At 71.6% G+C, this 57671-nt stretch carries 37 protein-coding genes and 2 pseudogenes (2 of these 39 cut by a window edge); 28 read left to right on the top strand and 11 right to left on the bottom strand.

The window, feature by feature from the left end:
- A protein-coding gene (locus ACFQ9Z_RS08775) for a LamG-like jellyroll fold domain-containing protein (protein ID WP_383013002.1) crosses the window boundary here: on the bottom strand, positions 1–3396 show its 5' portion. The gene continues 2712 nt to the left of window position 1, outside the view; 3396 of the gene's 6108 nt are visible here — the first part of the coding sequence; it begins with the start codon at positions 3394–3396; its stop codon lies off the left edge, out of view.
- Between the two features lie 356 nt (positions 3397–3752).
- Here ACFQ9Z_RS08775 and ACFQ9Z_RS08770 point away from each other — a divergent pair, with 356 nt between their 5' ends.
- The 4 genes from ACFQ9Z_RS08770 (at position 3753) to ACFQ9Z_RS08755 (ending at position 13994) form a co-directional block, all read left to right on the top strand.
- The gene (locus tag ACFQ9Z_RS08770; RefSeq protein WP_383012999.1) at positions 3753–10931 is read left to right on the top strand and encodes a polymorphic toxin-type HINT domain-containing protein; all 7179 of its coding nucleotides are present in this window, start codon (positions 3753–3755) and stop codon (positions 10929–10931) included.
- A complete protein-coding gene (locus ACFQ9Z_RS08765; RefSeq protein WP_383012995.1) occupies positions 10931–11152 on the top strand; it encodes a hypothetical protein in 222 nt (73 codons plus the stop codon). The genes ACFQ9Z_RS08770 and ACFQ9Z_RS08765 overlap by 1 nt, the downstream gene beginning before the upstream one ends.
- Positions 11153–11273: 121 nt before the next feature.
- Positions 11274–12800: a tRNA (N6-isopentenyl adenosine(37)-C2)-methylthiotransferase MiaB gene (gene miaB / locus ACFQ9Z_RS08760; protein WP_360663659.1), complete on the top strand. Its 1527-nt coding sequence runs from the start codon at positions 11274–11276 to the stop codon at positions 12798–12800.
- 480 nt (positions 12801–13280) lie between these two features.
- Positions 13281–13994 carry a class III extradiol dioxygenase subunit B-like domain-containing protein gene (locus tag ACFQ9Z_RS08755; RefSeq protein WP_383012987.1) on the top strand — a complete coding sequence of 238 codons (714 nt, stop codon included), beginning with the start codon at positions 13281–13283 and terminating at the stop codon, positions 13992–13994.
- A gap of 95 nt (positions 13995–14089) precedes the next feature.
- On the opposite strand, the gene ACFQ9Z_RS08750 is transcribed toward ACFQ9Z_RS08755, so the two are convergent.
- Together ACFQ9Z_RS08750 and ACFQ9Z_RS08745 are read right to left on the bottom strand one after the other, a co-directional pair.
- On the bottom strand, positions 14090–14362 hold the full coding sequence (locus ACFQ9Z_RS08750; protein ID WP_383012984.1) for an antitoxin: 273 nt from the start codon (positions 14360–14362) through the stop codon (positions 14090–14092).
- Between the two features lie 25 nt (positions 14363–14387).
- Positions 14388–14678, bottom strand: a complete 291-nt coding sequence (locus ACFQ9Z_RS08745) for a hypothetical protein (protein WP_383012981.1) — start codon at positions 14676–14678, stop codon at positions 14388–14390.
- 179 nt (positions 14679–14857) lie between these two features.
- Here ACFQ9Z_RS08745 and miaA point away from each other — a divergent pair, with 179 nt between their 5' ends.
- The 6 genes from miaA to hflX all read left to right on the top strand — a co-directional run bounded on the left by miaA (position 14858) and on the right by hflX (position 23135).
- Positions 14858–15796 carry a tRNA (adenosine(37)-N6)-dimethylallyltransferase MiaA gene (gene miaA, locus ACFQ9Z_RS08740; RefSeq protein WP_383012978.1) on the top strand — a complete coding sequence of 313 codons (939 nt, stop codon included), beginning with the start codon at positions 14858–14860 and terminating at the stop codon, positions 15794–15796.
- Between the two features lie 108 nt (positions 15797–15904).
- Positions 15905–16426, top strand: a complete 522-nt coding sequence (locus tag ACFQ9Z_RS08735; protein WP_383013126.1) for a hypothetical protein — start codon at positions 15905–15907, stop codon at positions 16424–16426.
- Positions 16427–16472: 46 nt separating this feature from the next.
- Positions 16473–17342 (top strand): diaminopimelate epimerase, encoded by an 870-nt coding sequence (dapF, locus tag ACFQ9Z_RS08730; RefSeq protein WP_383012975.1) that lies wholly within the window; start codon positions 16473–16475, stop codon positions 17340–17342.
- A 284-nt stretch (positions 17343–17626) separates the two neighbouring features.
- Entirely contained in the window at positions 17627–19786 is a 2160-nt protein-coding gene (locus ACFQ9Z_RS08725) for a RelA/SpoT family protein (RefSeq protein WP_383012972.1), read from the top strand.
- Between the two features lie 114 nt (positions 19787–19900).
- On the top strand, positions 19901–21472 hold the full coding sequence (locus ACFQ9Z_RS08720; protein ID WP_383012969.1) for a M1 family metallopeptidase: 1572 nt from the start codon (positions 19901–19903) through the stop codon (positions 21470–21472).
- 172 nt (positions 21473–21644) lie between these two features.
- A complete protein-coding gene (gene hflX / locus ACFQ9Z_RS08715) occupies positions 21645–23135 on the top strand; it encodes a GTPase HflX (RefSeq protein ID WP_383012965.1) in 1491 nt (496 codons plus the stop codon).
- Positions 23136–23292: 157 nt separating this feature from the next.
- Here the strand turns inward: hflX and ACFQ9Z_RS08710 are convergent, their stop codons facing one another.
- Both ACFQ9Z_RS08710 and ACFQ9Z_RS08705 read right to left on the bottom strand, forming a co-directional pair.
- Positions 23293–24531, bottom strand: a complete 1239-nt coding sequence (locus ACFQ9Z_RS08710; RefSeq protein WP_383012962.1) for a trypsin-like serine peptidase — start codon at positions 24529–24531, stop codon at positions 23293–23295.
- 352 nt (positions 24532–24883) lie between these two features.
- Positions 24884–25140: pseudogene (locus tag ACFQ9Z_RS08705) on the bottom strand (alpha/beta hydrolase fold domain-containing protein); the annotation flags it as partial.
- Positions 25141–25716: 576 nt separating this feature from the next.
- Between ACFQ9Z_RS08705 and ACFQ9Z_RS08700 the strand changes: the two are divergent.
- From ACFQ9Z_RS08700 to ACFQ9Z_RS08685, 4 genes are all read left to right on the top strand, one after another.
- The gene (locus ACFQ9Z_RS08700) at positions 25717–27189 is read left to right on the top strand and encodes a diaminobutyrate--2-oxoglutarate transaminase family protein (RefSeq protein ID WP_383012959.1); all 1473 of its coding nucleotides are present in this window, start codon (positions 25717–25719) and stop codon (positions 27187–27189) included.
- Between the two features lie 355 nt (positions 27190–27544).
- Positions 27545–29503 carry an IucA/IucC family protein gene (locus ACFQ9Z_RS08695; protein ID WP_383012956.1) on the top strand — a complete coding sequence of 653 codons (1959 nt, stop codon included), beginning with the start codon at positions 27545–27547 and terminating at the stop codon, positions 29501–29503.
- A gap of 66 nt (positions 29504–29569) precedes the next feature.
- On the top strand, positions 29570–30244 hold the full coding sequence (locus tag ACFQ9Z_RS08690) for a GNAT family N-acetyltransferase (RefSeq protein WP_383012953.1): 675 nt from the start codon (positions 29570–29572) through the stop codon (positions 30242–30244).
- Between the two features lie 196 nt (positions 30245–30440).
- The gene (locus ACFQ9Z_RS08685) at positions 30441–32432 is read left to right on the top strand and encodes an ATP-dependent DNA helicase (protein ID WP_383012950.1); all 1992 of its coding nucleotides are present in this window, start codon (positions 30441–30443) and stop codon (positions 32430–32432) included.
- Between the two features lie 177 nt (positions 32433–32609).
- Here the strand turns inward: ACFQ9Z_RS08685 and lexA are convergent, their stop codons facing one another.
- The gene (gene lexA, locus ACFQ9Z_RS08680) at positions 32610–33389 is read right to left on the bottom strand and encodes a transcriptional repressor LexA (RefSeq protein WP_014675455.1); all 780 of its coding nucleotides are present in this window, start codon (positions 33387–33389) and stop codon (positions 32610–32612) included.
- Between the two features lie 568 nt (positions 33390–33957).
- On the opposite strand from lexA, the gene nrdR reads away from it, so the two are divergent.
- The gene (gene nrdR / locus ACFQ9Z_RS08675) at positions 33958–34506 is read left to right on the top strand and encodes a transcriptional regulator NrdR (protein WP_383012945.1); all 549 of its coding nucleotides are present in this window, start codon (positions 33958–33960) and stop codon (positions 34504–34506) included.
- A 165-nt stretch (positions 34507–34671) separates the two neighbouring features.
- Entirely contained in the window at positions 34672–37569 is a 2898-nt protein-coding gene (locus ACFQ9Z_RS08670) for a vitamin B12-dependent ribonucleotide reductase (protein ID WP_383012941.1), read from the top strand.
- A 67-nt stretch (positions 37570–37636) separates the two neighbouring features.
- Here ACFQ9Z_RS08670 and ACFQ9Z_RS08665 read toward each other — a convergent pair.
- Positions 37637–38197: pseudogene (locus tag ACFQ9Z_RS08665) on the bottom strand (TerD family protein); the annotation flags it as partial.
- Between the two features lie 124 nt (positions 38198–38321).
- Between ACFQ9Z_RS08665 and ACFQ9Z_RS08660 the strand changes: the two are divergent.
- The 3 genes from ACFQ9Z_RS08660 (at position 38322) to ACFQ9Z_RS08650 (ending at position 40597) form a co-directional block, all read left to right on the top strand.
- A complete protein-coding gene (locus ACFQ9Z_RS08660) occupies positions 38322–38927 on the top strand; it encodes a YdbC family protein (protein WP_383012938.1) in 606 nt (201 codons plus the stop codon).
- Positions 38928–39019: 92 nt separating this feature from the next.
- Positions 39020–39679, top strand: coding sequence for a histidine phosphatase family protein (locus tag ACFQ9Z_RS08655; RefSeq protein WP_383012935.1), 660 nt, complete (start codon positions 39020–39022; stop codon positions 39677–39679).
- A gap of 12 nt (positions 39680–39691) precedes the next feature.
- Positions 39692–40597 (top strand): ADP-ribosylglycohydrolase family protein, encoded by a 906-nt coding sequence (locus tag ACFQ9Z_RS08650; RefSeq protein WP_383012932.1) that lies wholly within the window; start codon positions 39692–39694, stop codon positions 40595–40597.
- Positions 40598–40917: 320 nt separating this feature from the next.
- On the opposite strand, the gene ACFQ9Z_RS08645 is transcribed toward ACFQ9Z_RS08650, so the two are convergent.
- On the bottom strand, positions 40918–42465 hold the full coding sequence (locus ACFQ9Z_RS08645; protein WP_383012929.1) for an MFS transporter: 1548 nt from the start codon (positions 42463–42465) through the stop codon (positions 40918–40920).
- Between the two features lie 185 nt (positions 42466–42650).
- On the opposite strand from ACFQ9Z_RS08645, the gene ACFQ9Z_RS08640 reads away from it, so the two are divergent.
- From ACFQ9Z_RS08640 to ACFQ9Z_RS08630, 3 genes are all read left to right on the top strand, one after another.
- Positions 42651–43274: a TetR/AcrR family transcriptional regulator gene (locus ACFQ9Z_RS08640; RefSeq protein WP_383012926.1), complete on the top strand. Its 624-nt coding sequence runs from the start codon at positions 42651–42653 to the stop codon at positions 43272–43274.
- Between the two features lie 82 nt (positions 43275–43356).
- A complete protein-coding gene (locus ACFQ9Z_RS08635) occupies positions 43357–44058 on the top strand; it encodes a ribonuclease HII (RefSeq protein WP_383012923.1) in 702 nt (233 codons plus the stop codon).
- Positions 44059–44126: 68 nt separating this feature from the next.
- Positions 44127–44756 carry a hypothetical protein gene (locus tag ACFQ9Z_RS08630; RefSeq protein WP_383012920.1) on the top strand — a complete coding sequence of 210 codons (630 nt, stop codon included), beginning with the start codon at positions 44127–44129 and terminating at the stop codon, positions 44754–44756.
- A gap of 380 nt (positions 44757–45136) precedes the next feature.
- On the opposite strand, the gene ACFQ9Z_RS08625 is transcribed toward ACFQ9Z_RS08630, so the two are convergent.
- Together ACFQ9Z_RS08625 and ACFQ9Z_RS08620 are read right to left on the bottom strand one after the other, a co-directional pair.
- Positions 45137–45757, bottom strand: a complete 621-nt coding sequence (locus ACFQ9Z_RS08625; RefSeq protein ID WP_383012917.1) for a hypothetical protein — start codon at positions 45755–45757, stop codon at positions 45137–45139.
- Positions 45758–46041: 284 nt separating this feature from the next.
- Complete coding sequence (locus ACFQ9Z_RS08620) at positions 46042–48207, bottom strand: RecQ family ATP-dependent DNA helicase (protein WP_383012914.1); 2166 nt, start codon at positions 48205–48207, stop codon at positions 46042–46044.
- Between the two features lie 186 nt (positions 48208–48393).
- On the opposite strand from ACFQ9Z_RS08620, the gene ACFQ9Z_RS08615 reads away from it, so the two are divergent.
- The 6 genes from ACFQ9Z_RS08615 to ACFQ9Z_RS08590 all read left to right on the top strand — a co-directional run bounded on the left by ACFQ9Z_RS08615 (position 48394) and on the right by ACFQ9Z_RS08590 (position 57367).
- Positions 48394–49962 (top strand): DUF4192 family protein, encoded by a 1569-nt coding sequence (locus ACFQ9Z_RS08615; RefSeq protein WP_383012911.1) that lies wholly within the window; start codon positions 48394–48396, stop codon positions 49960–49962.
- A 144-nt stretch (positions 49963–50106) separates the two neighbouring features.
- Complete coding sequence (locus tag ACFQ9Z_RS08610; RefSeq protein ID WP_383012908.1) at positions 50107–50865, top strand: NUDIX domain-containing protein; 759 nt, start codon at positions 50107–50109, stop codon at positions 50863–50865.
- Between the two features lie 160 nt (positions 50866–51025).
- Positions 51026–53362: an ATP-binding cassette domain-containing protein gene (locus tag ACFQ9Z_RS08605; RefSeq protein ID WP_383012905.1), complete on the top strand. Its 2337-nt coding sequence runs from the start codon at positions 51026–51028 to the stop codon at positions 53360–53362.
- A 163-nt stretch (positions 53363–53525) separates the two neighbouring features.
- The gene (locus tag ACFQ9Z_RS08600; RefSeq protein ID WP_383012902.1) at positions 53526–54413 is read left to right on the top strand and encodes a FadR/GntR family transcriptional regulator; all 888 of its coding nucleotides are present in this window, start codon (positions 53526–53528) and stop codon (positions 54411–54413) included.
- Positions 54414–54840: 427 nt separating this feature from the next.
- Complete coding sequence (locus ACFQ9Z_RS08595) at positions 54841–56385, top strand: RNA polymerase sigma factor (protein WP_383012899.1); 1545 nt, start codon at positions 54841–54843, stop codon at positions 56383–56385.
- Positions 56386–56506: 121 nt separating this feature from the next.
- Positions 56507–57367: a serine protease gene (locus ACFQ9Z_RS08590; RefSeq protein WP_383012896.1), complete on the top strand. Its 861-nt coding sequence runs from the start codon at positions 56507–56509 to the stop codon at positions 57365–57367.
- Positions 57368–57467: 100 nt separating this feature from the next.
- Here the strand turns inward: ACFQ9Z_RS08590 and ACFQ9Z_RS08585 are convergent, their stop codons facing one another.
- A protein-coding gene (locus ACFQ9Z_RS08585) for a hypothetical protein (protein ID WP_383012893.1) crosses the window boundary here: on the bottom strand, positions 57468–57671 show its 3' portion. Its footprint extends 27 nt past the window's final position; the window shows 204 of its 231 coding nt (coding positions 28–231); its start codon lies beyond the right edge, outside the window; the stop codon is at positions 57468–57470.

Genomic DNA, 57671 nt, shown 5'->3' with positions numbered 1-57671 from the left:
GGTGAACAGCGGCAGGGAGACGCTGCTGACGACCGAGCCGGGGCAGGCCAGCGGGACGCTGACGGCGTAGATCTTCGGCCCCGGGCTCGGGCTGGTCTGGGTGTTGTTGCTGTGGTTCTGGTGAACGAGGGTCAGCGTGGCCGCGGAGGCCGGCCCGCTCATCCAGTCGGGCACGGTGTCCAGCGTGTACGACTGGTCGGCCGGGTTGCCGTCGGGGTCGAGGCAGTTGCCCTTGCCGTAGGTGACGGTGCCGGTGGCGCCCTTGGCCGCTCCGCCGGTGGCGAAGGCGAGGAAGACCAGCGCGTCACCGGTGTTGACCACGCCGCTGCCGGGCACGGTGACGGTCTGGCCGGAGGCCAGCATGTTGTCGTAGCTGCCGGTGCCGAACTTGGGCAGCGTGATGGTGGCGCCGTCGACGGTCACCTGCTTGCCGCTCTGCCAGCCCGCCGTGGCGGTCAGGTCGGCGGAGTTGATGCTGTTGCCGGAGCCGTCGGCGTCGGCCGCGCTGGTCGTGGTGGTGAAGGTGCTGGTCGCGGTGTTGTTCAGGCAGCTCGAGGTGCTGTTGACCGCACAGGTCAGCGCGGGTGCTAGGCGCAGCACGTCGATGCCCGCCTGGTAACCGGACGAGCTGGGGTTCTTCCCGGTCAGGGTGAGTGTCAGGGTGTGCGCGCCCTGCTTGAGGGTGAGCAGCTGACCGGTCGTGTCCTTCGGGATGCCCAGGTTCACGAACCGGGTCGTCACGTAGGAGCTGTAGGCGTCGAAACCGCTGATGAGAGTGGACTCGGTGGGCTTGCCCGCGTCCAGGACCAGGCGGTAGATGCCGTAGTCCTTGGCCCTGGTCACATTGACCCCGAAGCTCCAGGGGCCGTCCTTGGGGACGTCGAAGCCGAACGTGGCGCTGTCACCGGAGACGACCTTCGTCGTGCTCTTGTTGGCGAGCATGGCCTGGTAGCCGTCGGCGAACTCGTACCCGCTGCCGGCCGCCTGGCTGATCAGCTGACCGCCCTTGGAGATGGTCGTCGCCTTGGGCACGGCGGTGGTGGTCCCGTCGGCGTTGGCCGCCGTCCAGCCGGCGATCATCTTGTCGCCGTAGGCGTACGTCGGGGTGCTGGTCCCGGCGTAGAAGGCGTAGGACGTCTGGGTGATCGACGTCGAGCCGGCCTGGTCGACGGCCTTGGCGTACAGGGTGTGCGGGCCCGCGGTGCCGGGGGCGAAGGCGGGGGAGGCACTGCCGTTGACGACCGCGGTGCCGGTGCCGGGCCCGTTGTCGGAGGTGACGTAGTACACCTTGCCCGACGTGATCTTCGTGCCCGTGGTCCAGTGGGTGACGCCGCTGCTGTACACCGTGCTGCCGAGCGTGGCGTCCAGGCAGAAGAGGTAGCCGGTGACGTTGTTGGTGTGGTTGTTGCTGAGCGTGAAGGTGCCCTTGTCCCCGAACGCGGAACCGATCTGCTTGGCCGGGAACTGGCTGGAGGTCACCGTGGGCGCCGGTGGCGCGCTGGTGTCCACCGTGAACGTCTGCGTCTTGGTCCAGATGCCGGAGCCGGAGCCGGCCCAGTAACCGGCCGCGTTCTGCGCGGTGGCCTTCCAGGTGTAGGTGCCGTCGGGAAGGCTCGGGGTGGTCCAGTCGCTGCCGTTGGTGTTGTACCGGGCACGTTTCCTGGAGTCGAGGTTGGGACCGAAGCCCTGGTGGATCAGGGTGCCGGAGGAGTTGAAGACGTTGTAGTCGACGCGCACCAGCTCGCTGCCGCCGGCCAGGTCGGGGTCGACCGCGCGCGCGGACAGGGTCGGGGTGTGCGTGGTGGTCATCGTCTTGCCCGAGCTGACGATGGAGGGCTTGATGGCCGGGGTGCCGGTGCCGTTCTTCAGCTTCGGGCGGTAGCTGTAGGTGACCGACATGGTGGCGCCGCCGCCGTAGGCGAGCTGCTTCCACTGGGTGGCGTCGTTCATGTCGGGCGACTGGACCATCAGCGTCATGCTCTTCCAGCCGCCGGCCGCCGCGCTCTTCGCCCGTGAGGTCACGTCGAACTCGAGCGAGGGCGGGCTCACCCAGGAGTGCGCGCCGTCGGTGACCGGGCACGTACCCGCCTCGTGGCTCACGGGGTTGCTGCCCAGCGAGCCCGTGCGTCCCCCGGGTTCGTGCCCCCAGTACAGCGAGGAGGAGCTCCACCCGGCGGGCCGGTCGGTGCCGTAGACGGCGGCCGGGGTGTCGGCACAGGAGGCGGCGGAGAGCTGCTTCACGTACAGCGAGGCCTTGGTGACCACGGCGCCTTTGATGCCGCTGGTGTTCATCTGGTAGTAGGTCCGGGCCCGCTCGCCGTTGCCGGGGTAGGAGTTGTCCCAACCCTCACGGGCGTTGGTCGAACCCGACGTGGAGGTGGAGTTGTAGACGTTCCACCCGTTGTCGGAGATCCGTGCCCAGTCGAGCTGCGAGGGCCGGCCGCTCCACTCCGGGTCCACGTACACCGGGTAGGCGGTGCTCCCGGCGTCGAGCAGCTTCTCGTCCAGGCCCAGCAGCTGCTTGCCGGACTTCAGGCTCACCCGCACCTGGGCACGGTGCCTGCCGACCTGCGCCGCGGCCTTGTGCTCGGCGTCGGCCGAGGAGAACGCCGCGCCACCGGCCCGCCCGCCGGCGCTGTCCCACATCAGCGCGGTGTCGCTGTGGAAGACCGTGCGGCCGGTGCGCCTGTCCGTGGCCTGCGCACCGCCGTCGCGGGTGGACACGAGCTTCAGACGGGCCGACGTGGTGTTCAGCGCGAGGTGCCGCAGGCGCGGATCGGTTGCCGCCTTGCGGGTCTTGACGACCAGGACCGAGGAGTACCCGGAGGCGTCCGCGGTGAGCTGGAGGTCGACCTGCGGCAGGACGTCCGGGTAGGTGGCGGTGTCCCCCGAGATCAACGGCCGGGGCAGCTTGCCGGGCCAGGAGAAGCCCAGCCTGTCGCTGCCGCTGCGCATCGTGACCAGCGCGTGAGAACCGCCGCCGGAGAAGGCGACGTCGGTCACGGCGGCCTTGGGCGCCCAGGTACCGTCGGCCCGCCGCACCAGCGTGGTGTCGATCGGCACCCACTTGCCGTGCTGCCGGGTGCGCTGCGGCATCGAGGAGTCGGTGCGGGTGAAGGTGCCGTCCGGGTTGGCCACCACCGTCGTGCCGACGTCGGTGAGCTGATCGACCGGCACCGGCTTGCCGGTGGCCTTGGCACGCGCGGACGCGGACTCGGTGGCGTTGAAGCGGCGGGCGGCGGACCCGGAACGCGTGCTGTGCGACTTCTGGGACGGCCGGCTGGGGGTGGCGGGCGCCGCGTGGGCCGTCACCGTGGCGGTCAGCGATCCGGCCGCGAGGGCCGCGACCACGGCGGCGGCCAGTGGTCTGGAGGCTGGGCGTCTGGACGCGCGCATGGGTGTGCGAAAGGCGGACATCGACGTTGGGATCCTTCGCAGGTATCGGGCGGTCCCCCCGTGGGTCCGCGCCGCTGTGCATTCTGCGGGCCTTGATGAACGGAATCCATCAATGTGTGACCGCCAAGTACCGCTCTGCAGTCCGCTTTTGACGTATGCGGTACGGCTTGGGTTCCAACTCCCGCCATTCCTTGGCTATTTCACAAGAATCACTTTGCCTTCACAGACCACCCCAGGCCCTAGCGTGACTCGTCGCGGGGGGCTTGACCGACGTGTGCCCCCGTTTTGGCGTGCACGTGAACTCGCCTTTTCCTGACGCGAGTCGTGTGCCCTGCTTGGGGGAGGGATCCCACACGATGGTGCGGACAACGGGGTGGAGACGCGGCCGGACGGCTTCTCGCACTCGAAGACCTCGCCGTACGGTCTTCGCCGCGGTCGGCGCCCTGCTGGTGACGGGACTGCTGCCGGCGGGGACGGCCACCGCGGCCTCCGCGGCCGAACGCCACGTCTCGGCTCCCGCGGCCCCGCACGACAAGTCGATCCCCTTCACCCACAGGACGCCGAAGCGCGGCGCCGGGCACAAGGGCTTCAGGCACTTCGACCCCACCGGGCACGCCAAGCTGCCGGCGCCGGGCAGCGCGGAGGTCACCGTGCCCGTCGCGGCCGCCTCCACGCGGCTGACCGCCGACGCCACCCAGGTACGGGCCGGAAGGACGCCCGTCCTGCTCGGCGCCGGTGCCGCCGTGCGGCCCCAGGCGGCAGCCGTCAAGCACGCACAGCGCCTGCGGGTGACCGTGCTGGACCAGAAGAGCGCACGCGCCGCGGGCGTCCACGGCCTGCTCTTCACCCTGCGGCGCACCGGCCCCGGCAGCGGGAAGGTCGCACTGCGGGTCGACGACTCCTCCTTCCGCTACGCCTTCGGCGGTGACTTCGCCTCGCGCCTGCACCTGGTCGAGTTGCCCGCCTGCGCGCTGACCACACCGAAGCTGGCCAGGTGCCAGACCCAGTCCCCGGTGCGCACCGCGCCCGGGACACCGCTGTCCGCGCAGGTCGGGGTGCCGGGCATGAGCGCGCCGGCCCCGGCCGCCGCGGGCCGCCCGCGTTCGGCGGCGGCGTCCTCCGGTGCCATGGTGGTCATGGCGGCGACCGCCGGCGCTTCGGGCTCGTCCGGCGACTACTCGGCGACCAGCCTGTCGCCGGGCGGCTCCTGGTCGACGTCGGGGAACACCGGCGCGTTCACCTACAGCTACCCCATCTCGGTGCCGCCGGCGATCGGCGGTGCCGTACCGAACGTCGACCTCTCCTACAGCTCCTCCACCCAGGACTCGCGCACCGAGGGCACAAACAACCAGTCCTCCTGGCTGGGGGACGGGTGGAGCTCCACGGAGAACTACATCGAGCGGACCTACAAGTCCTGCAAGGACGACTCCTCCTCCGGGGCCCCGGACAACGACGGCGACCAGTGCTGGGCGGGACAGATCCTCACCCTGTCGCTGAACGGCAAGTCCACCGACATCGTCTACGACGACGCCACCAAAACCCTCCGCCCGGCCGACGACAACTCCACCACCAAGGTCGAGGACCTCACCGGCGCCACCAACGGCACCGACAACAAGGAGTACTTCAAGGTCACCCAGGGCGGGACCCAATACTTCTTCGGCCGTGACCGGCTGCCGGGCTGGACCACCGGCAAGGACGAGACCCAGTCCGTGTGGAGCGAGCCGGTCTATCACGCGCACAGCGGTGTGTCGGACTGCCCGGACAGCACGACCTTCGCCGACACTGCCTGCACGCTCGGCTACCGGTTCAACCTGGACTACGCCGTGGACACCCACGGCAACGCGACCGCCTGGTACTACAGCCCGGAGACCGGCTACTACGGCGCCGACAAGAAGGACACGGCGGTCGCCTACGTCCGCGGCGGCACCCTGGCCCGTATCGACTACGGCATGACGTCCTCGACGGTCTACTCCGGCACCGCACCCGAGCAGATCCTCTTCGACACCGCCGAGCGCTGCATCGCCGGCACCCCGACGGGCAACACCTGTGCGGACAGCCAGTTCACCACGGCCAACGCCGCCTACTGGCCAGATGTGCCGGTCGACCTGAACTGCGCCAAAGGATCGACCAGCTGCACCAACCACAGCCCGAGCTTCTGGTCCCGCAGGCGCCTGACCTCCATCACCACGCAGATCCAGACCGGCGGGGCGACCAAGCAGGTCGACAAGTACAGCTTCACCCAGTCCTTCCCCGACGGCGGTGACCACGCCCCCACACTGTGGCTCGACTCGGTACAGCACACGGGCCTGGACACCCTGGGCGGCGCCTCGGGCGGCAGCTCCACCCCGGCGGTGAGCTTCGACCCGCCGCTGCAGCTGCCCAACCGGGTCGGCACGATCCCGCAGATGCCGCTGATGTACCACGACCGCATCCAGACGGTCACCAACGAGACGGGCGCCGAGACGACGGTCACCTACGACCGTCCGGACTGCTCCAGCGCCCCGGCCAGCGATCCGAACGACCCCACGGACACGGCGGCCAGGACGTTCGCCTCCACCAACGCACTGTCCTGCTTCCCGGTGTACTGGACCCCCGACGGCCAGCCCGCGCCGTGGATGGACTGGTTCTACAAGTACAAGGTCTCCTCGGTCGTCACCAACGACCCGCACAACTCCTACCAGGACGGATCTCAGCCGGAACTGGAGACGGACTACGCCTACAAGGGCAAGCCCGGCTGGCACTACGACGACAACGAACTCGTCAAGGCCAAGAACCGCACCTGGGGCCAGTTCCGGGGCTACCCGGAGGTGGACGTCACCACCGGCGACCCCAACGTCTTCCACACCACCAACGGCGTGCAGGTCCACGACCAGAAGACGCTGACGAAGACCTACTACTTCCTGGGCATGAACGGCGACACCCTGCCCGGCGGCAAGACCCGTTCGGTGCCCGACCTGACCAGTCAGGACGGCGCGACAACGGTCGCGGACGACAACGACTTCGCCGGTCAGACCTTCGAGACCGACACCTACACCGCGTACGGCGGCAGCCTGGCGAAGGCGGTCGTCAACGTTCCCACGGTCATCGGACCCACGGCCGCCCGCAAGCGCAGCGGCCTGCCCGACCTGACCGCGCAGATGGTCCGCCCCGCCAAGACGCTGACCCGCGAGGCGGTGTCGTACGGCTGGCGCAAGACCGAGACGGACACCTTCTACAACCGCACGCTGGGCAAGCCGGACACGGGCATGCCGACGCAGGTCGACGACCGGGGTGAGACCACCGACAGCGACAACGTCGCCAAGTGCACCTACACCCGTTACCTCACCGGCAGCCCGGACACCCTGGTGCTGCCCGCCGAGTCCATCACGACCGCCCAGGACTGCTCCAGCGCCGGAGCGACCCCGGGCGGCACGCTGATCGCCGACACCCGCACCTCCTACGACAAGAACCCCTTCGCCTACGACGGGGACGGCCAGCAGAACCCGGCTCTGCCCAAGACCGGCGACGCCACCCTGGTCCAGAAGGCCTCGGCGGCCGGCGGCGCGACCGCCACCGCGTTCGTCGACCAGGCCGCCACCGTGTACGACTCCTACGGGCGGGCGACGAAGGTCACCCGCACCCCCAAGTCCACCTCACCGGACGGCAAGAGTCTCGCCCAGAGCGTCTACACCTCGTACACCCCCGCAGGCGGCGAGCTCCCCACCGGCAGCACCAACATCACCCAGGTCACGCCCGGTACGGACTGCTCGACGGCCACCGCGTCCACCAAGGACTGCCAGCTCGCGAGCAACACCCTGGACCCGGCACGCGGACTTCCCACCGCCAAGACGGACGCGGCCGGTCTGCTGACCTCCCTGACGTACGACGCGCTGGGCCGTACGACCGCCGTTTGGCTGCCCAACGAGATCAAGGCCAACAGCGCGCCGGCGAACCTGACCTACAGCTACAGCCTGTCCCAGTCGGCGCCGTCGACGGTCGTGTCCCGCACACTCCTGGACGACGGCACGTATCAGACGAGCGAAACCCTGTACGACGCCATGCTGCGGCCGTTGCAGGGCCAGGCGGCGGCCGAGAACACGAGCACCACGGTCAGTGACACCCAGTACGACTCGCACGGCTGGACGGTCGCGACCAACAACGCGTACAACGTCTCGGGCAACCCCGGCACCGCGCTGATCTCCGTGTCCCAGGTCTCCATCCCGGACACCACCGTCACCGACTACGACGGTCTCGGCCGGGCCGACCTGGTCACGGAGGAGCACGACGGGGTCAAGACCTGGGCCACGACCACCGCCTACACCGGCGACAGGATCACCGTCCTGCCACCCAAGGGAGGAGCGGCCAGCACCACCGTCGTCGACGCCCGTGGCCAGACCACCGAACTGGATCAGTACACGGTCCCGCCGACGGCGTCCGGAACGGCGGCCACCGGCTTCACCACCACCGGCGGCACCCCCTCGGCCACCATCTACGACTACACCGCCGCCGGCCAGCCGCATCAGGTCACGGGTCCCGACAAGTCGGTGTGGACGTTCGGCTACGACCTGCTGGGCCGTAAGACGTCCCAGACGGACCCGGACGCGGGAGGGAGCAAGTACGGCTACGACGACGCCGGCGACCTGACGTCCACCACGGACGCCAAGAAGGTCGAACTCGACTACACCTACGACCTGCTGGGCCGCAAGCTCACCGGCACGGACCACGCGAAGTCCGACTTCAGGTTCGCCGAGTGGACCTACGACACTCTGCGGATCGGCCTGCCGACCTCGTCGACCCGTTACGTCCAGGGCGTGACCGGCGGCTACACCGTAGGCGTGACCGGTTACACGAGCCTGGGCAAGCCGACCGGCTCCAAGATCAGTCTGCCGGCCTCGGAGGCGCCGCTGCCGTCGACGTACACCACGACCTACACCTACACCACGCACGACCAGCTGTTGAAAACCCAGAGCGACCCGCGTACCCAGGGCTTGAACAGTGAGGTCATCACCTACGGCCACGACGCCCTGGGCAACCCGACGACGACCGGCAGCAGCATCAACACCTACGTCGGCGGGACCGTCTACACGGCCTACGGCGAGCCGTCCCGGGTCACCCTGGGCGCTTCGAGCAATCCCGCCTGGGTCACCTTCGGCTATGACGACCAGACCCGACGGCTGACCAACCGGCTCGTGGAACGTACTCAGGCGCCCGGTCCGACCGTGGACGACACGAAGTACACCTACGATGCCGCGGGGAATCCCACTTCCGCGACCGATCAGCAGTCGGAGACCGGCAACACGGTCACCGATCAGCAGTGTTACAAGTACGACGCCCTGGACCGGCTCACCGACGCCTGGACCGCCAACGACAGCTGCGCCGCCAGCCCGCCCACGAGCAGCACGCTGACCAGCACCCCCGGCTCGTACTGGCAGTCCTTCGCGTACGACGCCACCGGCGTCCGGAAGCAGAGCGTCGACCACGCCATAGGCAGCGCCGGTACCACGGCCACCACCACCTACATCGACGGCTGCACCACCGGCTGCAACTCCACCGGCGCCCAGCCGCACACCCTGACAGCCACCACGGGAGGCACGAACCCGACCAAATTCGGCTACGACGAAGACGGCAACCTGCACACCCGTACGCCCACCAGCGGTCCCGGGCAGACGCTCAACTGGGACGACGAGGGCCACCTGGCCCAGATCGACGCCACGGGCGGCAACCCGTCGACCACCAGGTACCTCTACGACGCCGACGGCAACCAGCTCATCCGCCGCGACCCCGGCCAGACAACCCTGTTCGCCGGCGACACCGAGATCGTCGTCAACACCAGCGTCACCCCCAACGTCCTCCTCGGCGCCGTCCGCACCTACAGCCATGGCGGCAGCGGCGCACCCATGGCCGTCCGCTCCAGCCTCGCGGGTGGCGGCACCAAGTACCTTCTGAGCGACGCGAACGGCACGGCGAGCCTGGCGATGGACGTCACGACCCAGCAGGTGGCCCGCCAGCAGTACACGCCATACGGCCAGCCACGTTCGAGCGCCAACAGCACCAACTGGCCGGACCCCACCCACTCCTATCTCGGCAAGCCGCAGGACACCGCCACGGGCTACACCGACATCGGTGCCCGCAAGTACGATCCGACGCTCGGCAGCTTCATCAGCGTCGACCCGGTGCTGGAAGTGACCAGTCCGCAGGAACTCGGTGGATACACGTACGCAGCCGACAACCCCATCACCTCCGCCGACCCGACCGGTCTCGAGTCCTGCTACCCGCACTTCTGCTCCGGGAGCAACGGCACCTACGGGCCCTACAAGTCCCACAACGACCCCGCGTCGCCCGACTACGACGGAACCAGCTACGACGCACCCGGAGACGAAGGCGCACTGCCGCCCATGAAGCTGCTGAAGAGCTTCAACTCGGCTCACCCGGTGCCCACCGTCAGGATGATGGTGAACTACGGGACGTACCGGCAGGACCTGTCCCCGCTCAAGAACGTCGAGCTGTACTTCCGCGAGCGCTGCACCGGCGAAGATCTCCTGTGGACCAGCTCCTGCCAAGGGTTCCAGCAGTTCTACGACCACTGGTCCGACGTCAAGAAGGTCCCGAGCAACCCGTGCGAGGCGGTGAGCCTCTGTGAGTCCCTCGGCGACTTGGCCATGGGGATGGGCGGACTCGAGGAGGAGGCGCTGGCGGAGGGCGTTCCCTTCTGCAGCTTCGCACCGCAGACGCCAGTCCTGATGGAGAACCGCAAGACGAAACCCATCGGCAAGATCGCACCGGGTGACCGGGTGGAGAGCGCCGACCCGGACACCGGGAAGCACCGCGGTCCGCGGACGGTAACGGCCCACGTGGTTCATCACGACGACGACCTCGTGGACGTGAAGGTTCGGGGCACGGACGGCCACGAAGCGACACTCCACACAACCTCAAGGCACCCCTTCTGGGACGACACGCTCCACACCTGGGTCCCCGCCGGCAGGCTCAGGACCGGTCACGTCCTCAACAACGCCGACGACCACCACGTCCGCATCGTGGCCGTCACTGCTCGCCGCGGCGCCGCGGACATGTACAACCTCACCGTCGCCCAGCTCCATACGTACTATGTGCTGGCGGGTGGCACGCCGGTCCTCGTGCACAACACCGGCTGCGGTGAAGTCATCGCCCCACCACAGCTCGGACGCCTGTCGGTGACGGCGGCAAATCCCTCCGAGTCGGAGGTGGCAGCCGCCGAGCACATGGCATCCCTTGGAAATCACGTCGTCCTGAGGGACCCGGTCGGAACCAGGGCAGGAGGACAGACGAGCGACTTGCTGGTCAACGATGTCGCCTGGGACGTGTACTCGCCCACCAGCTCCAGTGTGAATTCCATTCTCAACAAAATCGCCAAAAAGCATTCTCAGGTGCACGGTGGCGGGGTTGTCGTGGATCTGTCCGGAACAGGTCTTTCGGCTTCCCAGTTCGGCGATGCTCTCACGCGAGTCAACGGGCAGATCAGAAGCTGGGGGAAGACCAGCTTCATCAGTGACATCAGATTCTTCGGAGGAGGGTCCTGATGGCGAAGATGCGGTGTAAATGCGGAAATCTCATCCGGGACGACGATCCGGAGAACAGCCTGATCCTGCTGCCGTACAAAGAGTTCGACGCCGATGACGTCGACGCCGGCATGCTCCTCGGGAGAGGAACAGACGCCAGGCGATGCAGCGTCTGCAATCGCATCTGGGTGTTCTGGGACGAGGGCTCCGCCGCCACCGAGTACGTCGAGGTCCGGGACTAGATCCGGCTGCCGGTCGAGCAGGCGGGCCACCCGGCCCGGCTGCTCGACCGGCCCCGACGGCGTCTCGCCGGGCTCACCCGTGGCCGTCCGGGCTCTTCCGGCGAGCGCCTACCCTTGTCCCATGACCAGCAGCAGCGACCGGAGCCCCGCAGTGGACGTGCCCGCACCCAAGAGCTACGAGATCCGCACGTACGGATGCCAGATGAACGTCCATGACTCGGAGCGACTGGCCGGGCTGCTGGAGGACGCCGGGTACGTCCGGGCCCCCGAGGGATCCGACGGGGACGCCGACGTCGTCGTGTTCAACACGTGCGCGGTGCGCGAGAACGCCGACAACCGGCTGTACGGAAACCTCGGCCGGCTCGCGCCGCGCAAGGCGTCCAGGCCCGGCATGCAGATCGCGGTCGGCGGCTGCCTGGCGCAGAAGGACCGCGACACCATCGTGAAGAAGGCGCCCTGGGTGGACGTCGTCTTCGGCACGCACAACATCGGCAAGCTGCCCGTCCTGCTGGAGCGCGCCCGCGTCCAGGAGGAGGCGCAGGTCGAGATCGCCGAGTCGCTGGAGGCCTTCCCCTCCACGCTGCCGACCCGGCGCGAGAGCGCCTACGCGGCCTGGGTGTCGATCTCCGTCGGCTGCAACAACACCTGCACCTTCTGCATCGTCCCGGCGCTGCGCGGCAAGGAGAAGGACCGCCGCACCGGCGACATCCTCGCCGAGGTCGAGGCGCTGGTCGCCGAGGGCGTCAGCGAGATCACCCTGCTCGGGCAGAACGTGAACGCCTACGGCTCCGACATCGGCGACCGCGAGGCCTTCAGCAAGCTGCTGCGCGCCTGCGGGAACATCGAGGGCCTGGAGCGGGTGCGGTTCACCTCCCCGCACCCGCGCGACTTCACCGACGACGTCATCGCCGCCATGGCCGAGACGCCGAACGTCATGCCGCAGCTCCACATGCCGCTGCAGTCCGGCTCGGACACCGTGCTGAAGGCGATGCGCCGCTCCTACCGGCAGGAGCGCTACCTCGGGATCATCGAGAAAGTCCGCGCCGCCATCCCGCACGCCGCGATCACCACCGACATCATCGTCGGCTTCCCCGGCGAGACCGAGGAGGACTTCGAGCAGACGCTGCACGTCGTCCGCGAGGCGCGGTTCACGCAGGCCTTCACCTTCCAGTACTCCAAGCGGCCCGGCACCCCCGCCGCCACCATGGAGGACCAGATCCCCAAGGAGGTCGTCCAGGCCCGCTACGAGCGGCTGGTCGCCCTTCAGGAGGAGATCTCCTGGGAGGAGAACAAGAAGCAGGTCGGCCGCACCCTCGAGCTGATGGTGGCCGAGGGCGAGGGCCGCAAGGATGGCGCCACGCACCGGCTCTCCGGCCGCGCCCCCGACAACCGCCTGGTGCACTTCACCAAGCCGGAGCAGGAGGTGCGCCCCGGCGACGTGGTCACCGTCGAGGTGACCTACGCCGCACCGCACCACCTCCTCGCCGAGGGCCCCGTCCTGGACGTGCGCCGCACACGCGCGGGCGACGCCTGGGAGAAGCGCAACGCCGCCGAGGCCGCCAAGCCGGCGGGAGTGCTGCTCGGCCTGCCGAAGATCGGCGTCCCGGCACCGCTGCCGGCCGCGGCGAGCGGCTGCGGCTGCGACTGAGCGACGCGGGGGCCGGGTCGGGGTCGGCTGAGCGACGCGGGGGCCGGGTCGGGGTTGCTGAGCGACGCGGACGCCCGGCCGGGGTCGGCTGAACACCGGCCCGCAGCCGGGCGACCGGGCCCGCGGTCCGTCCTGCCCGCGTGTGTGCGACTCGGCGCGCGCGTCGGCCCGTGGCTCGGCCGGTCCCGCAGTCTGTGCGGCCGGCGTGTGTCTCGGCTCGGCCGCCGGCCCGTCCGGCCGGCATGCGTGCGGCGCGGCGTGGGCATCAGCCCGTGTCGGCCCGTGTTTCGGCGGCGGCAGCTCGTCCGGCGGCACCGGTACGTACCGGAGCCCGGCAGGGCGGCGGCCCGTCCGGCCGGCGTGGTCCGGCCCGGCGCGCCGGTGCGGGTGCCGCCCGGCGCCCCACGGGCCCGCAGGGAGCCGGCGACGCTGCCGGCGTCGGACGACGGTCGGTCTCCGCGCGGCGTTACGCTGCCGGTCATGCTTGTCGCCGCCGCAGTCTGTCCCTGCCCGCCGCTGCTCGTGCCCGAGGTGGCCGCGGGTGCCGCACCGGAGCTGGACCCCGTGCGTTCGGCGTGCGACGACGCGCTCGGCGTGCTCGCCGCCGCCCGCCCCGACACGCTCGTGGTCGTCGGGCCCGCCGGGCGCAGCGGACGCGGACGGCACCCGCAGGGCGCCCGGGGCTCCTTCAGCGGCTTCGGCGTCGACGTCGCCGTACGGCTCGGCCCCGCCACCGGCGACGCCGGCCAGCGTGAACTGCCGCCGTCGCTGGCCGTGGCGGCCTGGCTGCTGCAGCGCACCGGCTGGGCGGACGCCCCGATCGAGGGGCTCGGAGTCGGGGAACCGCTGGAGCCCGAGCGGTGCCTGGAGACGGGCAGGGAACTGGGCGCCCGGGCCGGGCGGGTCGCGCTGCTGGTCATGGGAGACGCCAGCGCCTGCCGCACGCTCAAGGCGCCGGGCTACCTGGACGAGCGGGCCACTCCCTTCGACGCCGCCGCGGCGCGCGCCCTGGGCTCGGCGGACGTGGCGGCGCTCAAGGCGCTGGACCCCGGGCTCGCGTACGAGCTGAAGGCCTCGGGACGCGCGCCCTGGCAGGTCCTCGCCGGGGCGGCGGAGGGCGCGGGCCTCGGGGGCACGCTGCTGTACGACGACGCGCCGTACGGGGTGGGGTACCTGGTCGCCGCCTGGTCCTAGGGCGCGGAGCGGACCGCCGCCGGGACGCGGGCGGGCGAACGGCGGACGGCCGGGAGCCGTGCTGCTCCGCGGCCGTCCGCCGATCCGTGCGCCGTTCAGGAGGTGGGCGGCGGGCCCTCCGGACGGGCCGGCGGATTCGCACCGCTGACGTGCGGCTCCTCCTTGTGCGCGAGGCGGTCCACCGCCTCCTTCGCCTTGCCCGTGCCGGCGTGGATCCGGTCCGAGTACTTGCCCTTGGTCCGCTCGTCGACGGCACGCGCGGCCTTGTCGATGCCGTGCTGCACCTTGTCCCCGTGCTGACGCGCCAGATCCGACACCTTGTCCCTGGCCGGGCCCAGCCTGGCCTTCATGTGCTCGAAGAGACCCATGCTCCACCTTCCCTGACGGGGACGGTCACCTGCGGGCGCCCTCGCCGGCCTCGCTGTCGGCGGCCTCGTCCGCGGACTGCTGCTTGGGGATGTCGGCGCCCTCGCCGCCCTCGGCCGCCCGGGCCCCGGCGGCCTGCGCCCCGGCCGCCGCGTCCTCGTGCCCGTCCCCGGACGAGCCCGTCGCCTCCGCCGTCTCCGCGACCTCGACCGCCTCGGGCGCCGACGCGCCTTCGGGCCCGCCGCCGGCCCGCGCCACGGCGGCCGGTGCCGCCGGCTTCGGCTTCGACCTGCCGAGAAGCCGTGCAAAAACGCCCATTTCAACTCCATACGTTACTCGTGCGGGCGAAAACCCGCGTCAAGCGGTGCGTCCGTTTGCGCCACCCGGGTCACCGCCTCCGAAGACCGAGCGGGCGGTATCTCGGTGCAACGAACCGGGATGCGCGCCGTCACGTAACTCGTTCGGGGCGCGGCCGACACGTTTGCGAGACTGGTGCGGTGAGCAGCGCAGCCCCCGCCCCCCGCGTCATCGCCGTCGTCGGCCCCACCGCGGCCGGAAAGTCCGATCTCGGCGTCTTCCTGGCCCAGCGACTCGGCGGCGAGGTCGTCAACGCCGACTCCATGCAGCTCTACCGCGGGATGGACATCGGCACCGCCAAGCTGACGCCCGAGGAGCGGGCCGGCGTCCCGCACCACCTGCTGGACATCTGGGAGGTGACGGCCGCCGCGTCGGTCGCCGAGTACCAGAGACTGGCCCGCGCGCGGATCGACGCGCTGCTCGCCGAGGGCCGCTGGCCGATCCTGGTGGGCGGCTCGGGACTGTACGTCCGCGGAGCCGTCGACAACCTGGAGTTCCCCGGCACCGACCCCGTGATCCGGGCCAGGCTGGAGGAGGAGCTGGCGCTGCGCGGCCCTGGTGCGCTGCACGCCCGCCTGGCCGTCGCCGACCCCGACGCCGCCCGCGCCATCCTGCCCAGCAACGGCCGCCGCATCGTCCGCGCGCTGGAGGTGATCGAGCTCACCGGGCAGCCCTTCACCGCCAACCTCCCCGGCCACGACTCCGTCTACGACACCGTGCAGATCGGCGTGGACGTCGCCCGCCCCGAACTCGACGAGCGGATCGCGCGCCGCGTCGACCGGATGTGGGAGGCGGGGCTGGTGGACGAGGTGCGCGCACTGGAGGCGCGGGGACTGCGCGAGGGCCGCACGGCCTCGCGCGCGCTGGGCTACCAGCAGGTGCTCGCGGCGCTCGCCGGGGAGTGCACCGAAGCGGAAGCGCGGGCCGAGACCGTACGCGCCACCAAACGCTTCGCGCGCCGCCAGGACTCCTGGTTCCGGCGCGATCCGCGGGTCCACTGGCTGAGCGGCGCGGTGGCGGACCGGGAGGATCTCCCGCGACTGGCGCTGGCTCTGGTCGAACGACCGGTCACAGCCTGATCACGTGATGGCATCGGGATGCGCCGCCGGTCAACGCGGCCTGTGACGCCGTGCCATCATCGAGCTTCGATCGACCAAGTGGAGTCCTAGTTGGGAGGGCGCGTGGCGATGGAGGCCGGCCCTCGCGACACCGCACGAAGTGCCGAGATCACGACCGGTCCCGGTGAACCGGAACAGACCGGGGACCGTCTGTCCGAGGACGCGGGACGTCTCACCGACGACGGCCCCGACGACACCGAGGGCGGCGTCACCGCCGACGGCCCGGCGCCCGAGGAGATGTACGCGGGCGGTCCGGAGGTCGAGGTCGAGCTGCGTCCGCAGCGGCGGCTGCGCATCTGGCAGCTCGCGCCCATCGTGGCCCTGGCCGCCGGCGGCTCCCTGATGTTCGCCTTCCCGCTCGCCTTCGACTTCGGCGACAGCGGCGCGGTCATCGCCATGCTGGGTCTGCTGATCTGCTCCTGCGCCGCCGGCTGGGGCATGATGGCCGCCCGCCGGGTCGGCTACACCTGGCCGGGGCTGCCGGCGCGCGGCTCGGGCCGCCGCCCCGACTGGCGGGTCGTCCTCGCCTACGTGCTGCTGGTGGCCGTCGTGGCCGTCCTCGCCGTGTGGCGCGTGGCCCGGCTGCGCTAGTGCTGTGACCGCCTGCGATGTCGTACCGAGCCCGTACGATCGAGGAATGAGCACGCGGATCGCCTTCCTCAAGGGTCACGGCACCGAGAACGACTTCGTGATCGTCCCGGACCCGGAGAACACCCTCGACCTGACCCCGGCCGCGGTCGCCGCCCTGTGCGACCGCCGGGCCGGCATCGGCGGCGACGGGGTGCTGCACGTCGTGCGGTCCGCCGCGCACCCCGAGGCGACGGAGATGGCGGCCGAGGCGGAGTGGTTCATGGACTACCGCAACGGCGACGGCTCGATCGCGGAGATGTGCGGCAACGGTACCCGTGTGTTCGCCCGCTATCTCCAGCACGCCGGTCATGCGGCCGAAGGCGACATCGCCATCGCCACGCGCGCGGGCGTGAAGCGCGTCCACATCGCCAAGGACGGGGACGTCACCGTCGGCATGGGCAGCGCCCGCCTGCCCGAGGGCGAGGTCACGGTGAGCGTTGGCGGGCGGAGCTGGCCGGCGCGCAACGTCAACATGGGCAACCCGCACGCCGTCGCCTTCGTCGACGATCTCGCGCACGCCGGTGACCTGCTCTCCCCGCCGCCGTTCGCCCCCGCCGCCGCCTACCCGGAGGGCGTCAACGTCGAGTTCGTCGTGGACCGCGGCCCCCGGCACGTGGCGATGCGGGTCCACGAGCGCGGTTCCGGCGAGACCCGCTCCTGCGGCACGGGCGCGTGTGCCGTCGCCGTGGCCGCCGCCCGCCGCGACGGCGCCGACCCGGCCGGCACCGGCACCCCGGCGACGTACACCGTGGACGTGCCCGGTGGCCGGCTGGTCATCACCGAGCGCCCCGACGGCGAGATCGAGATGACCGGACCCGCCGTGATCGTCGCCGAGGGCGAGATCGACGCCGAGTGGCTGGCGAGCGCGCTCCGCTGACCTGGTGAGACGCCGGTCGTGCGGGCTCCCGGACGCCCGGGCCGGCGCTTGCCGGCCGCCGGGGGCCGTTCGAAACGGCGGCCGAGCGCAGTGCAGGTGACGCAAACTCTAAACCTCGATGTCGTCGCTCGATTGGGTGATCCGTTTCACGCTCGGCGGGAGGCGGTCAGCCGCACGTGATGGGCTCGGTAGCATCAAGCACCGGCACGGACGGGGGAACGTCGCCAACCCTGAGCCGCGCATGCCCCGGGCTCCGTCCGCCGGTCCACGAGCCGGAGGTGCCCATGAGTGCGGAGGCCACGAACCCTGCGAACCCTGGCCCGGCGGCGCCCGCGGCCGCGCCGGCGGCGGCCCGCCGGAAGTCACGGGCGCGGATCGACCTGCGCCGGCTCGGCCGGGCCGCGCTGCTCGGCCCCGCCGCGCGCGACAAGCTGCCCGACGCCATCGGCCACGTCGTCGAAGCGCACCGCGCCCACCACCCCGACGCGGACCTCGAACCGCTGCGCCGCGCCTACCTACTGGCCGAGTCGTCGCACCGCGGCCAGATGCGCAAGAGCGGCGAGCCGTACATCACGCACCCCCTGGCCGTGACCCTGATCCTCGCCGAACTCGGCGCGGAGACCACGACCCTGACGGCCTCCCTGCTCCACGACACCGTCGAGGACACCGACGTGACGCTGGAGCAGGTGCGGGAGCAGTTCGGCGAGGAGGTGCGCTACCTGGTCGACGGCGTCACCAAGCTGGAGAAGGTCGACTACGGCGCGGCGGCCGAACCCGAGACCTTCCGCAAGATGCTCGTCGCCACGGGCAGCGACGTCCGGGTGATGTCGATCAAGCTCGCCGACCGCCTGCACAACATGCGCACCCTCGGCGTGATGCGCCCCGAGAAGCAGGCGCGGATCGCCAAGGTCACCCGCGACGTCCTCATCCCGCTCGCCGAACGCCTGGGCGTGCAGGCGCTGAAGACCGAACTGGAGGACCTGGTCTTCGCCATCCTCCACCCCGAGGAGTACGAACACACCCGGGAACTGATCGCCGGGAACGCGGCCAGCCCCGACGACACCCTCGCACAGACCGCCGATTCGGTCCGCGCGGTGCTGCGCGAGGCCGACATCGCCGCCGAAGTCCTCATCCGCCCGAGGCACTTCGTCTCGGTCCACCGGGTGGCCCGCAAACGGGGGCGGCTGCGCGGCGCCGACTTCGGCCGGCTGCTGGTGCTCGTCGCCGAGGACGCCGACTGCTACGGCGTCCTGGGCGAGCTGCACACCTGCATGACGCCGGTCGTCTCCGAGTTCAAGGACTTCATCGCCGTACCCAAGTTCAACCTGTACCAGTCGCTGCACACGGCCGTCGCACGAGAAGACGGACAAGTCGTCGAGGTGCTCATCCGCACCCACCAGATGCACCGGGTCGCCGAGGCCGGCGTCGTCGCGCTCGGCAACCCCTACGCCCCGGGGACCGACGATCCCGCCGACGGCGAGCGCGCCGACCCCACCCGCCCCGGCTGGCTCTCCCGCCTCCTCGACTGGCAGGAGGCCGCGCCCGACCCCGACACCTTCTGGTCCACCCTGCGCGAGGACCTCGCCCAGGACCGCGAGATCACCGTGTTCCGGCCCGACGGCGGCGCCCTCGGCCTGCCCGAGGGCGCGAGCTGCGTGGACGCCGCCTACGCCCAGTACGGCGAGGACGCCCACGCCTGCATCGGCGCCCGCGTCAACGGCCGCCTGGCCACCCTCAGCACCGTGCTCCGGGACGGTGACACGGTCCAGTTGCTCATGGGCCAGGACCCGGCCTCCGAGCCCTCCCGCGAGTGGCTGGAGCACGCCCACACCGCGGCCGCGCGGATCGCCATCCAGCGGTGGCTGGCCGCGCATCCGGGCGGTACCGGCGACGCGCACGCCGAGGAGTCGGAACGGTCCGCCGGAAGCGCCGCCGGCGAGCCGGCCGTCCGGCCCGCCGCGTCCGAGGGCGCCGGCGCCACCCGCCCGCGCGCCGCCGACGTGCTCCTGGACCGGCCGGGGGCCACCGTGCGTCTCGCGGGATGCTGTACGCCCGTACCGCCCGACGGGATCACCGGCTTCGCCGTGCGCGGGGGAGTGGTGACCGTGCACCGCGTGGAGTGCGCCGCGGTGGCGCAGATGAAGAGCCGGGGGCGCACCGAGATCGACGTGCGCTGGGGAGACACCACCGAGTGCCGGGTCACCCTGGTCGCCGAATCGTTCGGCCGCCCGCATCTGCTGGCCGACCTGACCGAGGCGATCGCCCTGGCCGGCGTCGACATCGTCTCCGCGACCGTGGAACCCCCCAGCCAGCAGCGGGTCCGCCACACCTACACCCTCCAACTCCCGGACGCCGCCCGCCTCCCGGCCCTCATGCGGGCGATGCGCGACGTGCCCGGGGTGTTCGACGTGGCCCGCGCCCAGCACCGGGCGCCCGCTCCCTGAGCGGGCGCCGAAGACCCCCGGATGCCCGAACCGGGCGCAACCGGACCGACCCGATCGGGTGGGGCGGGCGCGCGCCGCCGTCATGGCGCACGAGCGCGCTGGTAGCGGTGGTGCATGCCGTTCACCCTCCGCCGGGGCCGGAACCACCGCCCCCTCCGCCGCCGGAAGGCCGCCCTGCTCGCCTCCGCCGTCTCCGTCTGCCTGCTCGCCGCCGCCGCCCCGGCCGAGCCCCTGGGCGTCGGTGACCGGCTCTTCCCGTATCTGGGCAACCCCGGGTACGACGTGGCGTCGTACGACCTGTCCTTCACCTATTCCGGGAAGAACGACAAGCCGCTGCGGGCCGTCACGACCATCAGCGCCTGGACGACCACCGCCCTGGACCGCCTCAACCTCGACTTCGCGCACGGCACCGTCGAGTCCGTCGAGGTGGACGGCCGCCGCGCCGCCTTCACCAGCGCGGGCGAGGACCTGGTGGTCACCCCCGACCACCCGCTGCCGCGTGGCAGCTGGACGCGGATCACCGTGAAGCACACCAGCGACCCCGTCAGCGCCAAGGGCCAGGACGGCGGCTGGGTGCGCACCGCCGACGGCCTGGCGATGGCCAACCAGGCCGACGCCGCCCACCTGGTCTTCCCGTGCAACGACCACCCGTCCGACAAGGCGATGTTCACCGTCCGGGTCACCGCCCCCGACGACTACACCGTCGTGGCCAACGGCCTGTCCGCCGGCGCCGAGCGCGTCGGCCGCGCCACCACCTGGACCTACCGCACCCAGCACCCCATGGCCACCGAGCTCGCCCAGGTGTCCATCGGCCGCTCCGCGGTCGTCCGCCGCGAAGGACCGCACGGGCTGCCGGTCCGCGACGTCGTGCCCAGCGCCGACCGCAAGGCGCTCGAACCCTGGCTCGCCAAGACGCCGGGCCAGATCGCCTGGCTGGAGAGCAAGGTCGGCGCCTACCCGTTCGAGACGTACGGCGTGCTCATGGCCCAGGCCTCGACGGGCTTCGAACTGGAGACGCAGACCCTCTCGCTGTTCGAGAAGGACCTCTTCACCAAGCCCGCCTACCCCGCCTGGTACGTCGATTCGATCATGGTGCACGAGCTGTCCCACCAGTGGTTCGGCGACAGCGTCAGCCCCCGCGCCTGGTCCGACGTCTGGCTCAACGAGGGGCACGCCACCTGGTACGAGTCCCTCTACGCGCAGGAGAAGGAGAAGCGGTCCATGCAGGACCGCATGAAGGCCGCCTACGGCGCCTCCGACCGCTGGCGGGCCGAGGGCGGCCCCCCGGCCCGGCCCAAGGCGCCCGCGCCCGGCCAGAAGATCAGCATCTTCCGGCCGAACATCTACGACGGCGCGGCGCTGGTGCTCTACGCCCTGCGCCAGGAGATCGGCGCGCCGGCGTTCGAGCGCCTGGAGCGGGCCTGGGTCCGGCAGCACCGCGACTCGACCGCCACCACCGCCGACTTCGTCCGGCTGGCCTCGGCCACCGCCGGCCGCGACCTCACCGGCTTCTTCCAGCCCTGGCTGTACGGCGAGAAGACCCCGCCGATGCCCGGCCACCCGGACTGGAGGAGCGGCCAGAACGCCAAGGGGCCCGAGCGGGACAAGCGAGACAAGCAGAGCGGGCGGGCCCGGAGCCGGGCCAAGGCGCCGGACCATGGGCACGCGGGCCCGGGCGGAAAGTAGCGCCGGAGGGGTGCCAGGGCCGTCCGGGCCGGGAATAAGACGGTGACGAGACGTCCCGTGCCGTGCGACCATCGTCGGGTTGGCGCGGCACGGGACACGGGAATCTCCCGGGGTACTCGTGCGTTGTCCCCTATGACCGCCGAATCGGCATCCCCACCGACGTAAGGATCCAATGACCTCCTCTTCTTCCCCTTCCCAGGACACCAAGCGCTTCGCGCACGCCTATCCCGAAGGTCTTCGGGCCGATGCCCTGATGGAAGAGGACGTCGCCTGGAGCTTCGAGATCGACGGCGAGCGGGACGGCGACCAGTTCGACCGCTCCGAGCGAGCCGCCCTGCGCCGGGTGGCGGGCCTTTCCACCGAGCTGGAGGACGTCACCGAGGTCGAGTACCGGCAGCTCCGTCTGGAGCGGGTCGTGCTCGTCGGGGTGTGGACCACCGGCACCGCGCAGGACGCCGACAACTCCCTCGCTGAGCTGGCGGCCCTCGCGGAGACCGCGGGCGCGCTCGTGCTCGACGGCGTCATCCAGCGCCGTGACAAGCCCGACCCGGCCACCTACATCGGCTCCGGCAAGGCGGCCGAGCTCCGCGACATCGTGCTCGAGACCGGCGCGGACACCGTGATCTGCGACGGTGAGCTGAGCCCCGGCCAGCTCATCCAGCTCGAGGACGTCGTCAAGGTCAAGGTCATCGACCGTACGGCCCTGATCCTCGACATCTTCGCGCAGCACGCCAAGTCCCGTGAGGGCAAGGCGCAGGTCGCCCTGGCGCAGATGCAGTACATGCTGCCGAGGCTGCGAGGCTGGGGTCAGTCGCTGTCCCGCCAGATGGGTGGCGGCCGCGGCGGCCTCGCCACCCGCGGTCCCGGTGAGACCAAGATCGAGACGGACCGGCGCCGGATCCGCGAGAAGATGGCGAAGATGCGCCGGGAGATCGCGGACATGAAGACCGGCCGTGAGATCAAGCGACAGGAGCGCCGGCGCAACAAGGTGCCGTCCGTCGCCATCGCGGGCTACACCAACGCCGGCAAGTCCTCGCTGCTCAACCGTCTGACGGGCGCCGGCGTCCTGGTCGAGAACGCGCTGTTCGCGACCCTCGACCCGACCGTCCGCCGGGCCGAGACCCCGAGCGGGCGGCTGTACACACTGGCCGACACCGTCGGATTCGTCCGGCACCTGCCGCACCACCTGGTCGAGGCGTTCCGCTCCACCATGGAGGAGGTCGGCGACTCCGACCTCATCCTGCACGTGGTGGACGGCTCGCACCCGGTGCCGGAGGAGCAGCTCGCCGCGGTGCGCGAGGTGATCCGGGACGTCGGCGCCACCGACGTACCCGAGATCGTCGTGATCAACAAGGCGGACGCGGCCGACCCGCTGGTGCTCCAGCGGCTGCTGCGGGTGGAGAAGCGCTCCATCGCCGTATCGGCCCGCACCGGCCAGGGCCTCGAGGAACTGCTCGCGCTGATCGACGACCAGCTGCCCCGTCCGTCGGTCGAGGTCGAGGCGCTCGTCCCGTACACCCAGGGCAAGCTCGTCGCCCGCGCCCACACCGAGGGCGAGGTGATCTCCGAGGAGCACACCGCGGAGGGCACCCTGCTCAAGGCCCGGGTGCACGAGGAGCTGGCCGCCGATCTGGCGCCCTACACGCCGACGCCCGCGGTCTGACCGCAGCGCGGCACCGCGTGAGAGAGGCCCGCCACCCCATCCGGGTGGCGGGCCTCTCGTCATCGCCTCGCGGGTCCCGCCGGCGTCCGCCGCGAGCGCGGTTCACCTTCCGGCGGGACACCACGGCCGTCCGGGCCGCGGCCCGGCGCGGCGGGCGTCACCGCCCCGCGAACTTCTCGCTGACCGAGTCGTAGACGCCCTTGGCCACCTCACCCAGCCGGGGACCCGCCAGCCAGCCCGCGCGCACCGGGCCGATCGAGGTGTTGGACACCAGGGCGGACTCGCCGTCCGGGCCGGTCTCCACCCAGCCGCCCCCCGAGGAACCGCCGGTCATCGTGCAGCCGATGCGGTACATCGTCGGGTCCGCCTTGTCGAGGGACAGCCGGCCCGGCTTGTCCTGGCACTGGTAGGCGAGCTGGCCGTCGTAGGGAGCCGCGGCGGGGTAGCCGGTCGCCGTGATGCTCTGCACCTTCGGCACGGCCGGGGCGCCGAAGTTCACCGGCAGCGCCCCGCCGACCGTCTCCTCCAGCGACTTGCCCGCGTTGCCCTGCTCGGGCGTCACGTGGATGACCGCGAAGTCGTACGAGGCGCCGTTGCCGCCGGTGCGGCCGCCCTGGTCGATCCACTGCTGCGAGGTCTTCGCCGCGTCCGCCCACCAGACGCCGTACGGGGCGACCTCGGCCCGGCTGGCGTCCTGCAGCCGTGCGTTCGACCTGCCCTGGTTGTTGTACGACGGCACGAACGCGATGTTGCGGTACCAGCCGCCGCTCTTCCCTGCGTGCACACAGTGGCCGGCCGTCCAGATGAGGTTGGACTTGCCCGGGTGCGCCGGGTCCTGAACGACCGTAGCCGAGCAGACCATCGTGCCCTCGGGGGAGTCGAAGAAGACCTTGCCCGAGGTGGCCGCGCTGGTGTGGTACGGCGGCTTGACCGCCTGCGCGTCCACCGGCGCCGGGGTCGGGTCCGTCACGCCCTGGTCACCGGAGAGGTCGTTGTCGTCCACGCGCTTGGCCGGGTCGTCGGCGCCCCGCATCCGGTCCGGGTTCCACAGTCCCTTGATGATGGGGTTGATGAAGTCGTTGGCCTCGCGCAGCCAGTCGTCCCGGTTCCAGTTCTTCCAGGCGCCGTCTTTCCACTTGTCGACGTCGATCCCGTGCTCCTTGAGCTTCTGACGGATGTCGTCCGGGATCTTGATCTTGCCGTCGCCGGTGCCGCTCCGGGTCGCGGCGGCGGTCGGCCTGCCGTCGGCGTTGTCGTCACCGTTGCCGTTGCCGTTGCAGGCCGTGGCGGTCAGCGCCAGCGCCGAGACGAGGGCGACCGTCGCCGGCACGGGGGAGGACCGGCGCGGCGCGCCCCTCCCTCGGCGAACGGTGAACGACGGCCGTATGGATCGCATGGTGTGGACTCCCCCTGGTGTGAAGGTACTCGGCGCTTCGGCCCCGGCACCGGCACCGCATCCAAGGGGAGTTGACGCCGGTCCCCTGGTCCGCTGGGAACGGCATCACACACTATGCGCTCGCTGTGGGGGAGTTCCGACGGTCCGGCAACGGTTCGGCCACAAGCGGCCTGACCTGGACGCACACGAGCCACGGCACCGTGCCCCCACCTCGTGGGGGGACACGTGACCGTGGCTCGGTCGAGTCGGTTGGGTCGCTTGAGGCTGAGTCGGCTGAGTCGGCGGATCCGTCGGTACGGACGGTCGTGGACCGGCGAGGGCAGGGCCTGGACGCCCGGTCGCACGGCGAGCCTCAGTCGCCGTGCAGGGCGGCCCTGATGGCGTCGAGCATCAGGAAGTCGTGCACCTTGCCGAGCACCCGCACCGCGGTGACCGGGACGCCGGCCTCCCGCAGCCGCGCCGCGTAGGCCTCGCCCTCGTCGCGCAGCACGTCGGCCTCGTCGGTGATCACGACGAGGCCGGCAGGCCCCGCAGTTCGTCGAGCGAGGCGCGCAGCGGTGAGGCGTCGCGCTCCTTGATGTCGCGCCCCTGCGCGGGAGGCACCTCGTAGATGCGGGGGTGCGGCGCGGTGGCGTCGGCGAGTTCCTTGGCCGCGGGCTCGAGCCGGGGAGTGGGCGGCGGGGGCAGGTTCGTCATGATCGACGTCCAGGGCATTCCGGCGCGGTGTGACCGGGGCGCCGGACGGTGACGGGTGGTGCCGGGTGGTGTCGGACAGGGGAGTGCGGTGCCGGGCGGTGACGTTCGGTGCCGGGCACGCTCGTCTTCCAGCTTGCGACGACACCGGGTGGGCGGCATCACGAGCAGGGGAGCCGGCTGCGCGGGAGGGACGCCGTGGAGGTGCCGGATGCCGCGGTGCGGTCGTGGCGCGGGGGCAGGGAGGGAGTGGCACAGCGGGAGCGGCGGAGAGGGATCACCAGAGAGGGCGGGGAAGGAGCCGCCGAGTGGGGTCGGCGGAGAGGGCAGGGAGGCGAGGGGCGGCGCGCGCCGCTGTGCGGAGAGGGGCGGGGATTGCGGGGCAACCCGTAACCCGTGGGCCGCTGGGCGGTTGTAGGGCTGGGGGGTCCGCTGCCTGTGCCCGGTCCCCGCGGATCAACTCGCCTCAGGACAGCGGGAGGACAGCGAGTCGTGGCCGTGACCGAGTCGGTGGCTGAAGGCGCGCACGCGGAAGAGCGCGCCGTGCACGAGGGGATCCTCAGGCGCCAGTCGGCGCGTGAGTCCGCGGCACGCACCTATGCGCGGGCCCTGCCCATCGTGCCCGTGCGGGCGCGGGGGATGACCATCGAGGGCGCCGACGGACGCCGGTACCTGGACTGCCTCTCGGGAGCCGGAACCCTCGCCCTCGGCCACAACCACCCGGTGGTCCTGGAGGCCATCCGCCGGGTCCTCGACTCCGGCGCCCCGCTCTCCGTCCTCGACCTTGCGACGCCGGTGAAGGACGCCTTCATCACCGAGCTGTTCCGCACCCTGCCGGCAGGGCTCGCCGACCGCGCCCGGGTGCAGTTCTGCGGGCCGGCCGGCACCGACGCGGTCGAAGCCGCGCTCAAACTGGTCCGCACCGCGACCGGACGCACCGGTATGCTCGCCTTCACCGGCGCCTACCACGGCATGACGGCCGGAGCCATGGCGGCCTCCGGCGGAGCCGGCGACGTACAGGTCGCGCGACTTCCGTACCCGCAGGACTACCGCTGTCCCTTCGGCGTCGGCGGGCCGCGCGGCGCGGAACTCGGCGCCCGCTTGACCGAGTCCCTCCTCGACGACCCGAAGTCGGGGGTACCGCTCCCCGCCGGGATGATCGTCGAACCCGTCCAGGGTGAGGGCGGCGTGCTCCCGGCGCCGGACGGCTGGATGCGCCGCATGCGCGAGATCACCGCCGAGCGGTCCGTCCCGCTGATCGCCGACGAGATCCAGACCGGCGTCGGCCGCACGGGCGCCTTCTGGGCCGTGGAGCACAGCGGTGTCGTCCCTGACGTCATGGTCATGTCGAAGGCCATCGGCGGCAGTCTGCCGTTGGCCGTGGTCGTCTACCGCGACGACCTCGACGTATGGCAGCCCGGTGCCCACGCCGGCACCTTCCGGGGCAACCAACTCGCCATGGCCGCCGGCACCGCCACCCTCGCTCATGTCCGGGAGAACGCGCTCGCCGAGCGAGCCGCCGCCCTCGGCTCCCGGATGCTGTCCCAGCTCAGCCGGTTGCGGGACGCGTTCCCGTGCGTGGGCGACGTCCGGGGGCGCGGGTTGATGCTCGGCATCGAGCTCGTGGACCCGGAGAGCGAGACGCCCGGACCGGCCGGTGCCGCCTCCGCAGGCGATCACCGGCGCGCAGCCGACGGTCCCGGGTCCGACCGCACCCCGCACCGTGCCGACCCCCAGCTCGCGGCGGCCGTCCAACGGGAGTGCCTGGACCGGGGGCTCATCGTGGAACTCGGCGGCCGCCATGCGGGCGTCGTACGACTCCTGCCGCCGCTGACCATCTCCGACGAGCAGGCGGAAGCCGTCATGGACCGCCTGGCCGACGCGGTGGCGGTGGCGGCCCGCCGACAGCAGCACCACGGCCGCGGGCACCGTCATCCCGACGGCCCTGGCCCCGGCAACGGCTAGCAGCCGCACCGCGACCACCCCACCAGCGCGGCCGCGAGTCCCCGCCCACGCCCGGTGCTCCCGCCCTCGGTCAAGCCTGAGCAGCGCGCACCACACGGACGCGCACGGCTCGGCCGCCCGAAGCCACGCGGGCCCCGTGAAGCGCACGGTGACTCGCACGGCGACCCCGGCCACAGGGCGCCGGCACCGCCGCACCGCAGCACTACGACCGCACGGCAGCACGACGACCGCACGACCGCACGGCAGCACGACGACCGCACGGCAGCCCACCCGCACGATGGCCGACCGTTTGACGGGTTGCCCGACGAGCCCCCGCACAACCCCAGCCCGCCCCGCCCCCTCCCGAGGAGCCGTCTTGAACGCCACCCCCGCACCCGACGGCCGTTCCGGCAGTCCCGACGACCAGGGCGACTCCGGCGCCCAGCCGGCTCCCGTGCCGCTCCCCGAGTCGTTCCCCCAGCAGAAGCGACGGGCCCCGGACGGGGTGAGCGCGGAAGTGCCCGGCGCCGACCCGCTGGAGGACCCCGACCCCGGCGCCGCCGCCCAGGCCGCCGCCGTGGAGAACCTCCTGCGCTGCTGGGTACGGGAGAACGACCTCGCCGCCCCCGCCACCGGCACCCTCCGCATCCCGCTGCTCCGCAGCGGCACCGCGTTGATCGTCCAGGTGCGGTACTGGTCCCCGGCGGGCTGGCACCGCTTCGGACCGGTCCGCCTCGCCGGCGCGGAGACGGCTCCGCCCGTCGACGCGACCACGCTCGCGGCCCTCCTCGCCAGGGAGACCCCCGGCGGCGCCCACGGCACGCCAGGTATCCCCGGCGCGCCGGTGCAGCAGGGGGCCACGGGCGACGGCGGCGACCTGGTCGCCAGAGTCGCCGACTCGCTGCGCCGCACCGCGACCTTCATCGGCGACCGCCGCGCCCGTCCTGCCGACGGCCCCGACCTCTTCCTCGGCGCAGAGCAGTCCCTCCTACTCGGGCACCCCCTGCACCCGGCCCCCAAGAGCCGTGAGGGCCTGACGGAGGCCGAGGGCCCGCTGTACTCCCCGGAGTCGCGCGGCTCGTTCCCGCTGCACTGGTGGGCCGTGGCCCCCTCTCTGCTGGCGACCGACTCGGCCTGGACCGAGCGCGGCCGTCCCGTACCCGCCGACCGGCTCACCCAGCGGCTCGCCGGAACCACCCCTCCCCGGCCCGACGGCTACGCCGTGCTGCCGCTGCACCCCTGGCAGGCGAGGGAGATCAGGCACCGCGAGGCGGTCGCCGCCCTGCTCGACTCCGGAGCGCTCCGCGACCTCGGGCCGCTCGGCGCACCCTGGCACCCCACCTCCTCCGTACGCACCCTCCACCGGTCCGGCGCCCCCGCGATGCTGAAGCTGTCGCTGGGCCTGCGCATCACCAATTCCCGTCGCGAGAACCTGCGCAAGGAACTCCACCGCGGAGTGGAGGTGCACCGGTTGCTGCGCGGCGGCCTCGCCCGCCAGTGGCAGGCCGCACACCCCGCCTTCGACATCGTCCGCGACCCCGCCTGGCTCGCCGTCGACGACCCGGACGGGCGGCCCCTGCCCGGCCTCGACGTCATGATCCGGCACAACCCGTTCGCCCCGTCCGACGACGTCGGCTGCCTGGCCGGACTCGTCTCGCCCCGGCCCCTGGCCGAACCGGACCCCGACGCCCGGCCGGCGACGGGACCCTGGGCCCTGCGGTCCCGCCTGTCCCAGATCGTGGCACGGCTCGCCGCACGCACCGGGCGCCCTGTCGGAGCCGTCGCCGCGGAGTGGTTCCTGCGCTACCTGGAACAGGTCATTCGACCCGTGCTCTGGCTGGACAGCGAGGCCGGGGTCGCCCTCGAGGCCCATCAGCAGAACACCCTGGTCCTGCTCGACCGCGACGGCTGGCCCGCCGGCGGCCGGTACCGCGACAACCAGGGCTACTACTTCCGCGAGTCCAGGCGGGCCGAACTCGACGCGCGGCTGCCCGGCATCGGCGTGCACAGCGACACCTTCGTCGCGGACGAGGTGACCGACGAACGCTTCGCCTACTACCTCGCCGTCAACAACGTGCTCGGGCTGGTCGGCGCCCTCGGCTCCCAGCGGCTCGCCGACGAGAGGCTGCTCCTCGCGGCGTTCCGCGGCTTCCTCTCCGACGCCGCCTCGGGGCCGCTCGCCCTGCGCACCCCGCTGCCCGGCCTGCTGCTCGACTCACCTGTCCTGCGCTGCAAGGCCAACCTGCTGACGCGGCTGCACGGCATGGACGAACTCGTCGGCCCGGTCGACACCCAGTCCGTCTACGTCACCATCGCCAACCCCCTCCATTCCTGAACGCACCTTTCTGCGCCTCTGCATCTCCCGCGGAACACCACCTCCCTCTCCCGAAAGGAGCGCGCCGTGCCCTCCACCGACACCAGCGCGGACACCGCCTCTCCCGAGGACGGCGAGGCCACGCTGCACCTGCGTCTGCCGGACGAGTTCGTCGCCCTCTTCGCCACGGCCGACCTGCTCGATGACGTCTCCGGCTGGGGGCCGGCCGTCACCCCCGTCGGTCTCTTCGAACTCGTCCCCGTGCGCCTGGAAGACGACCTCCCTCTCGTCCACCGCTGGATGAACGACCCCGCTGTGGCCGAGTACTGGGAGCTGGCGGGGCCCCCGGACAGGACGGCGGACCACCTGCGCGCCCAACTCGAGGGCGACGGCCGAAGCGTGCCGTGCCTGGGCGTGCTGGACGGCGTCCCCATGAGCTACTGGGAGCTCTACCGTGCCGACCTCGATCCACTGGCCCGCCACTGCCCGGTCCGGCCGCACGACACCGGGATCCACCTCCTCATCGGCGAGGCCGCCGACCGGCGGCGGGGACTGGGCTCCGCCCTGCTCGAAGCCGTGTCCGCTCTCGTCCTGGCCCGTCGCCCCGCCTGCTCCCGGGTGGTCGCCGAGCCCGATCTTCGCAACACCCCCTCCGTCGCCGCTTTCCTGCGTGCCGGCTTCCGGCTCACCGGGGAGGTCGACCTCCCCGGCAAGCGAGCCGCTCTCATGATCCGCGAGCGCGTCCCGCACCGGACGATGTGACGACTCGTGATGGCGTCGTCACATTGAGTACGAACGGCGGCTCGGTGACGTTCCCGGCGCTCGCAAGAAATTCCGGGAATCGCGTCGAGCCGCCGCGACAGCCAGCCCACCGCCCCAGGAGCCCCGGCCGTGATCCCTGCCCCGCCCCAGCCGTGACCGCCCGTTTGTCAGTGCCGGGCCGTAGGGTGGTCGGGCTATGACGAAGCCCTCACTCCCCGAGCTCCTGCACGCCGCCGTCGCAGCCGTCGGCGGCACGGAGCGCCCCGGCCAGGTGACCATGGCCGAAGCGGTCGCCGAGGCGATCGACGACGGATCCCACCTGCTGGTCCAGGCCGGCACCGGCACCGGAAAGTCGCTGGGCTACCTCGTGCCCGCGCTCGCGCAGGGGGAGCGGGTGGTCGTCGCCACGGCGACGCTGGCGCTGCAGCGCCAGCTCGTGGAGCGCGACCTGCCCCGCACGGTCGACGCGCTGCACCCGCTGCTGCGCCGCCGACCGGAGTTCGCGATGCTCAAGGGCAGGTCCAACTACCTGTGCCTGCACCGCCTGCACGAGGGCATGCCGCAGGACGAGGAGGACGGGCTCTTCGACCAGTTCGAGGCCGCCGCGCCCACCAGCAAGCTGGGCCAGGACCTGCTGCGCCTGCGCGACTGGGCCGACGAGACGGAGACCGGCGACCGCGACGGCCTCACGCCGGGCGTCTCCGACCGTGCCTGGGCGCAGGTGTCGGTGTCCTCGCGCGAGTGCCTGGGCGCGTCGAAGTGCGCCTACGGCGCCGAGTGCTTCGCGGAGATGGCGCGCGAGCGGGCCAAGCTCGCCGAGGTCGTCGTCACCAACCACGCCCTGCTGGCGATCGACGCCATCGAGGGCGCCCCGGTGCTGCCGCAGCACGAGGTGCTGATCGTGGACGAGGCGCACGAACTCGTCTCCCGTGTCACCGGCGTCGCCACCGGAGAGCTCACGCCCGGCCAGGTCAACCGTGCCGTGCGCCGGGCGGCCAAGCTCGTCAACGAGAAGGCCGCCGACCAGCTCCAGACCGCCGCGGAGGGCTTCGAGCGGCTGATGGAACTGGCTCTGCCGGGCCGGCTCGAGGAGATCCCGGAGGACCTCGGCTACGCGCTGATGGCGCTGCGGGACGCCGCGCGCACGGTCATCACCGCGCTCGGTTCGACCCGCGACAAGTCGGTCCAGGACGAGGACGCGGTCCGCAAGCAGGCGCTGGCCTCGGTGGAGACCGTGCACGACGTGGCGGAGCGGGTGGTCAACGGCTCCGAGTGGGACGTGGTCTGGTACGAGCGTCACGACCGCTTCGGCGCGTCCCTGCGCGTCGCGCCCATGTCGGTCTCCGGGCTGCTCAGGGAGAAGCTCTTCGCGGACCGCAGCGTCGTCCTCACGTCCGCGACGCTCAAGCTCGGCGGCGACTTCAACGGCGTCGGCGCCTCCCTGGGACTGGGGCCCGAGGGCGCGCAGGGCGAGGACCTGCCGAAGTGGAAGGGGGTGGACGTCGGCTCGCCGTTCGACTACCCGAAGCAGGGCATCCTGTACGTCGCGAAGCACCTCGCGCGCCCGGCCCGGGACGGAGAGCGCTCCGACATGCTGACGGAGCTGACCGAGCTGATCCAGGCGGCCGGCGGCCGCACCCTGGGACTGTTCTCTTCCATGCGCGCCGCCCAGCTCGCCGCGGAGGAGCTGCGCTCCCGCATCCCGGAGTTCCCGATCCTGCTCCAGGGCGAGGAGACGCTCGGCGAGCTGATCAAGAACTTCGCAGCCGACCCGCGGACCTGCCTGTTCGGCACGCTGTCACTGTGGCAGGGCGTGGACGTACCGGGCCCCAGCTGCCAGCTGGTGGTCATGGACAAGATTCCCTTCCCGCGCCCCGACGACCCGCTGATGAGCGCCCGCCAGAAGGCGGTGGAGGACGCGGGCGGCAACGGCTTCATGGCGGTGGCCGCGACGCACGCGGCCCTGCTCATGGCTCAGGGCGCGGGCCGTCTGGTCCGCGCCTCGGGTGACCGTGGCGTGGTCGCGGTACTGGACCAGCGACTCGCCACCGCGCGGTACGGCGGCTACCTCAAGGCGTCGCTGCCCGACTTCTGGTACACCACGGACCGCAACCAGGTGCGCAGGTCACTCGCGGCCATCGACGCGGCCGCCCGGAAGACGGAAGAGGCGCAGACGCAGGAGCAGTGATCTGCGGGCTGGTCGGAGCGGGGCGGGCGGCGCCGGCCCGCGCCGGCGCGGCGGTCCACGCGGGCGTCCGGGGCGGTCCCGGGGGAGTCCGGACAGCACAGGGCCCCGGAACCGGCGCAGGGGTCCCGGGGCCCGGTCAAGGGGGTCGGGCCGTGTCCGGCCCGACCGCCGCGGCCGTCACACGCGCCGCAGCACGGCGACGACCTTGCCCAGAATGGTGGCGTCGTCGCCGGGGATCGGTTCGTAGGCCGCGTTGTGCGGCAGGAGCCAGACGTGGCCGTCCTCGCGCTTGAAGCGCTTGACGGTGGCCTCGCCGTCGAGCATCGCCGCGACGATGTCACCGTTCTCGGCGACCGGCTGCCGGCGGACGGTGACCCAGTCGCCGTCGCAGATCGCGGCCTCGATCATGGAGTCGCCGACCACCTTCAGGACGAACAGCTCACCGTCGCCGACGAGCTGACGGGGCAGCGGGAACACGTCCTCGACCGACTCCTCCGCGAGGATCGGCCCGCCGGCCGCGATGCGGCCGACCAGCGGGACGTAGGACGCGGCGGGCTTGCCGGCGGTGTCGGTGGGCTGCACCGTCACGGCCTGGTCGGAGCCGCGGACCTCGTACGCGCGGGGGCGGTGCGGGTCGCGGCGCAGGAATCCCTTGCGCTCGAGCGCCATCAGCTGGTGCGCCACCGAGGAGGTGCTGGAGAGGCCGACGGCCTGGCCGATCTCGCGCATCGACGGCGGGTATCCGCGCCGCTGCACCGAATCCCGGATGACCTCGATCACCCGGCGCTGCCGGTCGGTGAGCCCCGAGCTGTCCGCCCGGATGCCTGGAGGTCGGCCAGGCAGGGAGCGCTTGTGCCCCTCGGGATTCGTGGCTTCGTTCATCGCATGTACCGGCTCGACTCGGCCCATGGAGCGGTCCTGGGCGGTGATGGTGGCACTGTCTGCGGTGGTGGTCACGTCGGCCCCTCTCGATGGTCTCCCTGCTGGACAACGGTAGTTGCTTTCGAAAGGTTGCGCCAAACACACGTTCGAGTGAAAAAGTGCGAATCACCTGACGCGATCACGTGTCTGGGTGTATAGCTGACGCGGCACCTGGCGGGCAAAAGTGCCCATTTGTCGTACTCTTCACCGCCGGGATCGATGACCTTGTGGGTCGTGCCCTCAGTCTGCCATCCGGAACCCCGTCCTCCTGGATGCGGGCTCCCTTCTGTGCCGGAGTGCCACGCGGCCTCCGTGCGGCGCCCACGGTATCTCCGCAACCGGCGGATCGGTACGCCCCGGCGCCCGCGTGTTCGGAATTGCCGCCGGCGGGTATTCGGGGCGTGCTCCGTCCGGGCGACACGCCTGATTGCCTCGATGTATGGGCCAGGCCCTACATCTAGTGGTTGGATGCTTACCCGGGCCCACAAGTTGTGGTCCCCCGGGTCTTGGACGGCTCCCGCATCGCCTATGCTTAGGGCTGCTTCGCGGGGCCCATGTGGCCCAGTGAGGCTGTTGAGTCTGCTGTGAGGAGGGTTGGAGATCCATGCACTGCCCCTTCTGCAGGCACCCCGACAGCCGTGTGGTCGACAGTCGTACGACCGACGACGGTACGTCGATCCGCAGGCGCCGCCAGTGCCCTGACTGCTCCCGTCGTTTCACGACCGTGGAGACGTGCTCGCTCATGGTGGTGAAGCGGTCCGGGGTCACCGAGCCTTTCAGCCGTACCAAGGTCATCAACGGTGTGCGCAAGGCATGCCAGGGACGGCCGGTCACCGAGGACGCGCTCGCCCAGCTCGGCCAGCGGGTCGAGGAGGCGGTGCGGGCCACCGGGAGCGCCGAGCTGACCACTCACGACGTGGGTCTGGCCATACTCGGCCCGTTGCAGGAACTCGACCTCGTCGCCTATCTGCGGTTCGCCTCCGTCTACCGGGCCTTCGACTCGCTGGACGACTTCGAGGCCGCCATCGCGGAGCTGAGGCAGGCGCGAGGCCCCGCCGCGTACGACGAGGACGCGGGAGCGGGGAGCCAGGAAGACGCGCGCGGGCCCGGAGGGACCACCGAGGTCCCCGAGCCCGCCCACGCCGCCGACTGACCGGCGCCGCGGAACCCGGACGGAGGGCCGGGTTCCGCCTCGGACGGCGGCGACCGAAGACCTGTTGCGGGTGGCAGATGAGGGAGCCCGCAACATCAGACAGAACACCGTGCCACGGGAACATCGGGGCACTTCAGGGCGTTTGCGCCCGTACAGGGAGGCGGCATGACAGAGACGGCGAGCGGTCCGACGCGAGGTTCCCGAGCCAAGGGAACCAAGGCGGGTAGCAAGGGACTGCAGATCGAGCGCATCCACACCACCCCCGGCGTGCACCCGTACGACGAGGTGGCCTGGGAGCGCCGTGACGTCGTCATGACCAACTGGCGCGACGGCTCGGTCAACTTCGAGCAGCGTGGCGTCGAGTTCCCCGACTTCTGGTCGGTGAACGCGGTCAACATCGTCACCAGCAAGTACTTCCGGGGTGCCGTCGGCACCCCGCAGCGCGAGGTCAGCCTCAGGCAGCTGATCGACCGTATCGTGAAGACGTACCGGAAGGCCGGTGAGGACTACAAGTACTTCGCCTCGCCCGCCGACGCCGAGATCTTCGAGCACGAGCTGGCCTACGCCCTCCTGCACCAGATCTTCAGCTTCAACAGCCCCGTCTGGTTCAACGTCGGAACCCCGCAGCCCCAGCAGGTCTCCGCCTGCTTCATCCTGTCCGTCGACGACTCCATGGAGTCGATCCTCGACTGGTACAAGGAAGAGGGCATGATCTTCAAGGGCGGTTCCGGCGCCGGCCTGAACCTCTCCCGCATCCGCTCCTCCAAGGAGCTGCTCTCCTCCGGCGGCAACGCCTCCGGTCCCGTCTCCTTCATGCGCGGCGCCGACGCCTCCGCCGGCACCATCAAGTCGGGCGGCGCCACCCGCCGCGCCGCCAAGATGGTCGTGCTCGACGTCGACCACCCCGACATCGAGGACTTCATCCAGACCAAGGTCAGCGAGGAGGAGAAGATCCGCGTCCTGCGCGACGCGGGCTTCGACATGGACCTGGGCGGGGACGACATCACCTCCGTCCAGTACCAGAACGCCAACAACTCGGTCCGGGTGAACGACGAGTTCATGACGGCGGTCGAGTCGAACGGCAAGTTCGGCCTGCGTGCCCGCATGACCGGTGAGGTCATCGAGGAGGTCGACGCCAAGGCGCTCTTCCGCAAGATCGCCGAGGCCGCCTGGGCCTGCGCCGACCCGGGCATCCAGTACGACGACACGATCAACAACTGGCACACCTGCCCCGAGTCCGGCCGGATCACCGCGTCGAACCCGTGCAGCGAGTACATGCACCTGGACAACACGTCCTGCAACCTGGCCTCGCTGAACCTGATGAAGTTCCTCAAGGACGACGGCAAGGGCCACCAGTCCTTCGAGACCGAGCGCTTCCAGAAGGTCGTCGAGCTGGTCATCACCGCGATGGACATCTCGATCTGCTTCGCGGACTTCCCGACCCAGAAGATCGGCGAGAACACGCGCGCGTTCCGCCAGCTCGGCATCGGCTACGCCAACCTCGGCGCCCTGCTGATGGCCACCGGCCACGCCTACGACTCCGACGGCGGCCGCGCCCTCGCCGGCGCCATCACCTCGCTGATGACCGGCACGGCCTACCGCCGCTCCGCCGAGCTGGCCGACGTCGTCGGCCCGTACGACGGCTACGCCCGCAACGCCGACGCCCACAAGCGCGTCATGCGGCAGCACGCCGACGCCAACGGCGGGGCCGTCCGCATGGACGACCTGGACACCCCGGTCTGGGCCGCCGCCACGGAGGCCTGGCAGGACGTGGTGCGCCTCGGCGAGAAGAACGGTTTCCGTAACTCCCAGGCGTCCGTGCTCGCCCCGACCGGCACCATCGGTCTGGCGATGTCCTGCGACACCACCGGTGTCGAGCCCGACCTCGCGCTGGTGAAGTTCAAGAAGCTGGTCGGCGGCGGCTCGATGCAGATCGTCAACGGCACCGTCCCGCAGGCCCTGCGCCGCCTGGGTTACCAGGAGGAGCAGATCGAGGCGATCGTCGCCCACATCGCCGAGAACGGCAACGTGATCGACGCTCCCGGTCTCAAGCCCGAGCACTACGAGGTGTTCGACTGCGCCATGGGCGAGCGCTCCATCTCCCCGATGGGCCACGTCCGCATGATGGCGGCGATCCAGCCGTGGATCTCCGGCGCCATCTCCAAGACGGTCAACATGCCGGAGACGGCGACCGTCGAGGAGGTCGAGGAGATCTACTACGAGGCGTGGAAGCTGGGCGTCAAGGCGCTCGCCATCTACCGCGACAACTGCAAGGTCGGCCAGCCCCTCTCCGCTAAGACCAAGGAGAAGGAGAAGGCCGAGGTCACGGAGAAGGCCGAGGCGGCCATCCGCGAGACGGTCGAGAAGATCGTCGAGTACCGCCCGGTCCGCAAGCGCCTCCCCAAGGGCCGCCCCGGCATCACCACGTCCTTCACGGTCGGCGGCGCCGAGGGCTACATGACCGCCAACTCCTACCCCGACGACGGTCTCGGCGAGGTGTTCCTGAAGATGTCCAAGCAGGGCTCGACCCTCGCGGGCATGATGGACGCCTTCTCCATCGCCGTCTCCGTCGGTCTGCAGTACGGCGTGCCTCTGGAGACGTACGTCTCGAAGTTCACCAACATGCGCTTCGAGCCGGCCGGCATGACGGACGACCCGGACGTGCGGATGGCGCAGTCGATCGTCGACTACATCTTCCGCCGCCTGGCGCTGGACTTCCTGCCCTTCGAGACGCGCTCCGCGCTCGGCATCCACTCCGCCGAGGAGCGTCAGCGGCACCTGGAGACCGGCTCCTACGAGCCGGCCGAGGACGAGGTCGACGTCGAGGGCCTGGCCCAGTCGGCGCCGCGCGCCCAGGAGCTGAAGGCGGTCGCCACGCCGAAGGCCGAGTCCGAGGTGGCCAAGCCCGCCCCGAAGCAGGCGCACACCAGCGCCGAACTGGTGGAGATGCAGCTGGGCATCCAGGCCGACGCCCCGCTGTGCTTCTCCTGCGGTACGAAGATGCAGCGGGCCGGTTCCTGCTACATCTGCGAGGGCTGCGGCTCGACCAGCGGCTGCAGCTGATCACACGCCGTACCTGAGGTGAGGGGCGCCGGCCACGGCCGGCGCCCCTCACCTGCGGGTGCCCGCGTCAGAACCGGCGCCTGCTGCCCATGACCCGGGGGAAGGCCGCCGGATCCTCGTCGTAGCCGTGGACCCCCGCGTGGAACGTCCAGCCACCGGATTCGTCCCGCAGGAACTCGCCGATCGTGGCCGCCGTGGCCTGGGCGACCGAGCCGAAGTCGTCCTCGGCGAGCACCGTGTAGCCCTCACGGATGCGCAGCGCCGGGTTGAGCACCTCGGAGAAGGTCCGGCGCCCCGCCCCCTGCTGGATGACCACACCGGCCACCACGCGCGTGTAGCGGCCGTCGAGCCGGTCGAGCTCGATCGTCATGACCTCGTCCCAGCCGAAGCCCTTGCCGTCGGTGCTGTCCCGGTTGAGGAAGATCGTGCCGTCCGGCGAACGGCTGTCGAAGTGCACCAGATAGGCCGGCGCCCCGTACGGGTCACCGGATTCGTACGGTCCCGCCACGATGTCCAGATCGGTGGGCGGTCGGCCCGCGGGACTGGGGTCCCACTTGAGCGCGACCTCGACCTTGCGGATTCCCTTGCTGAAGCCAGCCACCGGGCTTCGCCACCCCCTTGAAGTGCCGTGTCTGCCAACTGCCCTGAAGACAGGGCCTTTTGTTCATCGTGCCACGCGCGCGCGGAGCGTGCGCGGGCGATCTCAGCCGGAGCGTGACCGGCGCCACGCCCGGTGGCCTTACGATGGCGCGGTGCTGGTCAAGTGGATTCGCTGCACCGTGGTGGACCGCCGCGGCTTCGAGCGCGGGCAGCGGAAGTGGGCGGGGCTTCCCGGGGAGCCGGGTTTCCGGGGGCAGGGCGGAGGCTGGAGCCGGCACCGGCCCGGGGTGGCGCATGTCTTCGCCTTCTGGGAGAGCCGCGCCTTCTACGACTCCTTCATGGCCCGCTCCCACGACCGTCTCGCGGCCGCCCAGTCCGGCACGTTCAAGGATCCCCAGGTCAAGCTGTTCGAGTACCGGTTCGACGTGAAGACCGGCTTCGAGCCGCGCTTCACCGACTCGGACCTGGTCCGGGTCGCCCTGTGCCGGGTCCACGAGGAGCGGGTGGAGCACTTCACCCTCATGCAGGAGAAGGTCTGGAACCCCGCCATGGCCGGGTCGCCGGGCATGATCCGGGGCATGTTCGCCGAGGCGCCCGAGCAGGAGTTCCTCATCCTCTCCATGTGGCGGTCGGCGGCCGAGCACGGCAAGTACCGCACCGAGCGGATCGAACGCCTCGCGCTGCGCGCCCAGACGGAGGCGGACATCGAGGCGCTCACCGGTGACGTCGTGGAGCTGGAGCCGTCCTGGACGGTCTGATCGTGCCGGTATGTGTGGGACGCGTGTGACTTACGCCGTACGGGACCACCATGAGTGCCCCACCGACCCCCCGTTCGATCTAGGGTTTCGGCATGGCACGACCACGGCGCATCGTCCTTGTCCGGCACGGCGAGTCAACGGGCAATGTTGATGACTCCGTGTACGAGCGGGAGCCCGACCACGCTCTCGGGCTGACCGAGCGCGGCGTGCGACAGGCCGAGGAGACCGGCAAGGAGCTCCGCGAGGTCTTCGGCCGGGAACGCGTGAGCGTGTACGTCTCCCCGTACCGGCGCACCCACGAGACACTGCGCGCCTTCCACCTCGACCCCGGCCGCATACGGGTACGGGAGGAGCCCAGGCTGCGCGAGCAGGACTGGGGCAACTGGCAGGACCGCGACGACGTACGCCTGCAGAAGGCCTACCGGGACGCCTACGGCCACTTCTTCTTCAGGTTCCCGCAGGGAGAGTCCGGCGCCGACGTCTACGACCGGGTCGGCGGCTTCCTGGAAAGCCTGTTCCGCAGCTTCGAGGCCCCGGACCATCCGCCGAACGTGCTCCTGGTGACGCACGGGCTCGCGATGCGGCTGTTCTGCATGCGCTGGTTCCACTGGACGGTGGCGGAATTCGAGTCGCTGTCGAATCCCGGGAACGCCGAGATGCGGATGCTCGTTCTCGGTGAGGACGGCAGATACACCCTCGACCGGCCCTTCGAGCGATGGCGGGATCCGGTGCCGCACTGGGATCTTGGATAGAGTGGCAGACCGATGACCGCTGACTCCTCTTCTCTCGGGCGCCTGAACCGTGCCCTGGCGAGCCTGCGCGGACTCGCGGTGGGAGACGCGCTGGGCTCGCAGTTCTTCGTCCCGGCGAACCACCCTCTGCTCAAGCGCCGCGAACTGCCCGGGGCCCCCTGGCAGTGGACGGACGACACGGAGATGGCCTGCTCCGTGGTGGCCGTCCTCGCCGCCCACCGCCGCCTCGACCAGGACGCCCTGGCCCGCTCCTTCGCCGAGCACCACGACTTCGACCGCGGCTACGGCCCGGCCGTCAACCGGCTGCTCCGCCTGGTCCGCGAGGGTGAGGACTGGCGCGAGCTCGCGGCCGGCCTCTTCAACGGCCAGGGCTCCTGGGGCAACGGCGCCGCGATGCGCATCGCGCCGCTGGGCGCCTGGTACGCCGACGATCCGGAGCAGGCGACTCACCAGGCCGAGATCTCGGCGTATCCCACGCACCAGCACCGCGAGGCCGTGGTGGGGGCGATGGCCGTCGCCGCTGCCGCCGCGCTGGCCGCCTCGCCGGGCGGGCCGCCCAGCCCCGAGGCGCTCCTCGACGGCGTCATCGCACTCGTGCCGAAGAGCGCCGTCGGCGCGGGCCTGCGCCGGGCCCGCGACATGCTCGACTACGGGGATCCGGGCACCGTCGCCGCCGTGCTCGGTTGCGGACGCCGTACCTCGGCCCACGACACCGTCCCGTTCGCCCTCTGGTCCGCCGCGCGGTCGCTGGGCGACTTCGAGACGGCTTTCTGGACGACCGCCCAGGTCGGCGGCGACGTGGACACGACCTGCGCGATCATGGGCGGCGTCCTCGGCGCCGGCAAGGCGGGCACGCCCCCCGCTCAGTGGGTGGAGCGAACCGAGGCCCTGCCCGACTGGGTGCCGACGGCGCTCTGAGCCCCTCTTCGACGCCCCGTATCGTCGGCCGTCGGGACTCTCCGTGCCGGGTGGGAACTCTGCGTGACCGCCGGCCGTTCTCCGCGTGACCGCCGCGATATTCGCGGCGGACGGTGACACGGGCCGGGCAGGTTGAGGGGCGGGGCCGGGAGGGGGCGTGGGTGATGGCGGTCGTCGACGGTGTGCCGGTCGCGCTCGTCGCGCCTCTGGTCTCCTCGGTCGCGGCCGCGCGGGCTACGCGGCCGGCCGGGCCGCGGCGGGGTCGGTCCTGCTCCCGGCCGCGGTCCGGCCTGCCGTGGCTCCGCCCGGCGGAGCGGCGATCAGCCGATGGCCGGGCCGGGCGTGCCGGCGAGGGCATCGAGATCGCTCTTGCGGACCCTGATCACCAGCCAGGCCGTGACGAACGCGAGCCCGGCCATCGCGGCGGCCGGGACGAAGGCCGCGGAGATCCCGTGAGCCAGCACCTCGTGTCCCCAGGGCGCGGGCAGCTGGTGCGTCTTCGCGAACTGCGCCTGCTGTTCGGGCGTACCTCCGGCGAGGAACTTCGGCAGTTGCTTCTTCGCCTCGTCCGTGCTCGCGGAGCCGAAGACGGTGGTCAGGATGGACAGGCCCAGCGAGCCGCCGACCTGCTGCATGGCGTTGAGCAGCCCGGAGGCCGCGCCCGCCTCGTGCTGGGCCACACCGGAGACGGCCGTGACGGTGGCCGTCACGAAGTTCAGGCCCATGCCGAAGCCGAACACCAGCATCGGCCCCAGCACCCCGCCGAGGTAGGAGCTGTCGGGCGTGATGAACGTCTGCCAGACCAGTCCCGTCACCACGAGCGCCGAGCCGGTCATCATGAAGGGCTTGGGGCCGAGCGTGGGCAGGAAGCGCTGGGACAGGCCGGCGCCGACCGCGATCGCGAACGTCACGGGGAGGAAGGCGAGACCGGCCTGGATGGCGCTGTAGCCGAGCACGTTCTGCACGAACAGAACGATGTAGAAGAACATGCCGAACATCGCCGCTGCGAGGCTGAGCATGATCACGTACGTGCCCGAGCGGTTGCGGTCGGCGAACATCCTGAGCGGGGTGATCGGTTCCCTGGCCCGCATCTCGATGAGGACGAACGCGACCAGCAGCACCACCGCGGCGCCGAAGGACCCCAGCGTGAGACCGTCCCGCCAGCCGTCTTCCGAGGCGCGGATGAACCCGTAGACCAGGGCGGCCATGCCGGTCGTCGACGTGAGCGCACCGGCGATGTCGAACCGTCCCGGGTGCCGTTCGGACTCGCTGATGTACACCGGGGCCAGGAACGCGATCAGCAGGCCGATCGGCACGTTGACGAAGAGCACCCACCGCCAGTCGAGCCAGTCGGTGAGCATGCCGCCCGCCAGAAGGCCGATGGCACCGCCGCCCGCGGACACCGCAGCGAACACGCCGAAGGCCCGGTTGCGTTCCGGGCCTTCGGGGAACGTGGTGGTGATCAGGGCGAGCGAGGTGGGCGAGGCGATGGCGCCGCCGACTCCCTGCAGGGCGCGCGCCGCGAGCAGTTGCCAGGGTTCCTGGGCGAGCCCGCCCAGCAGCGAGGCGAAGGTGAACAGCAGGATGCCGGCCATGAACACCCGGCGCCGGCCGAGGATGTCGCCGGCCCGGGCCCCGAGCAGCAGCAGGCCGCCGAAGGTGAGCGTGTAGGCGCTGACCACCCAGGTGAGGTCGGTGGTGCTGAACGCGAGAGCGTCTTGAATGTGCGGGAGCGCGATGTTCACAATCGTCGCGTCGAGTACCACCATGAGCTGGCACGCCGCGATGACGGTGAGCGCGATGCCGGGATGCCCCACCCGGCGGGCCGCACCCGGTTTCCGTTCCTGAAGGAGCTGAGAGGTTGTCACTATGAGTCCCCCACAAAGGCGTTAGTGAACGCTCGCGTTCACTTTCACGTCAACGGTAGTGAGTCCCCGACAGTGAACGCAAGCGTTCACTTGATTCCGCGTCACGTTTCGCCTCCCCCTTCCTGCGACGTGGCGCGGTCCCGCTCCGAAACCCCCGCTTCCCCTTGCCTGCTGGAGAAACACGGATGGACATCTCGCGCTGTACGGCCGCTCCCGCTCAGGCGGCCTCTCCCCGTCGGCGCGGCGCGGTGCTCGAGCGCGCGATCCTGGACGCCGCCCTGGAGCAGCTCAGTACGGTCGGCTGGAACGGTCTGACGATGGAGGGCGTCGCGGTCGGCGCCCAGACGGGCAAGGCGGCGGTCTACCGCCGCTGGTCCTCCAAGGAGGACCTGGTCGCCGATGCGCTCGAGGCCGGGCTGCCTCCGGTCGAGGAGGTCCCCGACCTCGGCAGTGTCCGGGAGGATCTGCTGGCCCTGTGCCGGCGGGCCCGGGACGCCATGTTCTCGCGTCCCGGCTTCGCCCTGCGCGCGGTGATTCACGAATGCGATCCAGCTCAGGTGGAGCGCTTCCACGGTGTGATCTTCGAGGGGGTGGTCGAGCCCATGATCGACCAGTTGCGAGAGGTCATCATCCGTGGAATAAGGCGAGAGGAGGTGCGTCCCGACGCCGACAACGGCTACGTCTTCGACACTGTTCCGGCCATGATGATGTACCGATCCAAGATGTGCGCCAGCGAATGGAGCGATCGCGATCTCGAGGAGATGATCGACCGGCTGATGATGCCGCTGCTGCGGCCGCACGGGTCCTGACCGCGGTCCGCGGCGTCCCCGGCCGGATCAAGGGGGACCGGGGTGTCGCGCGGCCCTCCCGGCGGCGTAATCTAAGGGCGCCATGCCGTACGAACCACCCACTCACACCGTCGAGCGTTCCCTGCGCGCCACGACCGGAGCGAAGGTCATCGCCGGTGTCGACGAGGTGGGGAGGGGCGCCTGGGCCGGTCCCGTCACCGTCTGCGCTGCGATCACCGGACTGCGCCGGCCGCCCGAGGGTCTGACCGACTCCAAGCTGCTGACGGTGAAACGGCGTACGGAACTGGCCGGGATACTGCACTCGTGGGTCACGGCCTATGCCCTGGGGCACGCTTCCCCCGAGGAGATCGACAGGCTGGGGATGACCGCCGCGCTGCGGCTCGCCGCCGTCCGCGCCCTGGACCTCCTGCCGGTCCGCCCGGACGCCGTGATCCTCGACGGCAAGCACGACTACCTCGGGGCCCCGTGGCGGGTGCGCACGGTCATCAAGGGTGACCGGTCCTGCGTGGCCGTCGCGGCGGCATCGGTGATCGCCAAGGTGCAGCGCGACAAAATGATGGCCGAACTGGGTGTCGACCATGCAGACTTCGGATTCGCGGACAACGCCGGGTATCCGTCGCCCGTGCACAAGGCGGCACTGGAGGAGCGGGGGCCCACCCCGTACCACCGTCTGTCATGGGCGTATCTTGATGCGCTGCCCCGGTGGCGGCACCTCAAGAAGGTCCGTAGTTGGGCGGACGGAAGCGTTCCGGAGATCGAGGGTCAGCTCGGCTTCGACTTCTGACGGTTCCGCTCGCACTGATGTGCCACCCGGCCAACCGTGCCGCACCAACGTTTGATAAAAATCAGCTCATGCCTCTCATTCCCGAGGAGCCTCAGATTCACGAGAGTGCCCAGGGTCCCCGCGCCACTCCGGCCAGCGGCCGCACCGCGCCGACCCCACGCCCCGTACCCGGCCCCCGTCCCGCGGCTCCGTCCCGCCCCGGTCGTCCAGGCCCCCCGAGGCCCGTGCCGCCGGCGCAGCGCGCTTCGCGAGACGCGGCTCCGGCCAGGCCAGGCCCGTCGGGCCCGGCCGCTCCCGCCGCCACGGCGGTGACTCCGCAGATCCAGCTGATCCCCGCCTCGGCCGACGGTGCGCTCGACGCCGCCGACGAAGCGGTGGACCTGCTCCTGGACTCGGGCCGCGCCCCCGGAGAGGTGCTGGTGGTCACCACCGGTTCCCAGCACCCGTGGGCGGAGCACGAGTTGTCCTTCGGAGAAGCCTCCTACTGGACGCAGCACGACGCCGGTGACGACGTCTTCTACACGGACGCCGCCCGCCTCTCCCGTGCCGCGACCCGTCCCGTGGTCGTCGTCGCCGTCAACGGCGCCGCCTCCACTGCCGCCTCCGTCCTTCCGTCGGCCCACGCCAGGGCCGGTGCGCTGCTGATCGTCTGCGGTGACCCGCAGCAGATCAACGCGGTGCTGGGCGCGGGCGTCTGAGGTACGCCCGGGCCCCTCGGGGCCGGGCATGACGAAGAGCCGCTCCGGCGACATCAGTACGGTGCGGCTTTCGGCATGCCCGGACGACCGGCAGTGGCCGTCCCGTACGGCGTGCGCCCTCCCGCACGGCGTGCGCCGGACTCGTGGCCAGGTGCCCACAGCAGCGGCGCGGGAAGCCTGCGGAAGCCGGCGGCAGTGCTGCGGGAAACCCGCGAGAGCCGGCGCCAGCGGTGCGGGCGGCCGGCGAGGAGCGGCGGCAGCGGTGCGGAAGCCCGCGGGGCCGGTAGCCGTCGTCATGGCACGCCGGCGACCGGCTCGTGCCGGATCGCCACCGCCGTACCCGCAGCCCTGGAACTCGGCGCCCTCGGGCCGGGCCGGCGTCAGCGGGCAGCCGCGCGGCGCAGGACGTCGGAGACCGGGCCACCGGTGCGCGGAGGCAGGGGTGCGGCCTGGGACATCGCGAACGACTCGGGCTCCGAGTGGGCGTTCGGGTGGCGTCCGCCCCGCCCTTCGCCGAGCACCTGCCAGCCGTCGCCGGTCAGCGTGATGTACGCGCCGCAGCGCAGCCCGTGCAATGTGCACGCGTCGCGCAGCCCCCACATCCAGGCGCCGTCCTCCTCGGTCCACTGCGCGTCGCCGTCACGGCAGTAGAGCAGCACGGCGGTGCGCACCGGTGTGCGCCGGCGCAGGTCGTGCGGGATGACCCGGCGCAACTGGGCGAGCAGCGCGTTGCGGAACATCCAGCCGTCGGCCGGCGCGGGACGCCGTATGAACGACGCGCTGGCGCAGAGCCGTTCGTCCGGATCCAGGACGGCCACGACCGCCATGGAAGGCCGCGGACGATGGCGGGCGTGCAGCCCGCTGACCACCTCACGGGGGTTGCGCAGCAGTGGGATCCCGGCGGCTGCCCACTCCGCGGGCTCGAGCAGGCGACTGGCGGAAGCGGCGGACGCGGACGGCGACAAGGAGGCCGCCGAGGACGAGGCGAATCCGAAGGTCACGTTCCTCCCTTCGGCTACGCGCCCACACTGCGGGCGAGGTCGGATTCGGGGGAGCGCGCACCGCGGCGAAGCCCACGGATCATGGGCGAGCCGTGCGGGGAGCGGACTTCAATTCTTCCTGTCGAACTTGGATGCGGCAACGAGCAATTGGAGCCGCCGACGGATATCTGGTGGTGCGTGGCTTATATCCCTACCCACAGCAGGCGCCGGCGACCCCTGTGACGTTCGGCCGCGGCATGTCGGTGCCCGACGAGCCGCTCCGGCCCGGTGCGCGCGGTGCGCCGTCACCCCTGGACGGCCAGCACCAGCGGCAACACGCCTTCGGCGCCGGCCCTCCTGAGCAGGCGCGCCGCGACGGCGAGGGTCCAGCCGGTCTCGGTGAAGTCGTCCACCAGCAGGACGGGACCGCCGGACTCGGCGAGCGCGGAGACGAGGGCCGGTGGCAACGTAAGTGAGCCGTCCAGGGCCTTCAGCCGCTGGGCGCTGTTGCTGCGCGGTACCCGGGGCGCTTCCCCGGCGTACTCGACGGAGCCGAGCAGCGGCAGCCGGCCCACCTCGGCGATGCGGGCGCCCAGGGAGCCGATCAGCGCGGGCCGGGAGCGGGAGGCGACGGTGACCACACCCACCGGCCGGGCCTGGGCGTCGGCCGTCCCCGAGGCCCACCCGCCCGGGCCCTTCGCCCAGTCGGCCAGTACGTCGACCACGGCTCGGGCCACGTCGTCGGGTACCGGCCCGTCCGGAGCCTGGGGCGCGAGCAGGGGACGCAGCCGGTTTCCCCAGCCGATGTCGGACAGCCGGCCCAGGGCTCGCCCGGGCGCGGCCTGTTCAGTGGCCGCGATGCGGCCCTTGAGGTTGATGCCGATCGCCGGGAGCCCGGTCGGCCACATACGGCGGGGCTCCACCTCGACCCCGGCACGGCCGAGGTCGACGCGCGCGGCGTCCAGCGCCGCCGTCGTGGTGTCGGCGGTGAAGCGAGGTCCCGCGCAGTTGTCGCAGCGGCCGCACGGCTTGGCGCCCTCGTCGTCCAGCTGGCGCTGCAGGAACTCCATCCGGCAGCCCGTGGTGGACGCGTACTCACGCATCGCCTGCTGCTCGGCCCCTCGCTGCCGGGCCACCCAGTCGTACCGCTCGGTGTCGTAGGACCACGGCCGGCCGGTCGCGGTCCAGCCGCCCTTGACCCGCCGCACCGCTCCGTCCACGTCGAGGACCTTCAGCATCGTCTCCAGCCGGGAACGGCGCAGTTCCACCAGGGGTTCCAGGGCCGGGAGGGACAGCGGTCCGTCGGCCCGGGCGAGGACGTCGAGCGTGCGGCGCACAAGATCCTCGGCGGGGAAGGCGAGCGAGGCGAAGTACTGCCAGATCGCCTCGTCCTCCTTGCCCGGCAGCAGCAGCACCTCGGCGTGCTCGACGCCACGGCCCGCGCGGCCGACCTGCTGGTAGTAGGCGATGGGGGAGGACGGCGAACCGAGGTGCACCACGAAACCCAGGTCCGGCTTGTCGAAGCCCATGCCGAGCGCCGACGTGGCGACCAGCGCCTTGACCCGGTTGGCGAGCAGGTCGTCCTCGGCCTGCTGCCGGTCGGCGTTCTCCGTCCTGCCCGTGTACGAGGCGACGGTGTGGCCGCGCTGCCGCAGGAACGCGGTGACCTCCTCGGCGGCCGCCACGGTGAGCGTGTAGACGATGCCGGAGCCCGGCAGGTCGTCCAGGTGGTCGGCGAGCCAGGCCATCCGGTGCGCCGCGTCCGGCAGTCGCAGCACGCCGAGGCTCAGGCTCTCCCGGTCCAGCGGCCCCCGCAGCACCAGGGCGTCGGACGTGCCGCCGGTGCCGAGCTGCTCGGCGACGTCGGCGGTCACACGGGCGTTGGCCGTCGCAGTGGTGGCGAGCACGGGGACACCGGGCGGGAGGTCGCCCAGCATGGTGCGCAGCCGGCGGTAGTCCGGGCGGAAGTCGTGGCCCCAGTCGGAGATGCAGTGGGCCTCGTCCACCACGAGGAGCCCGGTCGCCGCGGAGAGCTTGGGCAGGACCTGGTCACGGAAGTCGGGATTGTTCAGCCGCTCCGGACTGACGAGCAGCACGTCGACCTCACCGCGCTCGATCTCGGCCTGGACGGCCTCCCACTCCTCGGTGTTGGCAGAGTTGATGGTCCGGGCGTGGATGCCGGCCCGGGCCGCGGCATCCACCTGGTTGCGCATGAGCGCGAGCAGCGGCGAGACGATCACCGTGGGGCCGCTGCCTCTGGCCCGCAGCAGCGACGTCGCCACGAAGTACACCGCGGACTTTCCCCATCCCGTGCGCTGCACGACCAGGGCCCGGCGCCGGTCGGCGACCAGCGCCTCGATCGCCCGCCACTGGTCCTCGCGCAGCCGCGCCGTGGCCGTGGTGTCTCCGACGAGCCGGGCGAGGACGGCGTCGGCCTGCGCCCGGAGGTCCGCGTTGCTGGTGTGCTCCATGGGTCCCATACAACAGGACGGGACTGACAAACGGGCGGGACGGCTGCGGCGAGCGGGCGGCCACGACGGCCGGACTGTGGAGAAGCGTCCGGAACGGGGCCCACTCGCCGCCTTCGTTGTCGTGCACCTGATTCGACTTGTCCACAGGTTCAAGCGGAATCTCGGCATCCGCGAGATCGTCGGCGCATGACGAATCACGGCGAAACGACCGGACCCTTCGAAAACGGCGATATCGCGAGGCGCGAGCCTCTCAGCGGCCCGCCGGACGACCAGCCCGCACACGACTCCCAGGTCACGCTGCGCACCCCCGCCGAGCTGGCCGACGCGCTGCCCTACCTGCTCGGCTACCGACCGGAGGACAGCATGGTGCTCGTGGCCCTGCACGACCGGGAGGGCGGCGGCAGGTTCGGCGGCCGCGCCCGGCTGGGCATTCCCGCGAACCGGGAGGACTGGACCGAGGCCGCCCGCCAGCTGGCCCGGGGTCTGGTCACCGGCGGCGAACGACGGGGCACCCGTCCCGAGCGGATGGTGGCCTACGTCTGCCAGGAGCCGGGCCCGGGCGAGACAGGCCGGGACGTGATGAAGCGGCTCGAGCCGCTCGCCCAGCTGCTGCGCACCGAGTGCGGCAGCCTCGACGTGCCGGTGATCGAGGCGCTGTGCGTCTCGGACGGCAGGTTCTGGTCGTACTGCTGCCCGGTCGAAGGGTGCTGCCCCGGCGACGGGACGCCGATGGGCCTGCCCGGCACCTCCGTGCTGGCCGCCGCGGCCACCTATGCGGGACTCCAGGTGCGCGGCACGCTCCGCGAACTGCGGGCCAGGCTGCTGCCCTGGGAGACGGGCGCCGCCCTGCAACAGGAGATCGCCCTGGACGCGGCCGGCATGTCCCTGGTGCCACGCATCCTGGACGACGCCGAGCGCGTGTCCGTCGCCGAGGAGACTCTCGACCTCGCCGGCCGTGTCATCCGCCGGTTCAGCGCGGCGGCGCCGGTGTCCGGCAACCATCAGGCGGACCTACGCGACGACGGCCTGCTCGCCCATGACGAGGCGGCGACGCTGATCCTCGGGCTCCAGGACCGCACCACGCGTGACCGCGCGGCCGCTTGGATGGAGGGCGAGGAGGCCGGCCCCGCCCTGAGGCTGTGGCGCGCGCTGGCCCGGCGCTGCGTGGGTCCGTACGGCGAGCACGCCGCCGCCCCGCTGACCCTGGCGGGCTGGGTGGCCTGGTCGTCCGGCGACGGACTGGAGGCCAGGGAGGCGTTCGCGATGGCGCTCGGCGCCGACCCCGACTACCTGTTCGCCCGGCTGCTGCACCAGGCCTGCAACGAAGGGCTCGACCCCGAGTCGATCCGCCGCTGCCTGCGCGCGGAACGTGAGCGGCCTGCCCAGCCGGAGACGGCGCAGCAGGCCGCTCCGGCGACCGAGTCCGCTCCCGACGAGCCCGCGCCCACACCCGTGGAGGGGGCAGGAGCCTCCCCATGGCCCGAGGATCACGCCGCCGTGCCCGCCCAGCCGACCGGTGGCTCACGGCGCCGGCGGCGGCCCCGCGCCGGGGGCACCGGCGACGGCGCCGCTCGGCCGGTGCACGGGTCCGAACGGCGGAGGCGCCCGGCCGGCTCCCATCCCCAGGCGCCGCCCACCGGATCCTCGCGTCCCGGCGGCGCCGAGCCGGGCGCCGCCCGGGTGCGTGCGGGGGACGGCGCACCCCGCGGCATCGCGGCCGCGAGCGGACGCCGGGAGAGCGAGGGGGACGGATGAGACCACGAGGACGAGGAGCCCGACGGGTGAGACCGCGAGGACGGGGAGCCCGTTCTGCGCCCCACAGCGGAACGAGGCGGATCCGGTGCCGGTGCGGCCTGCGGAGGGAGTGTTTATCGTCAGGCAGACGACTATGATCGCCGCATGCCCTACGACCCGTCAGCCTTTCCGCCCTTCGCCGTCACCGTGGACCTGGTCGTGCTGACCGTGCGCCGCCATTCCCTGTGCGCGCTGGCGGTGCGCAGGGGTGAGGCGCCGTTCCAGGGACGGTGGGCGCTGCCCGGCGGATTCGTGCGGGCCGACGAGGATCTGTCCCAGGCGGCGGCGCGGGAGCTGGCCGAGGAGACCGGGTTGTGTGCTCATGAGCCCTCGGCTCCGGCCCAGGACCACGGCGCCCATCTGGAACAGCTCGCCACCTACGGGGACCCGAAGCGGGACCCGCGGATGCGGGTCGTCAGCGTCGCCCACCTCGCACTCGCTCCGGACCTGCCGGCGCCCCGTGCCGGCGGCGACGCGAGCAACGCGCGCTGGGCGCCGGTCGAGGAACTGCTCCAGCAGGGCGGATACGGCCGCGACGGCGAGCCTGTGGCGCCGCTCGCCTTCGATCACGCCCAGATCCTCGCCGACGGCGTGGAGCGAGCCCGGTCCAAGATCGAGTACTCCTCGCTGGCCACCGCGTTCTGCCCGCCCGAGTTCACCGTGGGGGAGCTGCGTCGGGTGTACGAGGCCGTGTGGGGGGTCGCTCTCGATCCGCGCAACTTCCACCGCAAGGTCACCGGGACACCGGGATTCCTCGTGCCCACCGGCGGTACCACCACCCGCCAGGGCGGCCGGCCGGCCCAGCTCTTCAGGGCAGGCGGCGCGACCCTGCTCAACCCTCCGATGCTCCGTCCCGAGGTCTGACCGCCACGGCGACCGCACCCGTTACGGCGAGGGTCGCAAGGTGCGCGCCGGGCCCCGGTCCGCCTAATGGCGGACGCGTGTCCCGCTCGACTTGCGCACCACCGAAGAACGGATAGGGGGATACCAGAAAAACAGGACATAGCGCGCTATCTTTCTGCGGGTGATCCAGGCCTTCGGATTGACCAGCAACCCCCGCAAGGCGCACCCGCCCGCCGTCGACGACGTCTCCTTCGAGGCGCGCGCCGGTCATGTCACCGTGCTCCACGGAGCCGGCGGCTCGGGCAAGACGACGACGCTCAGGCTGATGCTCGAACTGCAACAGGGCCGCGGCATCGCCCACTTCCGGGGACGGCCGCTGCACCGGATCGCTCATCCGTCACGGGAAGTCGGCGTGCTCCTCGGGGACGTGCCCGGTCACCCGGCCCGCTCGGTCCGCGGCCACCTGCGCATGCTGTGCGCGGCGGCCGGCGTCCCCGTCCGCCGCGCGGACGAGGTGCTCGAAGTCGTCGGTCTCGTCAGCCTCCGGGAGGAACGCCTCGGGACCTTGTCGCGCGGCATGGACCGCAGGGTCGGACTGGCCTGCGCCCTGCTGGCCGACCCGCACACGCTCGTCCTGGACGCACCCGCGGCGTGTCTGTCCGCCCGCGAGGCACGCTGGCTGCACGGCATGCTGCGCGCGCACGCCGACCAGGGCGGCACGGTCCTGCTCGCGACAGCCGATCCCAAGGAGGCGGCTCGTACGGGCGACCGGGTCGTCACCCTGGACGCCGGCCGAATCGCCGCGGACCAGGAGGGCGGGGAGTTCGCCCGCACCCGGCTGCGTCCGCGCGTCGCCGTCCGCAGCCCCCACGCCGCCCGTCTCGCGGCCCTGCTCGCCAAGGAGGCCCGTACCGCGCAGCGTTCCGTCGAGGTCGTACGGGAAGCCGGCAACCACCTCTCGGTGTACGGCAGCACGACCGCCGACGTCGGTGAGATCGCCTTCCGGCACGGCATCCTCGTACACCAACTCGCCGACGAGATCGGTGACATGAGGTCGGGAGCGGAACCCGGAGGCAGTGAGACCGCGGGCGGGGAACCGACCTCCGTCGAGCGGGACCGGGCCGTTCTGGCCCGCACTCCGCAGGCCCGGACGCAGGCAGCGTCCGGCGCCTCGCCACAGGGAAGTGCCGCGCCGGCGTCGGCGGTTTCCGCTCCTTCCTCCGACGAGTGCGAACGGCTGGTGTCCCGCGTCTCCCTGCCGGGCGACACGCTGGAGCAGGAAGCCGGACGCCCGTGTCCGGCACCCACGGGGAAGCACGCTGCTCCCACCGGGAGCGCCGACACCCTCACGGAGGCGCAGACCGAGGGCCTGTCGAAGCCCGGCACGGCCCCCACGGCCGACCCCACACCCCCCGCCGCTCCGGCCGTCGAGACACCGGAGGGCGGTGCCGGCATCGCGGCCGCCGACGACTCCTCGATCACCTCCGGCGCCCGCCCGGGCGCGCCCTCCGGGGCGGCGGGCTCCTCCGGGACGTCTGCCGGAACACGAGCGAGACACGATGCCACGAGCACGGTCGCCGCCGGCGCACCCGCGGCCGCCACCACCGTCCCCGGCGCACGGAATCCGGACTCCGGGCGTACCGGCGGCGGGCAGCCGGCGGCGGAACCGCCGCCGCGCTCGCCGGCCGACGCGGCCCGGGCCCGCGACACCCTGTCCCTGCTGCCACCCCCGATCACTGTCCGCACCGCCCGCGGCCCCCTCCGCCCACTGCGCTACGAACTGCGGCGCGCCGTGGGAATCGGCACCGGGTTCCTCACCTGCGGGGCCGCACTGCTGGTGTCCGCGCTCACCGCAGTCCTCCTCGCCCGGACCGGTCACACGCCGCAGGCGCGGCTGTTCGCCGCCTGGCCGAGGGAACTGCCGCTGCCACCCGCGGCGCTCGCGGCGGGCCTGCTCGGCGCCCTGGCCTTCGGGGACGAGTTCCGTCACCCCGCGCTGGCGGTGGACCGCGGCACCGTTCCCCGCCGGCTCGGGCTGCTCACCGCCAAACTCCTCGTCTCCGGGGCCACCGCCCTCATGCTGGCCTTCCTCACGCTGGGCTGCGACGCCGAGGTTCTCTACCTCGTCTACGGGCGGGAGCTGACCCGGATCCCCTCGGACTGGCTGTCCCTCGGCGCGAGTTGGTTCGGGCTCATGACCGGATGCGCCTGGGCCGGGGTGCTTGCGGCCGGGCTCTTCCGGTCCACCACGGCGGGTCTCGCGGCCGTCCTCGCCGTACCCGTCGCCATCGTCCCCGTCCTGCAGTGGGTGCTGGGCGGCCCGGCCGCGCATTCCGCCGCCGGGCTTCCGATGCGGATGCGGGAGCTACTGCTGCTGCAGTGGCCCTTCGGGGGTGATCGCTATCTGCTGGCCACGGCCCGGATTGTTGCCCAACCGGTCGGCGGCGCAATGACGTTGTCCTTGGCCACGCTGTTGTGCGCCTATCTGGTCACGACGGTGCGCACCAGGGTCCGATGACAGCCCTCGCGAACGCATCCGGTCCCGCCGTGCCAACTACTCCCCGAATACGGCTCGTTTCTTTCCGATAAGGCGTCAATTGCGACGGGGTGAGCGATCACCCTTTCGTGTGCTTTTCACCAAAGACCTCAAGGGAGTTGGAAACGACGCCGACAAAGGATGCGTGAGTACCCTTGCGCACACCATGATGACCGCCGCCCGCAACTCAGACTCCGGTCTGGCCGGCCCGGGCGAACTCGACCGCTACCCGTACACCGATGCCCCGGTGACCGACCGGGTCGGAGCGCCCGCCTGGGAGGGAGGGGAGCCCGAGCTGGGCCGCGTGGGCCGGCGCGCCGCGGGCAGCCGCGGACGCGGACTGCACGGCCAACTCGTTCAGCAGCTGGGTCAGATGATCGTATCGGGCGACCTGGGGGCCGACCGCCCGCTCGTCCCCGAGGAGATCGGCCAGCGTTTCGAGGTCTCCCGCACCGTCGTCCGTGAATCCCTCCGCGTCCTGGAGGCCAAGGGCCTCGTCAGTGCCCGTCCGAACGTCGGCACGCGCGTGCGTCCCGTCAGCGACTGGAACCTCCTGGATCCGGACATCATCGAGTGGCGGGCCTTCGGGCCGCAGCGCGACGACCAGCGCCGCGAGCTGAGCGAGCTGCGCTGGACGATCGAGCCGCTCGCCGCCCGCCTCGCCGCCGGGCACGGACGGGAGGAGGTGCAGCAGCGCCTGTCCGACATGGTGGAGATCATGAGTCACGCCATGGCGCAGGGCGACGCGCTGACGTTCTCGCGTGCCGACGCCGAGTTCCACGGGCTGCTCATCCAGATCGCCGGGAACCGCATGCTGGAGCACCTCTCCGGGATCGTCTCGGCCGCCCTCCAGGTGTCCGGAGGTCCGGTCACGGGCTGTGACCGGCCGAACGAGGCCTCGCTCGCGATGCACGCCCGGATCGTCGACGCGCTGGGCACCGGAGACGGCACGGCGGCGGAGACGGCGATGCGCCAGCTCCTCACCGTCCACCCCGAGGTGGAGCGCGTGGTTCCCGCCCCGCGCGAGCACTGAACCGGTCCCGGCGGATCGCTCGCAGGTGCGCCGTGGTCTCGTGGCCGGCGCGACGGCAGGGCTCGGGGGCCGGCCGTCGCCGGCCCCCGCCGGATTCCCGGGTTCCGGCGGGGCCCGGTCCGCTGCGGACCACGTGACCGGCCCCGCCTGACGGGCCGGCCGCACCGGTGATCCCTTACGCCTGCCTTCGATAGGCTTTGGGTGCTTATGGGGTGTGACTCGGGCCACGCAGATTGGGCGTAACGCTCGCGGGAGCAGTGCGATGACCTAAGAGGTGACAGTCGCGGAGGAATACGGACGCCTGGCAAGGCGCTGTGCATCTCCCCGGCCCCCGCCCGCTCCGTCGGCCCACCCCCGGCCGGTGGTCGGCTCCTGTCCGCTGTGGACGGGGCCGGAAGCCGTTTTCCAACGTTCCGAGAGGTTGTTCGTGTCGGCCAGCACATCCCGTACGCTCCCGCCGGAGATCGCCGAGTCCGTCTCTGTCATGGCGCTCATCGAGCGGGGAAAGGCTGAGGGGCAGATCGCCGGCGACGATGTGCGTCGGGCCTTCGAAGCCGACCAGATTCCGGCCACTCAGTGGAAAAACGTACTGCGCAGCCTCAACCAGATTCTTGAGGAAGAGGGTGTGACGCTGATGGTCAGTGCAGCAGAGCCCAAGCGCACCCGAAAGAGCGTCGCGGCGAAGAGCCCGGCCAAGCGCACCGCCACCAAGACGGTCGCGGCGAAGACGGTGACCACCACCCGGAAGGCCACCGCCACCACGGCCGCCCCGGTCGCGCCCGCCGCTCCGACCGCCGACGAGCCCGCGGAAGAAGCCGCACCCGCCAAGAAGGCCGCAGCCAAGAAGGCGACCGCGAAGAAGGCGACGGCGAAGAAGGCCGTCGCCAAGAAGACGGCCGCCAAGAAGACCGCGGCGAACAAGGACGACGCCGAACTGATCGAGGACGAGGTCCTCGAGGACACCAAGGTCGCCGACGAGCCCGAGGGCACCGAGAGCGCGGGCTTCGTCCTGTCCGACGAGGACGAGGACGACGCTCCGGCCCAGCAGGTCGCAGCGGCCGGCGCCACCGCCGACCCGGTCAAGGACTACCTCAAGCAGATCGGCAAGGTCCCCCTGCTCAACGCCGAGCAGGAGGTGGAGCTGGCCAAGCGCATCGAGGCGGGTCTGTTCGCCGAGGACAAGCTGGCGAACTCCGACAAGCTCGCCCCGAAGCTCAAGCGCGAGCTGGAGATCATCGCCGAGGACGGTCGCCGCGCCAAGAACCACCTGCTGGAGGCCAACCTCCGACTGGTGGTCTCCCTGGCCAAGCGCTACACCGGCCGCGGCATGCTCTTCCTGGACCTCATCCAGGAGGGCAACCTGGGTCTGATCCGCGCGGTCGAGAAGTTCGACTACACCAAGGGCTACAAGTTCTCCACGTACGCCACCTGGTGGATCCGCCAGGCGATCACCCGCGCCATGGCCGACCAGGCCCGCACCATCCGTATCCCGGTGCACATGGTCGAGGTCATCAACAAGCTCGCGCGCGTGCAGCGCCAGATGCTCCAGGACCTGGGCCGCGAGCCCACCCCGGAGGAGCTGGCCAAGGAACTCGACATGACCCCGGAGAAGGTCATCGAGGTCCAGAAGTACGGCCGTGAGCCCATCTCGCTGCACACCCCGCTGGGCGAGGATGGCGACAGCGAGTTCGGTGACCTCATCGAGGACTCCGAGGCTGTGGTCCCCGCCGACGCGGTGAGCTTCACCCTGCTGCAGGAGCAGCTCCACTCCGTCCTGGACACCCTGTCCGAGCGGGAGGCGGGCGTGGTCTCCATGCGCTTCGGCCTCACCGACGGCCAGCCGAAGACCCTCGACGAGATCGGCAAGGTCTACGGCGTGACGCGTGAGCGCATCCGCCAGATCGAGTCCAAGACCATGTCGAAGCTGCGCCACCCGTCGCGTTCGCAGGTGCTGCGCGACTACCTCGACTAGGTCCCGGCACCGCGGCACCGAAGGCCCGGCACCCCTCGGGGGCCGGGCCTTCGTGCTGCGCGTCACGGCGGACTGAATGACTCTGGGTGTTCCAGTACCGCTCCCAGAGTGAGGAAGCCGCATGCGTCGTTCGATCGCCCGGGCACTGATCGGGCCACTGGCCCTTGCGGCCGCGATGACCGCCATACCGCTGACCACCTCGGCGTCCGCGGCCCCCGAAGGCGTGGTCGTCGGTGGATTCCCGATCGACGTCTCGCAGGCCCCGTGGACCGTGGCACTGTCGAGCCGTGACCGGTTCGGGGGTACGCGGGCGGGACAGTTCTGCGGCGGCGTCGCGGTCTCGCGGACCACCGTGCTCACCGCGGCCCACTGCATGGCCGACGAGGTCCTCGGGGCGCCCCCGGACCGGGTGCGCGACCTGCGGGTCATAGCGAGCCGAACGGACCTGCTCTCCACCAAGGGCAAGGAGATCGCCGTCCGGGGCGTTCAGGTGAACCCGCGCTACGACCCCGTCGCCAACTCCGGCGACTTCGCTGTGCTCACCCTCGCCGAGCCGCTGCCCGGCCGTGCCGTGGTGGCGATGGCACCGGAGGGCGATCCCGCGTACAGGCCGGGAACACGCGCCCTGGTCTCCGGCTGGGGAGACACCACGGGCGGTGGTGCGTACCCGAACCGCCTCCACGCCGCACACGTGCGGGTGCTGGCGGACGATGTCTGCGCCCGTGCGTACCCGGACGGCCCGGAGGGGACCTACCGGGCCGACACCATGCTCTGCGGAGGAGAACCGGCCGGCGGTCCGGACGCCTGTCAGGGCGACAGCGGGGGCCCGCTCGTGGCATCGGGCCGGCTGATCGGACTGGTGTCCTGGGGAAGCGGATGCGGGCAGCCCGGAAGCCCCGGGGTGTACACCCGGGTGTCCGACATCGTCCAGGGCCTGGGAAGGGCTGCCGCGGGGCTCCAGCGGCCCCACAGGGGCTCCTGAGGGTTCAGCGGGGGTATGAGCACGGGCGGCCGCTCCTGGGAGAGGAGCGGCCGCCCGTTCACCGGCCTGTGCCGGGGCTGGCTCGTCGTGATTGCGAGATTCAGCGCTCTTCGTCGCTCGCAGCACCCGGGGCGGACGTCAGCCGCTCCGTCTCGTCCTGTATCTCAGCGGCGATCTTCTTGAGTTCCGGCTCGAACTTGCGCCCGTGGTGGGCGCAGAAGAGCAGTTCTCCGCCGCTCAGCAAGACGACGCGCAGGTATGCCTGGGCGCCGCAGCGGTCGCAGCGATCGGCGGCCGTCAGTGG

It is taken from the genome of Streptomyces sp. NPDC056580 (assembly GCF_042793175.1).
Lineage (GTDB): Bacteria > Actinomycetota > Actinomycetes > Streptomycetales > Streptomycetaceae > Streptomyces.
The sequence above is the reverse complement of the archived record's forward strand: the minus strand, read 5'-3'. Positions and strand labels throughout refer to the sequence as shown.

What these genes read in the sequence shown, in the direction of transcription:
- ACFQ9Z_RS08650 (WP_383012932.1), top strand. Translation starts at nt 39,692, where the DNA reads ATGACCGCTGACTCCTCTTCTCTCGGGCGCCTGAACCGTGCCCTGGCG.
- nrdR (WP_383012945.1), top strand. Translation starts at nt 33,958, where the DNA reads ATGCACTGCCCCTTCTGCAGGCACCCCGACAGCCGTGTGGTCGACAGT.
- ACFQ9Z_RS08745 (WP_383012981.1), bottom strand. Translation starts at nt 14,678, where the DNA reads ATGGGCGTTTTTGCACGGCTTCTCGGCAGGTCGAAGCCGAAGCCGGCG.
- ACFQ9Z_RS08750 (WP_383012984.1), bottom strand. Translation starts at nt 14,362, where the DNA reads ATGGGTCTCTTCGAGCACATGAAGGCCAGGCTGGGCCCGGCCAGGGAC.
- ACFQ9Z_RS08635 (WP_383012923.1), top strand. Translation starts at nt 43,357, where the DNA reads ATGCCGTACGAACCACCCACTCACACCGTCGAGCGTTCCCTGCGCGCC.
- ACFQ9Z_RS08755 (WP_383012987.1), top strand. Translation starts at nt 13,281, where the DNA reads ATGCTTGTCGCCGCCGCAGTCTGTCCCTGCCCGCCGCTGCTCGTGCCC.
- ACFQ9Z_RS08640 (WP_383012926.1), top strand. Translation starts at nt 42,651, where the DNA reads ATGGACATCTCGCGCTGTACGGCCGCTCCCGCTCAGGCGGCCTCTCCC.
- ACFQ9Z_RS08770 (WP_383012999.1), top strand. Translation starts at nt 3,753, where the DNA reads ATGGTGCGGACAACGGGGTGGAGACGCGGCCGGACGGCTTCTCGCACT.
- ACFQ9Z_RS08765 (WP_383012995.1), top strand. Translation starts at nt 10,931, where the DNA reads ATGGCGAAGATGCGGTGTAAATGCGGAAATCTCATCCGGGACGACGAT.
- ACFQ9Z_RS08620 (WP_383012914.1), bottom strand. Translation starts at nt 48,207, where the DNA reads ATGGAGCACACCAGCAACGCGGACCTCCGGGCGCAGGCCGACGCCGTC.
- dapF (WP_383012975.1), top strand. Translation starts at nt 16,473, where the DNA reads ATGAGCACGCGGATCGCCTTCCTCAAGGGTCACGGCACCGAGAACGAC.
- ACFQ9Z_RS08670 (WP_383012941.1), top strand. Translation starts at nt 34,672, where the DNA reads ATGACAGAGACGGCGAGCGGTCCGACGCGAGGTTCCCGAGCCAAGGGA.
- ACFQ9Z_RS08615 (WP_383012911.1), top strand. Translation starts at nt 48,394, where the DNA reads ATGACGAATCACGGCGAAACGACCGGACCCTTCGAAAACGGCGATATC.
- miaB (WP_360663659.1), top strand. Translation starts at nt 11,274, where the DNA reads ATGACCAGCAGCAGCGACCGGAGCCCCGCAGTGGACGTGCCCGCACCC.
- ACFQ9Z_RS08655 (WP_383012935.1), top strand. Translation starts at nt 39,020, where the DNA reads ATGGCACGACCACGGCGCATCGTCCTTGTCCGGCACGGCGAGTCAACG.
- ACFQ9Z_RS08710 (WP_383012962.1), bottom strand. Translation starts at nt 24,531, where the DNA reads ATGCGATCCATACGGCCGTCGTTCACCGTTCGCCGAGGGAGGGGCGCG.
- ACFQ9Z_RS08685 (WP_383012950.1), top strand. Translation starts at nt 30,441, where the DNA reads ATGACGAAGCCCTCACTCCCCGAGCTCCTGCACGCCGCCGTCGCAGCC.
- ACFQ9Z_RS08720 (WP_383012969.1), top strand. Translation starts at nt 19,901, where the DNA reads ATGCCGTTCACCCTCCGCCGGGGCCGGAACCACCGCCCCCTCCGCCGC.
- ACFQ9Z_RS08725 (WP_383012972.1), top strand. Translation starts at nt 17,627, where the DNA reads ATGAGTGCGGAGGCCACGAACCCTGCGAACCCTGGCCCGGCGGCGCCC.
- ACFQ9Z_RS08630 (WP_383012920.1), top strand. Translation starts at nt 44,127, where the DNA reads ATGCCTCTCATTCCCGAGGAGCCTCAGATTCACGAGAGTGCCCAGGGT.
- ACFQ9Z_RS08610 (WP_383012908.1), top strand. Translation starts at nt 50,107, where the DNA reads ATGCCCTACGACCCGTCAGCCTTTCCGCCCTTCGCCGTCACCGTGGAC.
- ACFQ9Z_RS08735 (WP_383013126.1), top strand. Translation starts at nt 15,905, where the DNA reads ATGGAGGCCGGCCCTCGCGACACCGCACGAAGTGCCGAGATCACGACC.
- hflX (WP_383012965.1), top strand. Translation starts at nt 21,645, where the DNA reads ATGACCTCCTCTTCTTCCCCTTCCCAGGACACCAAGCGCTTCGCGCAC.
- ACFQ9Z_RS08590 (WP_383012896.1), top strand. Translation starts at nt 56,507, where the DNA reads ATGCGTCGTTCGATCGCCCGGGCACTGATCGGGCCACTGGCCCTTGCG.